The sequence below is a fragment of the Enterobacter cloacae complex sp. CARB60 genome, assembly GCF_036487345.1.
GTDB lineage: Bacteria > Pseudomonadota > Gammaproteobacteria > Enterobacterales > Enterobacteriaceae > Enterobacter > Enterobacter asburiae_D.
Window position 1 is genome coordinate 2,473,760 of sequence record NZ_JAZKLC010000002.1, and the last position, 57,671, is coordinate 2,531,430.

The 57,671-nt window shown below is 55.7% G+C and carries 52 protein-coding genes and 2 pseudogenes (2 of these 54 running past the window's edge); 25 read left to right on the plus strand and 29 right to left on the minus strand.

Features of this window, described 5'->3' with window-relative positions; genetic code table 11:
- The 7 genes in view from paaG to paaA are tightly spaced (at most 11 nt apart) and all read right to left on the minus strand, a layout consistent with a single transcriptional unit that may run on beyond the window.
- Positions 1–585, minus strand: the 5' portion of a protein-coding gene (gene paaG, locus V4835_RS12745; protein WP_331414124.1) for a 2-(1,2-epoxy-1,2-dihydrophenyl)acetyl-CoA isomerase PaaG. The gene continues 204 nt to the left of window position 1, outside the view; only the first 585 of its 789 coding nucleotides appear in the window; the start codon lies at positions 583–585; its stop codon lies off the left edge, out of view.
- Positions 585–1,352, minus strand: a complete 768-nt coding sequence (paaF, locus tag V4835_RS12750; protein ID WP_331412387.1) for a 2,3-dehydroadipyl-CoA hydratase PaaF — start codon at positions 1,350–1,352, stop codon at positions 585–587. The genes paaG and paaF overlap by 1 nt, the downstream gene beginning before the upstream one ends.
- Entirely contained in the window at positions 1,349–2,419 is a 1,071-nt protein-coding gene (gene paaE / locus V4835_RS12755) for a 1,2-phenylacetyl-CoA epoxidase subunit PaaE (protein WP_331412388.1), read from the minus strand. Before paaE ends, paaF begins: the two co-directional genes overlap by 4 nt.
- A gap of 7 nt (positions 2,420–2,426) precedes the next feature.
- A complete protein-coding gene (paaD, locus tag V4835_RS12760; RefSeq protein ID WP_063145621.1) occupies positions 2,427–2,924 on the minus strand; it encodes a 1,2-phenylacetyl-CoA epoxidase subunit PaaD in 498 nt (165 codons plus the stop codon).
- An 11-nt stretch (positions 2,925–2,935) separates the two neighbouring features.
- Complete coding sequence (gene paaC / locus V4835_RS12765; RefSeq protein ID WP_331412389.1) at positions 2,936–3,682, minus strand: 1,2-phenylacetyl-CoA epoxidase subunit PaaC; 747 nt, start codon at positions 3,680–3,682, stop codon at positions 2,936–2,938.
- An 8-nt stretch (positions 3,683–3,690) separates the two neighbouring features.
- Positions 3,691–3,978 (minus strand): 1,2-phenylacetyl-CoA epoxidase subunit PaaB, encoded by a 288-nt coding sequence (gene paaB / locus V4835_RS12770; protein WP_003857353.1) that lies wholly within the window; start codon positions 3,976–3,978, stop codon positions 3,691–3,693.
- 11 nt (positions 3,979–3,989) lie between these two features.
- A complete protein-coding gene (gene paaA / locus V4835_RS12775; RefSeq protein WP_063145619.1) occupies positions 3,990–4,919 on the minus strand; it encodes a 1,2-phenylacetyl-CoA epoxidase subunit PaaA in 930 nt (309 codons plus the stop codon).
- 282 nt (positions 4,920–5,201) lie between these two features.
- On the opposite strand from paaA, the gene paaZ reads away from it, so the two are divergent.
- From paaZ to V4835_RS12795, 4 genes and pseudogenes are all read left to right on the plus strand, one after another.
- Positions 5,202–7,244, plus strand: coding sequence for a phenylacetic acid degradation bifunctional protein PaaZ (paaZ, locus tag V4835_RS12780; protein ID WP_331412390.1), 2,043 nt, complete (start codon positions 5,202–5,204; stop codon positions 7,242–7,244).
- Positions 7,245–7,844: 600 nt separating this feature from the next.
- Complete coding sequence (gene tynA, locus V4835_RS12785) at positions 7,845–10,121, plus strand: primary-amine oxidase (protein ID WP_331412391.1); 2,277 nt, start codon at positions 7,845–7,847, stop codon at positions 10,119–10,121.
- Between the two features lie 260 nt (positions 10,122–10,381).
- Positions 10,382–11,529, plus strand: a pseudogene (locus V4835_RS12790) (alkyl sulfatase C-terminal domain-containing protein); the annotation flags it as partial.
- A 72-nt stretch (positions 11,530–11,601) separates the two neighbouring features.
- Positions 11,602–12,707 (plus strand): annotated as a pseudogene (locus tag V4835_RS12795) (membrane-associated sensor domain-containing protein).
- A gap of 89 nt (positions 12,708–12,796) precedes the next feature.
- Here the strand turns inward: V4835_RS12795 and V4835_RS12800 are convergent.
- Entirely contained in the window at positions 12,797–14,296 is a 1,500-nt protein-coding gene (locus tag V4835_RS12800; protein WP_063145786.1) for an aldehyde dehydrogenase family protein, read from the minus strand.
- A gap of 241 nt (positions 14,297–14,537) precedes the next feature.
- Here V4835_RS12800 and feaR point away from each other — a divergent pair, with 241 nt between their 5' ends.
- Positions 14,538–15,446: a transcriptional regulator FeaR gene (gene feaR, locus V4835_RS12805; RefSeq protein ID WP_331414125.1), complete on the plus strand. Its 909-nt coding sequence runs from the start codon at positions 14,538–14,540 to the stop codon at positions 15,444–15,446.
- Here feaR and V4835_RS12810 read toward each other — a convergent pair whose 3' ends face one another.
- From V4835_RS12810 to V4835_RS12825, 4 genes are all read right to left on the minus strand, one after another.
- Positions 15,447–15,764, minus strand: a complete 318-nt coding sequence (locus V4835_RS12810; protein WP_331412392.1) for a YdbL family protein — start codon at positions 15,762–15,764, stop codon at positions 15,447–15,449.
- Positions 15,765–15,771: 7 nt separating this feature from the next.
- On the minus strand, positions 15,772–15,963 hold the full coding sequence (locus V4835_RS12815) for a YnbE family lipoprotein (protein WP_014169918.1): 192 nt from the start codon (positions 15,961–15,963) through the stop codon (positions 15,772–15,774).
- Positions 15,960–18,599, minus strand: coding sequence for a YdbH family protein (locus V4835_RS12820; protein WP_331412393.1), 2,640 nt, complete (start codon positions 18,597–18,599; stop codon positions 15,960–15,962). Before V4835_RS12820 ends, V4835_RS12815 begins: the two co-directional genes overlap by 4 nt.
- A 127-nt stretch (positions 18,600–18,726) precedes the next feature.
- On the minus strand, positions 18,727–19,050 hold the full coding sequence (locus V4835_RS12825; protein ID WP_331412394.1) for a hypothetical protein: 324 nt from the start codon (positions 19,048–19,050) through the stop codon (positions 18,727–18,729).
- 326 nt (positions 19,051–19,376) lie between these two features.
- Between V4835_RS12825 and V4835_RS12830 the strand changes: the two genes are divergently transcribed.
- On the plus strand, positions 19,377–20,366 hold the full coding sequence (locus V4835_RS12830; protein WP_331412395.1) for a 2-hydroxyacid dehydrogenase: 990 nt from the start codon (positions 19,377–19,379) through the stop codon (positions 20,364–20,366).
- A 406-nt stretch (positions 20,367–20,772) separates the two neighbouring features.
- On the opposite strand, the gene V4835_RS12835 is transcribed toward V4835_RS12830, so the two are convergent.
- Together V4835_RS12835 and dcp are read right to left on the minus strand one after the other, a co-directional pair.
- Positions 20,773–21,564 (minus strand): DUF6694 family lipoprotein, encoded by a 792-nt coding sequence (locus tag V4835_RS12835; protein ID WP_331412396.1) that lies wholly within the window; start codon positions 21,562–21,564, stop codon positions 20,773–20,775.
- A gap of 189 nt (positions 21,565–21,753) precedes the next feature.
- Entirely contained in the window at positions 21,754–23,787 is a 2,034-nt protein-coding gene (gene dcp, locus V4835_RS12840; RefSeq protein WP_331412397.1) for a peptidyl-dipeptidase Dcp, read from the minus strand.
- 142 nt (positions 23,788–23,929) lie between these two features.
- Here dcp and ydfG point away from each other — a divergent pair, with 142 nt between their 5' ends.
- The gene (gene ydfG, locus V4835_RS12845) at positions 23,930–24,676 is read left to right on the plus strand and encodes a bifunctional NADP-dependent 3-hydroxy acid dehydrogenase/3-hydroxypropionate dehydrogenase YdfG (protein WP_331412398.1); all 747 of its coding nucleotides are present in this window, start codon (positions 23,930–23,932) and stop codon (positions 24,674–24,676) included.
- Between the two features lie 91 nt (positions 24,677–24,767).
- Positions 24,768–25,454: a GntR family transcriptional regulator gene (locus V4835_RS12850; RefSeq protein ID WP_063145668.1), complete on the plus strand. Its 687-nt coding sequence runs from the start codon at positions 24,768–24,770 to the stop codon at positions 25,452–25,454.
- Positions 25,455–25,488: 34 nt separating this feature from the next.
- On the opposite strand, the gene V4835_RS12855 is transcribed toward V4835_RS12850, so the two are convergent.
- Positions 25,489–25,920: a universal stress protein gene (locus tag V4835_RS12855; RefSeq protein WP_023335546.1), complete on the minus strand. Its 432-nt coding sequence runs from the start codon at positions 25,918–25,920 to the stop codon at positions 25,489–25,491.
- A 286-nt stretch (positions 25,921–26,206) separates the two neighbouring features.
- Here V4835_RS12855 and ydfZ point away from each other — a divergent pair, with 286 nt between their 5' ends.
- Positions 26,207–26,410 (plus strand): putative selenium delivery protein YdfZ, encoded by a 204-nt coding sequence (gene ydfZ / locus V4835_RS12860; protein ID WP_014883679.1) that lies wholly within the window; start codon positions 26,207–26,209, stop codon positions 26,408–26,410.
- A 43-nt stretch (positions 26,411–26,453) separates the two neighbouring features.
- Here ydfZ and V4835_RS12865 read toward each other — a convergent pair whose 3' ends face one another.
- The 5 genes from V4835_RS12865 to V4835_RS12885 all read right to left on the minus strand — a co-directional run bounded on the left by V4835_RS12865 (position 26,454) and on the right by V4835_RS12885 (position 32,266).
- The gene (locus V4835_RS12865; RefSeq protein WP_331412399.1) at positions 26,454–27,917 is read right to left on the minus strand and encodes a mannitol dehydrogenase family protein; all 1,464 of its coding nucleotides are present in this window, start codon (positions 27,915–27,917) and stop codon (positions 26,454–26,456) included.
- Positions 27,918–28,137: 220 nt separating this feature from the next.
- Positions 28,138–29,505 carry an MFS transporter gene (locus V4835_RS12870; RefSeq protein ID WP_063145670.1) on the minus strand — a complete coding sequence of 456 codons (1,368 nt, stop codon included), beginning with the start codon at positions 29,503–29,505 and terminating at the stop codon, positions 28,138–28,140.
- 73 nt (positions 29,506–29,578) lie between these two features.
- A complete protein-coding gene (locus V4835_RS12875; protein ID WP_331412400.1) occupies positions 29,579–30,598 on the minus strand; it encodes a Zn-dependent oxidoreductase in 1,020 nt (339 codons plus the stop codon).
- Between the two features lie 14 nt (positions 30,599–30,612).
- The gene (gene manD / locus V4835_RS12880) at positions 30,613–31,827 is read right to left on the minus strand and encodes a D-mannonate dehydratase ManD (protein ID WP_331412401.1); all 1,215 of its coding nucleotides are present in this window, start codon (positions 31,825–31,827) and stop codon (positions 30,613–30,615) included.
- Between the two features lie 112 nt (positions 31,828–31,939).
- The gene (locus V4835_RS12885) at positions 31,940–32,266 is read right to left on the minus strand and encodes a YnfA family protein (RefSeq protein WP_032657499.1); all 327 of its coding nucleotides are present in this window, start codon (positions 32,264–32,266) and stop codon (positions 31,940–31,942) included.
- 152 nt (positions 32,267–32,418) lie between these two features.
- Between V4835_RS12885 and V4835_RS12890 the strand changes: the two genes are divergently transcribed.
- The gene (locus tag V4835_RS12890; RefSeq protein ID WP_063145673.1) at positions 32,419–32,757 is read left to right on the plus strand and encodes a DUF1283 family protein; all 339 of its coding nucleotides are present in this window, start codon (positions 32,419–32,421) and stop codon (positions 32,755–32,757) included.
- Complete coding sequence (speG, locus tag V4835_RS12895; RefSeq protein ID WP_126794116.1) at positions 32,757–33,317, plus strand: spermidine N1-acetyltransferase; 561 nt, start codon at positions 32,757–32,759, stop codon at positions 33,315–33,317. Before V4835_RS12890 ends, speG begins: the two co-directional genes overlap by 1 nt.
- A gap of 166 nt (positions 33,318–33,483) precedes the next feature.
- Here the strand turns inward: speG and V4835_RS12900 are convergent, their stop codons facing one another.
- Entirely contained in the window at positions 33,484–34,194 is a 711-nt protein-coding gene (locus tag V4835_RS12900) for a YnfC family lipoprotein (protein WP_331412402.1), read from the minus strand.
- Positions 34,195–34,298: 104 nt separating this feature from the next.
- Between V4835_RS12900 and V4835_RS12905 the strand changes: the two genes are divergently transcribed.
- The 3 genes from V4835_RS12905 to dmsD all read left to right on the plus strand — a co-directional run bounded on the left by V4835_RS12905 (position 34,299) and on the right by dmsD (position 37,844).
- Entirely contained in the window at positions 34,299–34,565 is a 267-nt protein-coding gene (locus V4835_RS12905; protein ID WP_029739394.1) for a DUF1161 domain-containing protein, read from the plus strand.
- 132 nt (positions 34,566–34,697) lie between these two features.
- Positions 34,698–37,136 carry a selenate/tellurate reductase subunit YnfE gene (ynfE, locus tag V4835_RS12910; RefSeq protein WP_331412403.1) on the plus strand — a complete coding sequence of 813 codons (2,439 nt, stop codon included), beginning with the start codon at positions 34,698–34,700 and terminating at the stop codon, positions 37,134–37,136.
- A gap of 93 nt (positions 37,137–37,229) precedes the next feature.
- Complete coding sequence (dmsD, locus tag V4835_RS12915) at positions 37,230–37,844, plus strand: Tat proofreading chaperone DmsD (protein ID WP_331412404.1); 615 nt, start codon at positions 37,230–37,232, stop codon at positions 37,842–37,844.
- Positions 37,845–37,887: 43 nt separating this feature from the next.
- Here the strand turns inward: dmsD and V4835_RS12920 are convergent, their stop codons facing one another.
- Positions 37,888–39,603 carry a SulP family inorganic anion transporter gene (locus V4835_RS12920; protein ID WP_331412405.1) on the minus strand — a complete coding sequence of 572 codons (1,716 nt, stop codon included), beginning with the start codon at positions 39,601–39,603 and terminating at the stop codon, positions 37,888–37,890.
- Between the two features lie 447 nt (positions 39,604–40,050).
- Between V4835_RS12920 and V4835_RS12925 the strand changes: the two genes are divergently transcribed.
- Entirely contained in the window at positions 40,051–40,818 is a 768-nt protein-coding gene (locus V4835_RS12925; protein WP_213329467.1) for a COG4705 family protein, read from the plus strand.
- Between the two features lie 303 nt (positions 40,819–41,121).
- On the opposite strand, the gene V4835_RS12930 is transcribed toward V4835_RS12925, so the two are convergent.
- Positions 41,122–41,337 carry a glyoxalase gene (locus tag V4835_RS12930; RefSeq protein WP_442877313.1) on the minus strand — a complete coding sequence of 72 codons (216 nt, stop codon included), beginning with the start codon at positions 41,335–41,337 and terminating at the stop codon, positions 41,122–41,124.
- A gap of 240 nt (positions 41,338–41,577) precedes the next feature.
- On the opposite strand from V4835_RS12930, the gene V4835_RS12935 reads away from it, so the two are divergent.
- On the plus strand, positions 41,578–42,126 hold the full coding sequence (locus tag V4835_RS12935; protein ID WP_235836580.1) for a hypothetical protein: 549 nt from the start codon (positions 41,578–41,580) through the stop codon (positions 42,124–42,126).
- A gap of 123 nt (positions 42,127–42,249) precedes the next feature.
- Here V4835_RS12935 and V4835_RS12940 read toward each other — a convergent pair whose 3' ends face one another.
- Positions 42,250–43,086 carry a MipA/OmpV family protein gene (locus V4835_RS12940; RefSeq protein ID WP_331412406.1) on the minus strand — a complete coding sequence of 279 codons (837 nt, stop codon included), beginning with the start codon at positions 43,084–43,086 and terminating at the stop codon, positions 42,250–42,252.
- Between the two features lie 203 nt (positions 43,087–43,289).
- Between V4835_RS12940 and V4835_RS12945 the strand changes: the two genes are divergently transcribed.
- The 3 genes from V4835_RS12945 to V4835_RS12955 all read left to right on the plus strand — a co-directional run bounded on the left by V4835_RS12945 (position 43,290) and on the right by V4835_RS12955 (position 45,972).
- Positions 43,290–43,967, plus strand: a complete 678-nt coding sequence (locus V4835_RS12945) for a response regulator (RefSeq protein ID WP_033145395.1) — start codon at positions 43,290–43,292, stop codon at positions 43,965–43,967.
- Complete coding sequence (locus tag V4835_RS12950) at positions 43,967–45,355, plus strand: sensor histidine kinase (protein WP_331412407.1); 1,389 nt, start codon at positions 43,967–43,969, stop codon at positions 45,353–45,355. Before V4835_RS12945 ends, V4835_RS12950 begins: the two co-directional genes overlap by 1 nt.
- A gap of 137 nt (positions 45,356–45,492) precedes the next feature.
- The gene (locus tag V4835_RS12955; protein WP_025760257.1) at positions 45,493–45,972 is read left to right on the plus strand and encodes an RrF2 family transcriptional regulator; all 480 of its coding nucleotides are present in this window, start codon (positions 45,493–45,495) and stop codon (positions 45,970–45,972) included.
- 67 nt (positions 45,973–46,039) lie between these two features.
- On the opposite strand, the gene oqxB is transcribed toward V4835_RS12955, so the two are convergent.
- Positions 46,040–49,195 (minus strand): multidrug efflux RND transporter permease subunit OqxB, encoded by a 3,156-nt coding sequence (oqxB, locus tag V4835_RS12960; RefSeq protein WP_331412408.1) that lies wholly within the window; start codon positions 49,193–49,195, stop codon positions 46,040–46,042.
- Between the two features lie 24 nt (positions 49,196–49,219).
- On the minus strand, positions 49,220–50,395 hold the full coding sequence (locus V4835_RS12965) for an efflux RND transporter periplasmic adaptor subunit (RefSeq protein ID WP_331412409.1): 1,176 nt from the start codon (positions 50,393–50,395) through the stop codon (positions 49,220–49,222).
- 336 nt (positions 50,396–50,731) lie between these two features.
- On the opposite strand from V4835_RS12965, the gene V4835_RS12970 reads away from it, so the two are divergent.
- Positions 50,732–51,082 carry a helix-turn-helix domain-containing protein gene (locus V4835_RS12970; RefSeq protein WP_029739383.1) on the plus strand — a complete coding sequence of 117 codons (351 nt, stop codon included), beginning with the start codon at positions 50,732–50,734 and terminating at the stop codon, positions 51,080–51,082.
- On the opposite strand, the gene V4835_RS12975 is transcribed toward V4835_RS12970, so the two are convergent.
- Positions 51,006–51,920 (minus strand): LysR family transcriptional regulator, encoded by a 915-nt coding sequence (locus V4835_RS12975; RefSeq protein ID WP_331412410.1) that lies wholly within the window; start codon positions 51,918–51,920, stop codon positions 51,006–51,008. The genes V4835_RS12970 and V4835_RS12975 overlap by 77 nt on opposite strands.
- 100 nt (positions 51,921–52,020) lie before the next feature.
- Between V4835_RS12975 and V4835_RS12980 the strand changes: the two genes are divergently transcribed.
- The 3 genes from V4835_RS12980 to V4835_RS12990 all read left to right on the plus strand — a co-directional run bounded on the left by V4835_RS12980 (position 52,021) and on the right by V4835_RS12990 (position 53,704).
- Complete coding sequence (locus V4835_RS12980) at positions 52,021–53,001, plus strand: nitrilase family protein (RefSeq protein WP_331412411.1); 981 nt, start codon at positions 52,021–52,023, stop codon at positions 52,999–53,001.
- A 76-nt stretch (positions 53,002–53,077) separates the two neighbouring features.
- Positions 53,078–53,395, plus strand: coding sequence for a YebG family protein (locus V4835_RS12985; protein ID WP_063930564.1), 318 nt, complete (start codon positions 53,078–53,080; stop codon positions 53,393–53,395).
- A gap of 93 nt (positions 53,396–53,488) precedes the next feature.
- Complete coding sequence (locus V4835_RS12990; RefSeq protein WP_248206102.1) at positions 53,489–53,704, plus strand: DUF6500 family protein; 216 nt, start codon at positions 53,489–53,491, stop codon at positions 53,702–53,704.
- Here V4835_RS12990 and V4835_RS12995 read toward each other — a convergent pair.
- Positions 53,693–54,739, minus strand: a complete 1,047-nt coding sequence (locus V4835_RS12995; RefSeq protein ID WP_331412412.1) for an NAD(P)/FAD-dependent oxidoreductase — start codon at positions 54,737–54,739, stop codon at positions 53,693–53,695. The genes V4835_RS12990 and V4835_RS12995 overlap by 12 nt on opposite strands.
- 338 nt (positions 54,740–55,077) lie before the next feature.
- On the opposite strand from V4835_RS12995, the gene V4835_RS13000 reads away from it, so the two are divergent.
- Positions 55,078–56,247: a hypothetical protein gene (locus tag V4835_RS13000; protein ID WP_331412413.1), complete on the plus strand. Its 1,170-nt coding sequence runs from the start codon at positions 55,078–55,080 to the stop codon at positions 56,245–56,247.
- Between the two features lie 96 nt (positions 56,248–56,343).
- Here the strand turns inward: V4835_RS13000 and V4835_RS13005 are convergent, their stop codons facing one another.
- Positions 56,344–56,796: a VOC family protein gene (locus V4835_RS13005; protein WP_331414127.1), complete on the minus strand. Its 453-nt coding sequence runs from the start codon at positions 56,794–56,796 to the stop codon at positions 56,344–56,346.
- 281 nt (positions 56,797–57,077) lie between these two features.
- Between V4835_RS13005 and V4835_RS13010 the strand changes: the two genes are divergently transcribed.
- Positions 57,078–57,671 carry the 5' portion of a hypothetical protein gene (locus tag V4835_RS13010; RefSeq protein ID WP_331412414.1) on the plus strand. Its footprint extends 330 nt past the window's final position, so the window shows 594 of its 924 coding nt (coding positions 1–594); its start codon is at positions 57,078–57,080; the stop codon falls past the right edge of the window.

Below are 57,671 nucleotides of genomic sequence, written 5' to 3' on the forward strand. Positions count from 1 at the left end.
CTGCGCCGTAGCGGAGAGCTGTTCGTCATCCACCACCTGCCAGATCATTCCCCACGCCTGCGCCTGTTCGGCGCTGAGCTTGTCGCCGAGCAGCGCCAGCCCCATGGCGCGGGCGCGTCCGGCCACGCGCGGCAGCAGCCAGGTGCCGCCGCAGTCCGGCACCAGGCCGAGCTTGCTGAAAGCCATCATGAAGTTGGCGGAACGCGCGGCAATGACCATGTCGCAGCCTAATGCCAGCGTCGCACCCGCCCCCGCTGCTACGCCGTTAACCGCACAAATGACCGGTTTCGGCAGCTTTGCCAGGCGGCGCACCAGCGGGTTATAGAAGGTTTCAACGGACATCCCCAGATCCGGCGCCGGGCCGTTGGGGTCGACGTTACGGTCGTTCAGATCCTGACCGGCGCAAAAGCCGCGTCCTGCCCCGGTGATCAGCAGACAGCGGATAGCGTCATCACGCTCGGCCTGTTTCAGGCACTCGGCAAGCTGCTGGTGCATCACGTCGTTAAAGCTGTTCAGACGCTCCGGACGGTTCAGCGTAATGGTCATTACGCCCTGCTCAACATGACTGAGAATAAATTCCACAATTAGCGTCCTTTAAAGTCGGGGGTGCGTTTTTGTAAGAAGGCGTCGATGCCTTCCCGGCGGTCTTCGGTGGCAGAAAGCAGCGTAAACAGCTGGCGCTCCTGCGCGAGGCCGGCCTGGAGCGGTACCTCCTGAGACTGGCGCAGCGCCTGTTTCGCCGCCTGCAGCGCCAGCGGAGAGTGGCGCGCCATCAGCGCCGCCTGCTTCAGGGCATACTCCAACGTCAGCGCTGCCGGGAAAACGTCGCTGACCAGCCCCGCGCTCAGCCCCTGCTGCGCGGAAATACTCTCGCCGGTCAGCACCATTTTGCTGGCAAGGGATTTACCGACGCTGCGGATCAGACGCTGGGTGCCGCCCGCGCCGGGCATAATGCCCAGCGTGATTTCCGGCAGACCAAAACGGGCGTTGTCACCGGCGACAACCACGTCGCACAGCAGCGCCAGCTCGAAGCCTGCCCCCAGCGCGAAGCCGTTCACGGCGGCGATCAGCGGTTTGCTGAACGCGTTAATGCGCGCCCACAGCTGCGGGCGGATATCGTTCAGGGTGGCGGGCAGGTCTTTCTCCGCCATTTCGTTGAGATCGGCCCCGGCGGCAAAGCAGCGCTCGCTGCCGTAAATCACGCAGACGGCAATGTCAGCATCCACGGCGGCGGCCTCAAGCTGCTCAGCAAGCTGCGTCAGCAGCGCATTGTTGAGGGCGTTGCGCGCTGCCGGACGGTTGAGCGTCAGCTGCAGCACGCGGCCATGACGGGTAACAATCAGTTCGCTCATGCCATCCCCTTCGCGTCAAAATCCACGATCACGTCGGCGGTTAACGGCAGCGACTGGCAGCTCAGCACATACCCGGCGGCCAGCTCGTCCGGCTCCAGGCTGTAGTTGGTCGCCATGTCCACCTTCCCGCGCAGCACTTTGCATTTACAGGTGGCGCACACGCCGCCCTTGCAGGCATACGGGAGATCCGCCCCCTGACGCAGGGCGGCATCCAGGATGCTTTCGTCGTCCGCCGTCAGGGTGATTTCACGGTCGCGCCCGTCCTGGCGGACGGTCACTTTCTGCCCTTCCGCCTGTACGTGCACCGCGCGTTTAACGGCGATCCCCGGGGTGTTAAAGCGCTCAAGGTGAATCGCTTTGTCCGGCATCCCCAGCGCCTTCAGCGTGGCTTCTGCGTCGTCCATCATCGCCGACGGGCCGCAGATAAACGCCTCGTCGTACTGGCGGAAGTTGATCAGGGTTTTCGCCAGCGCCTGCAGCTTTTCTCCGTCGATGCGGCCGTAGAGCAGATCGCTGTCCAGCCGCTCCTGGCTGAAGATGGAGACCAGCTGCAGCCGCTGCGGGTATTTGTCCTTCAGGTCCGCCAGCGCCCGGCGGAACATCATGCTCTGGCTGCTGCGGTTGCCGTAGATCAGGGTGAAATGGCTGTTGGGTTCGGTCGCCAGCGTAGCGGAGATAATCGCCAGCATCGGGGTGATCCCGGAGCCTGCCGCAATCGACAGATAGTGGCCTTCACGTTCTGCCTGCGGCTGGTAGCCAAACTGCCCCTGGGGAACCATCACCTCAAGCGCCATACCCGCTTTGATCTCATCCCGGGCATAGCGGGAAAAGCGGCCGCCGTCGATGGCTTTGACCGCCACGCTGATCTCGCCAGGGGCGGTACTCCGGCAGATGGAGTAGCAGCGGCGCAGCTCGTCCCCGTCAAGCTTCGTTTTTAACGTCAGGTGCTGGCCGGGGCGGAAGCGGTAGGCGTCCTGCAGCGCCTGCGGCACCGCGAACGTGATGGTCACCGCGTCGCGGGTTTCGGGTTCCACTTTTGCCACTGTTAATGAATGAAACGTTGTCATGGCAGCCTCAAATACATTTGAAATAGTCGAAGGGCTCGCGGCAGGTATTGCAGCGGTAGAGCGCTTTGCAGGCCGTCGAACCAAATTCACTGATAAGCGAGGTGTCGGTGCTGGCGCAGCGCGGGCAACTCACCTCCAAAGGTGCGTGCGCGTGACAGCTATGCCCCACGGGCGGACTGATGCCGTACGCCCGCAGGCGCTCGCGCGCGTCGGCGGTCATCCAGTCGGTGGTCCAGGCGGGTTCCAGCTGGAGCACAATGTGCACCGGGGTAAAGCCGCGTTTGGTCATCGCGTCGCGGATTGCCCCCAGCAGGTGTTCCGTTGCCGGACAACCCGAGTAGGTGGGCGTGAAGCCAATGACCCAGCCTTCCCCCTGCGCCTTCACGCTGCGCACCATGCCTAAATCGGTGATGGTTAATACCGGCACTTCCGGATCGGGGATCTGGCTTAACAGCGCCCAGATCTCAGGAATTTGCGCAGGCGCGATGTCGACGAGGCGTTGCATAGCGTTCTCCTTTACCACTGCTGACCGGGATAGGCGCGCTGGAGATACTGCATTTCCGCCAGCATCGGGCCCAGATGTTCGGTATGCAGCCCCCTCTTGCCCCCGGTGCGGTACGCCACCTCATCGGGCACCGTCAGATTGGCGTCCTTGAGACCGGCAAATACTTCGCTTTCCCACGGCTGGCGCAGGACGCGCGGGTCAACCGCCACGCCGGCATCAATCAGCGCCAGCTCGACCTCATCGGCTTCAAACAGCTCCGCCGTAAAACGCCACAGGCTGTCGATGGCCTGCTGCATCTTCTGCGCGGACGTTTCGGTCCCGTCGCCCAGACGCCCCAGCCAGCCTCGGCTGAAGCGCAGGTGGTAGCGCACCTCTTTAATTGCTTTGGCGGCAATGGCGGCAAGCTGACCGTCGCTGCTTTGAGTCAGGCGTTCGTACAGGGCCACGTTCCAGGCATCCATCAGGTACTGGCGGGCAATCGTGTCGGCGAAGCTGCCGTTCGGCTGCTCCACCAGCAGGACGTTGCGGAACTGACGCTCGTCGCGGCCAAAGGCCAGCGTGTCTTCATCACCCTGGCCTTCCCGTTCTGCGGCATAGGTCAGGAAATTGCGCGCCTGGCCCAGCAGGTCGAGACCGATATTGGCGAGCGCGAGGTCAATTTCCAGCTCCGGCGCGTGGCCGCACCAGGCGCCCAGACGCTGGGAGAGCACCAGACCGTTGTCGCCCAGACGCAGGGCATAGGCAGTCACTGAATTCATTCTTTGCCTCACATATGCTCGATGCCGTCGGGGATGGTGTAAAACGTCGGATGGCGGTAAACCTTGCTTTCCGCCGGGTCGAAGAACTCGCCGCTCTCTTCCGGCTGGGAGGCGACAATCTCGCTCGCCTTAACCACCCAGATAGAGCACCCTTCGCTGCGCCGGGTGTAGGCATCGCGCGCATTTTCCAGCGCCATGCGATCGTCGGCGGCATGCAGACTGCCCACGTGACGGTGGGATAACCCCTGTTTGCTGCGTACGAACACTTCGTACAGCGGCCAGTAGACATTGCTCATCGTGATTCCTCTTAAGCCACTTTGCGGGCGTGTTGTTTTTCCGCGTGCGCCAGTGCGGCTTCACGCACCCACGCCCCTTCGTCCCAGGCTTTGCGTTTGGCGGCCAGGCGTTCGTGATTGCAGATGCCGCGCCCGTTAATGACCTCGTCAAACTCCTGCCAGTCGATCTCGCCGAAGCGGTAATGGCCGCTCTCTTCATCCAAATGCAGATCGGGATCCGGCACCGTCATGCCCAGCATTTCCACCTGCGGGACGGTGTTATCCACAAACCGCTGGCGCAGCTCGTCATTGCCGAAACGTTTGATTTTCCAGGCCAGGCTGCGGGCGCTGTTCGGCGAGTTGTCGTCGTTCGGCCCGAACATCATCAGCGCCGGCCACCAGAAGCGGTTGATGGCGTCCTGCAGCATCTGGCGCTGGGACTCGCTCCCCTGCGCCAGCGCCATGCAGGCCTCAAAGCCCTGGCGCTGGTGGAAGCTCTCTTCTTTACAGATTTTCACCATCGCGCGGGCATACGGACCGTAGGAGGTTCGGCACAGCGCCACCTGGTTGACGATAGCGGCGCCGTCCACCAGCCAGCCGATTACGCCGATATCGGCCCAGCTCAGGGTCGGATAGTTGAAGATGGAGGAGTATTTCATCCTGCCGTCGAGCATCTTCTGGTAGATGTCTTCCCGCGCGCAGCCCAGCGTTTCCGCCGCGCTGTAGAGGTAGAGCCCGTGCCCGGCTTCGTCCTGCACTTTCGCCAGCAGGATCGCTTTTCGGCGCAGCGTCGGGGCGCGGGCGATCCAGTTCCCCTCCGGCAGCATGCCGACAATTTCGGAGTGCGCATGCTGGCCAATCTGACGGATCAACGTCTTACGGTAGGCGTCAGGCATCCAGTCCTGAGGCTCAATCGCCGTCTCCTGCGCTATGCGCTGCTCAAACCGTTGTTCTTGCGTCACGTCATCACCTTTATGATTCGTTAGTTTGCAAATTAAAGCGTAATGTTGAATCACTTTTTTTTAAAAGTTACACAAAGGTTAAATATAACCCCAAGAATTGTTTCCTGGTTTTGTGATGTTGCTCGCAAGGCTTTTACTGCACGCCCTCTGCACAGTCGCTTTGCGCGCTGCAATTCATCAGACCGGATCACAATGTTAACAATTCATTAAAACTCAGCTTGATTTTTATGATTCATGATTAAACTATTAATGAGCAAATTACGTAACATTTGGAGATAAGCGATGCAGCAGTTAGCCAGCTTCGTGTCCGGTACCTGGCAGTCTGGCCGGGGCCGCGAACGCACTATTCATCACGCCATCAGTGGCGAAGCGCTGTGGAGCGTGACCAGCGAAGGGCTGGACATGGCGGCCGCCCGTCGCTATGCGATTGAGCGCGGCGGCGAAGCGCTTCACGAGATGACCTTTATCGAACGTGCGGCCATGCTGAAGGCGGTGGCAAAGCACCTGCTTAGCGAGAAAGAGACGTTTTATGCCCTGTCAGCCCAGACGGGCGCGACGAAGGCGGACAGCTGGGTGGATATTGAAGGCGGCATCGGCACCCTCTTCACTTACGCCAGCCTGGGCAGCCGCGAGCTGCCGGATGACACGCTGTGGCCGGAAGACGAGTTAATCCCGCTGTCGAAAGAAGGCGGCTTTGCGGCGCGCCACGTCCTGACCTCCAAATCCGGCGTGGCGGTGCACATCAACGCCTTTAACTTCCCCTGCTGGGGGATGCTGGAAAAGCTGGCGCCGACCTGGCTTGCCGGGATGCCCGCCATCATTAAACCCGCTACCGCTACCGCACAGGTAACGCAGGCGATGGTGAAATCCATCGTGGACAGCGGACTGGTGCCGGACGGTGCCATCAGCCTGATCTGCGGCGGCGCGGGGGACCTCCTCGACCAGCTCGACAGCCAGGACGTGGTGACCTTTACCGGCTCCGCCAGTACAGGGCAAAGCCTGCGCGTGCACCCGAATATTGTGGCGAATTCGATTCCGTTCACCATGGAAGCCGACTCCCTGAACTGCTGCGTGCTGGGGGAAGACGTCACGCCGGACCAGCCGGAATTTGCCCTGTTCATCCGGGAAGTAGTCCGCGAGATGACCGCGAAGGCCGGGCAGAAATGTACGGCCATTCGCCGCATTATCGTCCCGCAAAACCAGGTTGACGCCGTGAGCCAGGCGCTGATTGCTCGTCTGGAAAAGGTGGTGGTGGGCGACCCGGCGCAGGAAGGAGTGAAGATGGGCGCGCTGGTCAACGCCGAACAGCGCGCGGACGTTCAGGAGAAAGTTGAGCAGCTGATCGCCGCAGGCTGCCAGATCCGTCTGGGCGGCAAAGCGGATTTGCAGGCCGCGGGCGCGTTCTTCCCGCCGACCCTGCTGTTCTGCCCGCAGCCGGATGAAACCCCGGCCGTCCACGCGACCGAAGCCTTCGGCCCGGTTGCGACGCTGATGCCGTATCGCAATGCACGCCACGCGATGCAGCTTGCCCGCGCGGGAGGCGGCAGCCTGGCGGGCACGCTGGTCACCGCAGACCTGGACATTGCCCGCCAGTTTATTGCCGGTGCGGCGCGCGCCCACGGGCGTATTCAGATCCTAAACGAGGAATCATCAAAAGAGTCTACAGGCCACGGCTCCCCGCTGCCTCAGCTGGTGCACGGCGGCCCGGGCCGCGCGGGCGGCGGCGAAGAACTGGGCGGCCTGCGCGCGGTGAAGCACTACCTGCAGCGCACCGCGATTCAGGGCAGCCCGACGATGCTGGCCGCCATTGGCAAACAGTGGGTGCGTGGCGCAACGGTGCAGGAAGATCGCGTGCATCCGTTCCGCAAATACTTTGAGGAGCTACAGCCGGGCGACAGCCTGCTGACGCCGCGCCGCACCCTCACGGAAGCAGACATTGTGAACTTTGCCTGTCTGAGCGGCGACCACTTCTATGCCCATATGGACAAGATCGGCGCGGCAGAGTCGATCTTTGGCGAGCGCGTGGTGCACGGCTACTTCCTGATCTCCGCCGCAGCGGGACTGTTTGTTGATGCGGGCGTCGGGCCAGTCATTGCCAACTACGGCATGGAGAACCTGCGCTTTATCGAGCCGGTTAAGCCGGGCGATACCATACAGGTGCGTCTGACCTGCAAGCGTAAAACGCTGAAGAAGCAGCGCACCGCCGAGGAAAAACCGACCGGCGTGGTGGAATGGGCGGTTGAGATCTTCAACCAGCACCAGCAGGCCGTGGCGCTCTACTCCATTCTGACGCTGGTGGCGCGCCAGCAGGGTGATTTCAGCTAAGTTCCCTGCTCCTAATCCTCTCCGCAATGGCTGAGCACTCTCAAGTAATGTGCAAGCAGAAGCAATAACGCTGCTTTTAGAATGGCTGAGGGCCTTCAGCGATGCCCAGGTCCGGCTGTAAATCGCTGAGGCGTTTCCTGCAGGCCGGGGCGAGGCGCATGGATGCGCCGAGAGGGCGGGCTTTACAGGGATGTTACCTCCGCCCGTTCCCGATAAGCCGGAAGGAATAAGCCGAAGGGACCGCGAAGCGGCGATTTACCGCCGGGAGCCCGGGTTGCCAGGGTGGTGGCGACTGAGCCACCCTGGCACGTTCACCGGTCATGTCGTTACAGAGTAGCAAGGAACATAAAGTGAACGGAATGACCATCACAGCCGTATGTTCCCCCTCACCCCAACCCTCTCCCTCAAGGGAGAGGGGGTCGCCTGTGCTGACATCATTTGTGGGGAGAGGAAATGGCCCGGCATGTGATTTATCCCCGCTCTTTTTTTAACCTGGCAAGACTGACAAATAACCTGGCAGATGCAGGCAAACGCTTTTCTCATGGGCCTGTCAGGATAAGGCTGTCACAACACAATAAACACAACAAGATGAGGTCTACGATGGGAAGCAATTCTTCTTTTTCTGCCCGTAGAACGGCGCTGGCCATGGCCGTTGCGCTGTGTTGCGCCTGGCAATCCCCTGTTTTCGCCCACGGCAGCGAGGCGCATATGGTCCCGATGGACAAAACGCTGCAGGACTTTGGCGCGGACGTTCAGTGGGATGATTACGCACAGATGTTCACCATTGCGAAAGACGGTGCCTTTGTGAAGGTCAAACCGGGCGCAAAAACCGCCATCGTCAACGGTAAAACCCTCAAGCTCGAGGTGCCGGTGGTGATGAAAGGCAAGAAAGCCTTTATTTCAGATACCTTCATCAACGATGTTTTCCAGTCCGGCCTTGACCAGACCTTCCAGGTTGAAAAACGCCCTCACCCGTTAAATGCGCTAACGGCGGACGAAATTAAGCAGGCCGTAGAGATTGTGAAAGCCTCTGCGGATTTTAAGCCGAATACCCGCTTTACCCAGATTGCCCTTGCAGAGCCTGAGAAAGCCAAAGTGTGGGACTTTGTGCTCAACGGTACGGCTGTGGATGCCCCTCGCCAGGCGAAGATTGTCATGCTCGATGGAAAGCACGTTATCGAAAGCGTGGTGGACCTGAAGGATAAAAAAATCCTGCGCTGGGAACCGGTGAAAGACGCGCACGGCATGGTGCTGCTGGATGATTTCACCGCGGTTCAGCAGATTATCAACGAGAGCACAGAGTTCGCCGAGGTGCTTAAAAAACACGGCATCACCGACCCGAAAAAAGTGATTACCACGCCGCTGACCGTCGGCTATTTCGACGGTAAAGACGGGCTGAAGCAGGAAGATCGCCTGCTGAAGGTAGTGAGCTATCTGGACGTGGGCGACGGCAACTACTGGGCGCACCCGATTGAGAACCTGGTCGCGGTTGTCGATCTTGAGCAGAAGAAAATTCAGAAGATCGAAGAAGGCCCGGTCATCCCGGTTCCGCTCACCCCGCGCCCGTATGACGGCCGCGACCGGGTAGAAACGGCGAAGAAACCCCTGGAGATCGTCGAGCCGGAAGGCAAAAACTACACCATCACCGGGGATATGGTGCACTGGCAGAACTGGGATTTCCACCTGAGCCTGGACTCCCGCGTCGGCCCGATGATTTCAACCGTCACGTATAACGACAACGGCAAAAAGCGCCAGATTATGTATCAGGGGTCGCTCGGCGGCATGATCGTCCCTTACGGCGATCCGGACGTGGGCTGGTACTTTAAAGCCTATCTCGACTCCGGCGACTACGGCATGGGCACCCTGACCTCCCCGCTGGTGCGCGGTAAAGACGTGCCGTCCAACGCCGTGATGCTCAATGAAACCATCCCGGATTATACCGGCGCGCCGATGGAGATCCCGCGCGCAATCGCCATTTTCGAACGCTATGCCGGGCCGGAGTACAAACATCAGGAGATGGGCCAGCCTAACGTCAGCACCGAGCGCCGCGAGCTGGTGGTGCGCTGGGTGAGTACCGTTGGCAACTACGATTACATCTTCGACTGGGTGTTCCATGAAAATGGCACCATCGGCATTGATGCCGGCGCGACGGGTATCGAAGCGGTGAAAGGCGTTCAGGCGAAAACCATGCACGACGCCACCGCGAAAGACGACACCAAATACGGCACGCTGATCGACCATAACATCGTGGGCACCACGCATCAGCACATCTACAACTTCCGTCTTGATATGGACGTGGACGGCATCAACAACAAGCTGGTGGCCATGGATCCGGAAGTGAAGCCGAATACCGCCGGTGGCCCGCGCACCAGCACCATGCAGATCAATCAGTACGACATTGATACCGAGCAGCAGGCGGCGCAGAAATTCGACCCGGGCACCATTCGGCTGCTGAGCAACACCCGGAAAGAGAACCGCATGGGCAACCCGGTCTCGTACCAGATAATCCCTTACGCTGGCGGTACGCACCCGGTGGCAACCGGCGCGAAATTTGCCCCGGACGAGTGGATCTACCATCGACTCAGCTTTATGGACAAACAGCTGTGGGTGACCCGCTACCACCCGGATGAACTCTATCCGGAAGGCAAATTCCCGAACCGCTCCATCCACGACACGGGTCTGGGGCAGTACAGCAAAGATAATGAGTCACTGAACGACCAGGATGACGTGGTCTGGATGACCACCGGCACTACCCACGTCGCCCGCGCGGAGGAGTGGCCGATCATGCCGACGGAATGGGTGCATACCCTGCTTAAACCGTGGAACTTCTTCGACGAGACGCCAACGCTCGGGAAAAAGAAAGACGAACAGAAATAAATAACGCACCGGGCGCAATGCCCGGTTTTTCATCTATTTACTTGCTGAATACCTCTCCCCGATTATAGTTATTTCTACCTCGTTTATTTCCCTTGCATTTCTTGAACCACTTTCAGCCAGGACACGAAGTTTCCACGAACGACGTAATACACTACTGAGAGGTTAGGATGAAATTCAATTTGATCGTCAGGAGTCTTGCCCTGGCTGGACTTGTTATTTCCGTCAGCTCCGCGTATGCCGCAGAAGCCCCGAAGGATGCCACGGCCGCAACGCAACAAGCCAATAACGCCCTGTTTAATCAGCTTCCTTTCTCCGACAACACCGATTTTACGGACGCCCATAAAGGGTTTATCGCCCCTATTCCTCAGGACATTATCAAAGGGGAACAAGGCAATGTTATCTGGGATCCACAGCAGTATTCGTTTATTAAAGAAGGCGATAAAGCACCGGACTCCGTTAATCCCAGCTTATGGCGTCAATCTCAGCTGATTAATATTAGCGGCCTGTTTGAAGTGACCGATGGCGTATATCAGATACGAAATCTTGACCTGTCAAATATGACCATCATTGAAGGGAAAGAAGGTATTACCGTGGTTGACCCGCTGGTGTCGGCAGAAACGGCGAAGGTTGGGATGGATCTCTATTTTAAAAATCGCGGCAAGAAACCGGTCGTCGCCATCATTTATACCCACAGCCACGTTGACCACTATGGCGGCGTGCGCGGCGTGGTGGATGAAGCCGACGTGAAATCCGGCAAAGAGAAGCCGCGAAGAAATTCGTTGAGTATATGGGCGGCGCGGATGCCATCCTGAACAAGGCGAAAACCGACTTCGACCAGGGGAACTACCGCTGGGTGGCGCAGGTGGTCAGCAAAGTGGTCTTTGCCGATCCCAACAACCAGGCGGCACGTAACCTGGAAGCGGATGCGCTGGAACAGCTTGGCTATCAGGCTGAGTCTGGCCCGTGGCGTAACTTCTACCTGACCGGTGCGCAAGAGTTGCGTAACGGCGTGGTGAAAGGTCCAACGCCGAATACCGCCAGCCCGGATACGGTACGCGCGATGACGCCAGAGATGTTCTTCGACTATCTGGCTGTTCATATCAACGGTCAGAAAGCCGGTGAGGCTAAATCGGTGTTTAACATTGATTTAGGCAGCGATGGCGGGAAGTACAAACTCGAGCTGGAAAACGGTGTGCTGAACCACACGGCGAACGCTGAAGCAAAAGAGGCGGACGCTACGCTGACGCTTAACCGTGACACCCTGAATAAAATCATTCTCAAGGAGGTTACGCTGAAACAGGCCCAGGACAGCGGAAATATTAAAATTACTGGCGACAGCGCGAAACTTGATGCCATGCTTAGCTATATGGACAAGTTTGATTTCTGGTTTAACATTGTGACACCGTAACGGTGCACGCAAAGGGCGGTTCGTCCGCCCTTTCCTGCTTCACGTGTTAGCCAGACAGGGTAAAAAGCGTCAATGGAAAAAAGAAAAAAACCGACACTTGAACGGGCAACCTGGCCAACGCGCCATGCCATGGTCATGCACGGGCTGGCGATGAACCTGCCGTGGCTGGCCTTCGTCAACATCAGCTTTGCGGTGATGATTCTGCTGCGACACGTTCTGCTTAAGGCCAGCGATCCCCTTTATCCCCACTCGCCGCAGCTGACGAGAATGGTCGATGCCTCCATGCTCGGCATTATCCTCCTCTCCGCTGCGCTTATCCTCATGGCCTGGCGGCGCATCGCCGGTATCAGCGCGGTGTTGTTTATTTGTAGCGCCATCTGGTCGGTCTCCTGCTTCTGGTTTATCACCCAGCTGCTGCTCCCGCACGTCTGGCCGCTGTGCGTTATTTTATTGCTCGCCGGCTTAACGGCGCTCTATTTTTACCCTGAAGGGTTGCTCGCCTTTGTGCTCCCGCTCTGGATCACCCTGCCGATAGCAAGCTGGATACGGAACGATGGCCTCAACCTTCACTTCGTCGTCATCTGGAGCGTCTTTACGCTGATCCTGATCTGCGGGCGTTTCATCCTGTTGAGCTGGTTTGACGAGGCCTGGCGACGTAATCAGCAAAATCAGCTGCTGATCTCCAGACTGGATGCGCTGGCGCATCAGGATCCGTTAACCAAAACCGCCAATCGCCGAAAAATGGAAGTGGTGCTGGAGAATGCGGTCGAGCAGAAAAAACCTTCTCGGTGATTATGCTGGATATCGACTATTTCAAACGCTACAACGACACCTACGGGCACCAGGCGGGTGACGACTGCCTGACGCGCGTGGCGCGGGTGCTGAAGCAGTCCGTGCGGACGCCTGACGATGTGGTGTCACGCTACGGCGGCGAAGAGTTCGTGGTGATCCTGTTTAACTGCCCGGAAAACATCGCTGAAAAGGTGGCCTTACGCATTCAGGACGGCCTTCGCGTGGAGTCCATACCGCACAGCGCGTCAACCGTTAGCGACCATGTCACCGTGAGCATGGGGATTGCGAGCATGGCGGAAGGGTTAGCGGGCACCGAGATCATCGCCCGCGCCGATGCGGCGCTGTATCGAGCGAAGGAGGCCGGGCGGGATCGGTGGTCGCTGTAAATAATGCCGGGTGGCGCTGCGCTTACCCGGCCTACGGTGCGAGTCGTTGTAGGCCGGGTAAGGCGTAGCCGCCACCCGGCTTGTTTTTTTTAATACCGCACGCAAACCGACTTGGTTTCACACCAGCCGTCCAGCCAGTCCGGGCCAAAGTCACGTCCGGTGCCGGACTGCTTCATGCCGCCGAACGGCAGGTTGGCGTCGATCAGCGTATGGCTGTTCACCCAGACGGTGCCCGCCTGCAGCCTGTCGGTGTACTCCAGCGCCTTGCTGATATTCTGCGTCCAGACGCTGGCCGTCAGGCCATATTCGGTGTCGTTTGCCAGCTGGAGCGCCTCTTCCCCGTCGGCGACGCGCACCACGTTGACCACCGGGCCAAACACCTCTTCACGCGTCAGGCGCAGTGAGGCATCCGGGTTCACCACCAGCGTAGGCGAAACGTAATAGCCTTTGCCTTCCGGCCCCCTGTTACCAACGATCAGCTCCGCGTTGCGCGACTTCGCTTCATCAAGGAAGGTCTGCACCTTGTCGCAGTGCGCGCGCGACACCAGCGGGTTGATAAACGCCTCCGGCGACATGCCCGGCCCGACGCTCAGGGATTTCACCGCCTGCTCAAACCCGCTGACCAGCGTGTCAAATAGCGGCGCTTCAATGTAGATGCGCGAACTCGCCGCGCACACCTGCCCCTGGTTCAGGAAGCTGCCGGTCATCAGGCCTTCGATCACCCACGCCGGGTCCGCGTCTTTCAGAACGATAGCCGGGTTTTTCCCACCCAGCTCCAGGGTCACCCCGGTTAGCGTATCCGCCGCCGCGCGGGCGATTTGCTTACCCGTCGCCGTTGAGCCGGTAAAGCTCACCTTTGCAATATGCGGATGCGAGGTCAGCGCTGCGCCGCACACCGCGCCGCTCCCGGTTACCACGTTGAACACCCCGTCCGGAATGCCCGCTTCACTGGCCAGTTCCGCCACGCGCAGCATGGTCAGCGGCGTGGTCTCTGACGGCTTGATGACAATAGAGCAGCCCGCGGCCAGCGCAGGCATCACTTTCCACATCCCGATCATCAGCGGGAAGTTCCAGGGCACAATCCCGGCCACCACGCCAACCGGCTCCTTACGCGTCCATGCCTGATAGCGGGCGCCCTGCGGCAGCGGGATGGAGAGGTCGAGGGTCTTACCCGAAATTTTGGTGGTCAGCCCGGCGGTATAGCGCATCCAGTTCAGGGTGCAGCCGACTTCAAACATGCGGGAAATGTTAATGGATTTGCCCTGCTCCAGCGTTTCAAGCTGGGCCAGCTCCTCGCTGTGCTGTTCGACCAGATCGGCGAAATGGAGCAGGATCCGCTCGCGCTCCGCCGGGAGTTTACCGGCCCAGCTGCGGGCAACAAACGCGCGCCAGCCGGACATGACGGCACGGTCCACGTCATCGACGCTGGCATCGGCAGTCGAGGCAATGACCTCGCCCGTGGCCGGGTTGAAGACGTTCAGCCGCTTTTCACTGTCCGACGCGGCCTGACGACCTTCAATCCACAGGCCATGCTGTCGGTCTAAAAATTGTTGTACGGCAGGCTGAATGGCCACCTGTGATTCAGACATAGGATACTCCTTCGTTATTCTTCGCAGGGTGTTCATCCAGTCTAAGTGGGGTTTTGCATTCTCGCTTTCGTCTCTGTGACATTCGCTTTGCCACCTGTGACAGGCTCCGCAAATCGCGATAATTGCCGCTTATATCGCTGTTACCGGTGAGTGTTCTTTCCTATAGTCAGCCTCATAGCTCTGACAAAATGCAACACAAATGCAACAATGCGAAAACGTTGACGGTGCAGTGAGAGAAACGATGGCGTGTGCAAGCGAGCAGGAACAATATCAGCAGTGGCTGGCGCAAATTAACCAGGTTTGCGGGCGTTTTAACGCGCAGCCCACCGAGGGGAAATTCTTCGGCGAGCTGGAGACCAGCTATGCGCGCAGCCTGAAGCTCAGCACCGTGACCGCAGGCGGCGTCAACCTGTTCCGCTCCCGTCAGGAGATTACGCAGAGTAACGATGCCTGGTTCTATACCGTGTTCCAGCTTGAAGGCAGCGCGGAAATTGAACAGGATGAGCGTCGGGCGGTACTCAGAACCGGTGATATCACGCTGATTGACGCGTCGCGTCCCTGCTCGATCAACTGGCGGGAAAAATCCCGCCAGATTTCGCTGCTGGTTCCCCGTCAGATTATTGAGCAGCAGTGTCGTTTCCAGGAGATAAGCTGCGCGACCGCCCTTTCCCGCACCTTGCCCACGGTACAGCTGAGCCATCGCCTGCTGATGGAGAGCATGAGCAATACCGACCTGAGTGACCGGGAGAGCGAAGCGGCGCTCGAAGCGATGATCTGCCTGCTGCGCCCCGCTTTCCAGCAGCGTGAAATCATTCAGCCGCGCAAGGAACTCCAGTTCCTGCATGTCGTGGCGCTGATTGACGACCATATTCAGTCTGAATCGCTGCGCCCGGAATGGATTGCCGCCGAGAGCGGTATGTCCGTGCGCAGCCTCTATCGCATGTTTGCCGAAAAGGGGCTGGTGGTGGCGCAGTACATCAAAAACCGTCGTCTGGATCTCTGCGCGCAGGCACTGCAATCTACCGGTGATGATGAAAAGCTGGCGGGCATTGGCTACAGCTGGGGGTTCACCGACCATAGCCACTTTTCAACGGCGTTTAAGCAGCGTTTTGGCGTCTCGCCGGGTGAATACCGCAGGCGCTACCGCTAGCTACTTTTTGAGCCATTGTCCGTTAATACCCTTCACGTATTCGCCCGGCTGCGCGCGGGCAACCAGCTTTTGACCTGCCATTTTGGCCACTTCATCGACCGGCAAATTATTGCTGTCAGCCAGCTTCTGGTAGTTTTCCGTGCGTGCCGCATTGATACGATTGACCAGCGCCAGCGTTTCCGCATCCTGTTGAATCGGTGCAAGATACCCGCTGAGGGTTTCCCCCACGCGCCCCTGCGCCCGGGCGTCGTTTAAGGTCAGCGCAGCCGCCTGCACGTTCATCCCCAGCGCCAGTAAAATCAGAGCTAATCGTTTCATGGCATCCTCAGAACAGATCGCTGCGCGATTTCAGCAGGGTTTCAACGTCTTTATCGACCTTAATATGGATCTCATGTTCGATTTTGACATTCATATTGATGGTAATCGGCTCCTTTGGCGCAGCGACTTCAATACGCGGCGTACAGCCGGTCAGTAGCGCGGCAACGGCAACGGTGAGCACACCAGCCATCTTTTTCATTGTTGTTCCTCACTTTCCTTGCCAGTCGAACTGCGGGGAGCAGGTATCGCCGCATGTTGCTCAAACCAGGTTTGCAGGTTGTCCCCAAAACGCAGGCTGCGCCAGAGGGTAAAGACATTCTCGTCATGGGTATAGTTCAGGTTGACGGAGCTGCTTTTGCCGTCCACCCGGCTGGTCCCCTTGATGGTCGCCTGCATGGTTAATTCACCCAGGTTATCTAAATTGATTCTCGTCCACGAGCGTGAAATTTCCATATAGCGGAGCCAGTTAATCGCCGCGCCCGCAACCATATTATCCTTCACGATGGCGTCTGCCGTATCTTTGTCGATACGTAGCGTCATGGGCCCCGGGTTGGTCAACCAGCCATCTTTAATGATCCATTTTTCATTGTCCAGCCAGAACGGCAGCGCCCCGCTGACCGGCCCTGACATGGCAAACTGCTTCGGGTTGACGGCGCTAATCAGCTCGCTGGAGGAGATATTGTCCACGCGCAGCAGGGCCGGATCGTGCTGAGGCATCCGCAGCTGCTGCATGGTGATCTTTCCGCCGAGGGTTTCCACCTTCACGTTGGTGAGCAGCAGCGGGTTGTCCTCCGTCCAGGGATAATCCCCCTGTAGATCGGCGGTAATGTTGCGCGCGGTCACCAGGTTTTCCACTTCACCGATGCGCAACGTGACCGGACCGCGCGTGCCGAGAGACCAGGTTCCCTCGCTAAAGCGGAACGGCAGAACAAAATCGACGCCGTTAATCTGGTTATCCGGCATCCAGGCGCTGCCGGATTTCAGCACGCCGTGCCCGCCCGCTTCAAAGCCCTGATCGGCCGCCGCCGAGAAGGCGACCTGCGCATAAAGTTCCCCGTCGCGCAGCGTCATTTTCCAGTCCGGCGGGATCAGCGGCTGGAATACGGTGAGGGACTGTTTCGGCCACCAGGCCTGCCCGCGAAGACGGACGCCGTCCCAGCGACCGTTCACCTGTACCGGACCGATTTTCTCCGCATGGAGGTCGCCCTTAAACTGAAAAAGGGTCGGGTCGGTGCCGTCGACGCTGAAGGTCAAGACCGAGGGCGGCAACGCGCTGCCGCCGGAGAAGCGGGTTTGCCCTGCGTTGAGCGACAGCGCGCCGCTGAAGGCCGGTTTATCGGGGTCACGCAACCAGCGCACCGGCCGATCCAGCACCAGACGCGGCTTGCTGACCTCCATCGTGCCGTACTGGAGCTTGTCAAAACCGGTGGAGAGCGCCGTCAGCTCAATAAGGTTGTCGCGCCACTCGCCTTTCCCGGCGACATCCCAGCGGGCATGCATCGGCGTAAAACCGCCTTTACCCCAGTAGCGCCACTGCCACAGGCCGTTATCAGGTAAAAAGTCGTTGGCCTGGCCGTCCAGGTGGAGTTCAAAATCACCCATCTTGTTTTCATGGGCGCGCAGAATCGCCTGTAAACGGCCGTCCACGCCCTTCTGCGTCAGCTTCACGCCCGCCAGCGGCCAGCGGATTTCATCGATATCGAGTGAGTCAATGATGCGCCCGCGCGAGCGGAGCAGCGCGCCCGGCTCAAAGGCCAGCTGCGGTTCATACAGGCTGCCGGTCAGCGTGGCGGGCAATTTAGCGTAAAGAATGAGATCGTTTTGCTTCGCCTCGCCGCTGAGAGTCAGGGGCATGTCGCTGTTTTCCATGCCGAGCCTGCCGGGCCCAATATTCAAGACCGCGTTGCCTTTCCCCGCGTCACCGTGGGTAAGCACATTCAGTCGTCCGGTCAGGGTGGTTTTATCCAGTCCCTGCTGCCAGTTGTCCGCGCGAAGGGACACGCGCCCGCTCAGCGGCATACCGGAAAGATCCCAGTTCCAGCGCCCGTCGCTGATGTTCAGCTGCTCCGCCGTGACCTGCCACGGCAGATCGAGCAGCGGATCGGGGTTGTCCCGCGCCATTACGACCAGCTGCCCCTGATTGTCTTCCCAGTCCAGATCGGCATCGACCAGAGACGTTAACTGTGGCACGTTAAAGGTCGCGACCGCGTGGCCTTTCACCGGCACGCCGTCAGGTACCAACGGCAGCGTGAACTCGCCCACCAGCTTAATCGGCTGCGGCTGGTCCGGGAGCTGTACATCGAACTGGCTGACCGAGAGCGTCTGTCCGCGAAGCGTGCCTTTAATGCTGACCTGCTCGCCTTTATAGGCGATCTCCTGACGGGACGGGGTCAGCGATGCCTGAAGTTCGCCCTGCCACTGCTGCCAGGGCGACAGCGTAAGACGGTGAACCGTGAGCCAGGTATTGGGTAACACTGCCTGCCACTGTGCCAGCGTTTTGGGGGCAACCGTTGAGGGCGCAGACTGGGGAATTTTGCTCAGACAGACGGAGTTAAGATCCAGCGCGCCGATATCCAGTTTCCAGCGGCTAGGATGTGACAGCGTCACGTTATCGATGCGGGCAATTTCGCAGTCTTCAACCAGATAGCGAAGATCGGGGATCACCAGCGCGTGGCGAGTCAGTTTCGGACTTTCTTCGAATGCGATGCGCGTCCCAACGGGCAGCCAGATCCCGGCGAGCGTCGGTACCCACTGGGCGAGCGTCATCAGCAGCGTCAGCGGCAACAATATGAACAGCAGTAAAAGCGCAAGAGCGGCTTTGTATTTACCCTTCATGGGCAGTTAATATCCTGATTTAGCGAAAGAATTAAGCCGGCAGTGCCGATCATTGTCGCATGTTTAGCTGGTCAGTTGAAGTCAAAGCCAGGTTTAAGGATAGATGCTGTAACGTTAAGTTGCGAAACTAGGGCCTGTTCCGAGGCATCGCCAGAAGGTAAAGCATGGCGAATATCAACGACCCCCAATACACCGAGTCATAACGCCAGGGATCAAAATCAATATGTAAAAACCCGCTAACAAACTCATAGCCGTTGGCAAAAACGTTAATTTGAATGGCTGCAATAGCTATCACAAACAGCGTATAGGCGATGAACAGAGGATATTTACGCAGCCTGTTGACCTTGAGTTTCCCTATCAACAGTAAGAATAAAACCGTAATTGATACAACAAAATAGTACAAGGCGGGCAGCATCGGCGGAGATAAGGACAACTCCAATTGTTGAGACATGCATCATTCTCCATATTTGTCAGAAACTCACCCGGTTTATAATATCTTCCCATCACATCCGGAAGCGTTGCAGTTTTCACACCCTCTTGCCATTCTTTAACCTAATCGAGACAGGCGTTTCTCGCATCCTCTACCCACTCCATTTTCCGCTACATGCCCTGTTCAGATCCGCGCCGAAGATTTCTCGTAGTAAGAATATCATGGAGTTAGGGTGTACATATGCTCTAGAATAATTGATAGAACTTATTGAATTCAATAATATTTTAGAAATTGTAAAATAATTTTAATCATGCTAACGTGAATGCAAAATCACTGGAGAAAGTCTTATGAAACTCGCGGTATATAGCACAAAGCAGTACGACAAAAAGTATCTGCAACATGTTAACGAGGCTTACGGGTTTGAGCTTGAATTTTTCGACTTTCTGCTGTCCGAAAAAACCGCCAAAACGGCGCACGGCTGTGAAGGCGTCTGCATTTTTGTTAACGACGACGGCAGTCGTCCGGTGCTGGAAGAGTTGAAAAAACAGGGTGTGAAGTACATTGCCCTGCGCTGCGCGGGCTTTAATAACGTGGACCTCGACGCGGCGAAAGAGCTGGGTCTGAAGGTGGTGCGCGTGCCGGCGTACTCCCCGGAAGCGGTCGCGGAACATGCGATTGGCATGATGATGTCGCTCAACCGTCGTATTCACCGCGCTTATCAGCGTACCCGTGACGCCAACTTCTCGCTGGAGGGGCTGACCGGCTTTACCATGTACGGCAAAACCGCGGGCGTGATCGGCACCGGTAAAATTGGCGTGGCTGCCCTACGCATTCTGAAAGGCTTCGGCATGCGTCTGCTGGCGTTCGATCCGTACCCAAGCGCAGCTGCGCTGGATCTGGGCGTGGAATACGTCGACCTGCCGACCCTGCTCTCGCAGTCTGACGTGATCTCCCTGCACTGCCCGCTGACGCCGGAGAACTACCACCTGCTTAACGAGGCGGCGTTTGACCAGATGAAAGACGGCGTGATGATCATCAACACCAGCCGCGGCGGGCTGGTTGACTCTCAGGCCGCTATCGAAGCGCTGAAAACCCAGAAAATTGGCGCGCTGGGGATGGACGTGTACGAGAACGAACGCGATCTGTTCTTTGAAGACAAGTCTAATGATGTGATTCAGGACGACGTGTTCCGCCGCCTGTCTGCCTGCCATAACGTTCTGTTTACAGGGCACCAGGCGTTTCTGACTGCCGAAGCGCTGATCAGCATTTCAGAAACCACGCTGGGGAATTTGCAGCAGCTGGAAAAAGGCGAGGCGTGCCCTAACGAAATCGTGTGAGTGTGTATTGCCCGGTGGCGGCAACGCTACCGGGCGTTAATCGGTTATTTTGTTAATACCGACCCACCGAAACACAATTTACGGGTAAAGGTTATTACCAGAGTTTTACGCTTCCATCTGGCTGCTTATCACCTACAGGCGTCATGTCATACACCCTGGAATAGGCTTTAACATTTCAAATCCATTTTAATTCATAATAAGTGAATGAATAAAACACCTTATTTCACCATGCTTGTCCCGGTTTTATTTCCAATTTCCGAGCGGAATTATTCTAAAGGTCACCAAAGGATGTGGAGCGTGTTGAATAGCTAAACGACCATTCTCTTCCAGCAGTATATTTTTCGTTCACCACGTTTCCTCTCAACATAAAAAAACCCGCCGAAGCGGGTCAATTATGAGTCATAAATCAAAGATTATTTTTCTTAAGATCTTCAAGCCTGCTGTCATCTTTCTTTGTGAACCCTGTTGCATCAAACAACGCCTGGCGATCAGGCCCGTCTACCCTTACGACGGTCACAGTGAAAACGGCATCAGTTGGGACATAAAGTCGACCCCATTCAGAATCCTTAGGCGGAAGCAGAGTCCACGTGGCTTCTTCATTTGGTTTAAGTCCACCAGGAACATCGTAAAAGAAATTACTTACCAGCCAGGGTTCTGAATGCCCACTGCCTATAACCACTCCCTGAAGGTATGCCCTGGAGATAACGGTATCAGTATTGTTTTTAACGACCAGTTTTATTATGGGTTGTGGCTTACCGTCTTCCCGGGGCTCCTTGATAAGTTGGGATGATAAAACCGGGACTTTTTTCAGCGCTTCTATGGCTTTCTCTGCGTTAGCTTTTCTCTGTTCCAGCCCTTTGATTTCCTGAAGCGCCTGCTCTTTCTGCTTAAGCTCTTTCTCCGCGTTTACTTTCTGAGCATATGAAATTACTTCGTCGGCAGTCTTTCCAGACAGAGAATCGCGCATCTTTTTGCTTAGGTCTTCTTTGTCACTTTGTATTAGATCAGCCATATTGATGTTACTGAATGCCACCACCTGTAGAGCCTTATCAAACTCACCCCGCTTATTCTCCGGAAGTGACTCTCTGACTTTAGCTATAGATGATTTCATTGCGTCATCAGTTGATGAATCAATTTTAGGTTTATCACAACCGGCGAGTAAAAAGGAAAGTAATATTACGCCAACTATTTTTTTCATGTCCCTATTCCATCGGTAAAAATTAGGAATAATCTTATCAGGAAATGACGCAACAAAAAACATGCATACAGTGCATTTACGTGATTTTCCGCGCGGCAATATCCCCACCATCGACGCAGCAATATCAGGTAAGAAAAATGACAAAAAACCGGGCATCAAGCCCGGTTATATTTTCAGCTGCTGATGACTCTACTCACTCAACCCGCGATTCTCCAGCATCGGTTCAATCTTCGGATCGTGCCCGCGCCAGTTGCGATACAGTTCTGCTAAATCCGTACTGTTACCACGCGACAAAATCGCCTCGCGGAATTTTTGCCCGTTTTCACGGGTCAGGCCGCCCTGTTCGACAAACCACTGATAGCCATCGTCAGCAAGCATCTGCGTCCACAGGTAGGCGTAATATCCCGCCGCGTAGCCGCCGCCAAAAATATGGGCAAAATAGCTGCTGCGATAGCGCGGCGGTACGGCGGGCAGATCCAGCCCCTCTTTTTTCAGCGCTGCCGCTTCAAAATCCTCCACGCTCGAAACGGCCTCACCGATGCCGTGCCAGTTCATGTCCAGCAGCGCGGCAGCCAGCAGTTCCGTCATGTCATAACCCTTGTTGAAATGGGTCGCGTTGAGCATGCTTTCCCGCAGCGCGTCCGGCATCGGTTCACCGGTTTCGTAATGGCGGGCGTAGTGGGTAAACACCTGTGGGTGGCTGGCCCAGTGCTCGTTAATTTGTGACGGGAATTCAACGAAATCACGCGGCGTGTTGGTGCCGGAGAGCGTGGCGAAACGCTGGCTGGCAAACAGGCCGTGTAGCGTATGGCCGAACTCGTGGAACAGGGTTATCACGTCATCCCATGAGAGAAGCGCGACGCCGCCGTTAGCCGGTTTTTGGTAGTTACAGACGTTGTAGATCACCGGACGGGCAGCAAACTCGAAGGATTGCTCGACGAAATTGCCCATCCAGGCTCCGCCCTGCTTGGAATCGCGGGCAAAGAAGTCGCCGTAAAACAGCGCCATGCCCTCACCGGTGTGGTCGAAAATTTCCCAGACCCGGACGTCCGGGTGATACACCGGGATATCGAAGCGCTCCACAAAGCGGATGCCAAAGAGCTGGCTTGCTGCCCAGAATACGCCATCGTGCAATACGGTATTGAGCGCAAAATAGGGTTTGATTTGCGATTCATCGAGGGCATATTTCGCCTGGCGCACGCGCTCGGCGTAATAAGCCCAGTCCCAGGCCTGCACGGTGAAACCGCCCTGCTCGTCGTCAATGACTTTCTGAATATCGGCCTGCTCGCGCTCTGCACGGGCGCGGGCGGCAGGCACGATACCGCGCATAAAGGCCAGCGCGGCGTCCGGGTTTTTCGCCATCTGGTCGGCGGTGCTCCAGCTGGCGTAATCCTCAAAGCCCAGCAGGCGGGCCTGCCGCGCACGTAGCGCCGTAAGGCGGAGGATCAGCTCGCGAGTGTCGTTTTCATCCCCTTTCTGGGTGCGCGTCCAGCCCGCGTTGAACAGGTTTTCACGGGTCTGACGATTGCGCAGCGCGGAAAGCGCGGGCTGCTGGGTCGTGTTCAGAAGCGGGATCAGCCAGCGATCGTTTAGCCCTCGCTCCGCGGCAGCCTGCGCCGCGTCGGCGATCTCGCTGGCGCTGAGCCCGTCAAGCTGGTGCGCGTAATCCACCACAAGCCCACCCGTCTTATCTGCAGCCAGCAGACGCTGATTAAACTGGCTAGTCAGGGTGGCCGCCTCGGTATTCAGCGCCTTCAGCTCGGCTTTTTCTGTTTCATTGAGACGTGCCCCAGCCAGGATAAACCGCTGGTAAGTCTCCTCGACCAGCCGACGAGATTCGGCGTCCAGCGCGGCACGGTCCTGCCAGACGCTCTCCACGCGGGCGAACAGCGTGTCATTTAGCCAGATATCGTTCGCCAGCGCGGCAAGCTCGGTGGAGAACTGCTCCTCAAGCTCCTGCAGGTACGCATTGGTGTGTGCGGAGGTCATGGCGAAGAAGACGCTGCTGACCCGCGAGAGCATGGCGCCGCTTTTCTCCAGCGCCAGCACGGTGTTAGTGAAGTCAGGCGCAGCAGCCTGAGACACGATGGCGTCAATGTCCGCCCGCTTCTGGCGAAGCGCTTCATCGAAGGCCGGACGATAGTGGCCGTCGTTGATTTCATCAAAATGGGGGGCCTGATAGGGCAGCAGGCTGATGTCAAAACAGGGATTCGTGGCCGTCATCTTTCGCTCCTGAGTACGGGTATCCTCCCAGAGTAGGCCAGGCCGCCATCCCCTGCAACGCCGTCATACAAATGTTGCCTTAACGCACCCTCTGCGGCCGTGCTATGTTAGTACAACACAAAAAGCGTTGAGGAACAGTGAGATGATTATTTTAGTTACCGGGGCAACGGCAGGTTTTGGTGAAAGCATCACGCGTCGCTTCGTCGCCAACGGGCACAAGGTTATTGCGACCGGTCGCCGCCAGGAACGTTTACAGGAGCTGAAAGACGAATTAGGCGACAGCATCCTGACCGCGCAGCTGGACGTGCGTAACCGCGCGGCCATTGAAGAGATGATTGCCAACCTGCCCGCCGAGTGGCTCGCCATCGACGTGCTGGTCAACAATGCCGGTCTGGCGCTGGGCATGGAGCCTGCCCACAAAGCCAGCGTTGAAGACTGGGAAAACATGATCGACACCAACAACAAAGGGCTGGTCTATATGACCCGCGCGGTGCTGCCGGGCATGGTCGAACGCAACCGCGGCCACATTATCAATATCGGTTCCACCGCCGGGAGCTGGCCTTACGCGGGCGGCAACGTCTATGGCGCGACGAAGGCGTTTGTGCGCCAGTTCAGCCTTAACCTGCGTACCGATCTGCACGGCACCGCCATTCGCGTCACCGATATCGAGCCGGGCCTGGTCGGCGGCACCGAGTTTTCCAACGTGCGTTTCAAGGGCGATGACGCGAAAGCGGGCAAAACCTATGAAAATGCTAACGCGCTGACGCCGGAAGATGTGACCGAAACGGTCTGGTGGGTGGCGACGCTGCCAAAGCACGTCAACATCAATACCGTTGAAATGATGCCAGTCAGCCAGAGTTTTGCCGGACTTAGCGTCCATCGTGGCTAAAACGGCCCTTCCCGGCCTGCGGGCCGGGTCTGTTTCGGGCCCTAAAAGAATGGTAGTATGTTCAGGCTAACACTCTGAGAAATGACAACTCATGGCCGCTGAATCGCAACTCAATCCCACCCAGCCCGTAAACCAGCAAATCTATCGCATTTTGCGACGTGATATTGTCCATTGCCTGATCCCACCGGGAACGCCGCTTTCAGAAAAAGAGGTTTCCGTGCGTTTTGACGTTTCCCGTCAGCCGGTGCGTGAAGCGTTCATTAAGCTTGCCGAGAACGGACTGATACAGATCCGCCCGCAGCGCGGCAGCTACGTGAACAAAATTTCACTCTCTCAGGTACGCAACGGCTGTTTCGTTCGTCAGGCCATTGAATGCGCGGTGGCGCGCCGTGCCGCAACGCTTATCAACGATAACCAGTGTTACCTGCTGGAGCAGAACCTGCACCAGCAGCGCATTGCCATTGACCGCAAGCAGCTTAATGATTTCTTCCAGCTTGATGATGAATTCCACCAGAAACTGGCGCAGATTGCCGATTGTCAGCTGGCCTGGGACACCATCGAGAACATCAAGGCCACCATTGACCGCGTGCGCTACATGAGCCTCGATCACGTCTCCCCGCCGGAAATGCTGCTTCGACAGCATCATGATATTTTCAGCGCGCTTGAAAAACGCGATGCCGACGGTGTGGAAAAAGCGATGACGCTGCATCTGCAGGAGATCAGCGAATCCGTGCAGCTGATTCGTCAGGAAAATAGCGAGTGGTTTAGCGAAGAGTAATATTACGCCGCCCCTTTCGGGTGCGGCGACCTGATTAGCGAACGACTAACACCGGGATCGTGGCGTAGCGCAGAATAGATTCCGCGTTTGAACCCAGCAGATGGGTGGAGATGCTCGGATTTTTCGACCCGATGACAATCGCATCATATTCCCCCTCCTTGCTCAGCTTGATAATTTCATCGCGGACGTTGCCAAAACGCACCATGCTGTGAATATTCTCCGGGGCGATATCGAACAGTCTTTTTAACTCGTTCATTTTCTTGCCGGATTCTGCGGTCATATACTCTTCAAACTTTTTAATATCGGCGTTGAACCCGCGCAGCAGAGACCGGCTGCTGGCTGGCAGAATATTGACCAGGGTAATCGACGCGCCCTCAGCCTTCGCCAGGTTTGCCGCGTGGCGAACCGCTTTGTCGCTCAAATCCATTTCAAACACGTCTACAGGCATCAAAATGCTCTTATACATAAGCCTGACTCCTTATTCCGATGAAGGGTTATTTCCTGCACCCAGAATGACATCCGGAATATAAACCAACCCTCAACACTTCCCTGTCGAAACTATCAGTTAATGAAAATAACGGTCTGCTTTGTAAATTACCGTCGTGAACCGTCAGCGCCCGACGAAATAAAGAAAAAAGTGTGAGTTTGATCAAAAACAAAAACATGAAGCGCGGACAGGCGTATTTATATGCCCCGTGAACGGCAAACCTGAAATAGGGCCGTAACGAACAGGTTAGAGAGGAGAATATACCATGATGACATACGACCGTAACCGCAATGCAATCACCACTGGCAGCCGCGTCATGATTAGCGGCACAGGCAAAACTGGCGTGATTAAAGCGATCCACAGCGACGGGCTGGACGCCGCGCAGGTGCGCCGCAGCAAAACGGTTGAAGTGGAAGGATGCGAAGGTAAGTTCGAGCCGATTGAGCTGATTCGCCTGGGGATGCACTAAGCTGTGCGCAGACATGCCGCCGCACGCGGCGGCATGTGCTGAATTACCGTTGGGACGCGTACTGCGCCACGGTTGCTTTCGCGCCCTGTTGCAGCAACAACCGGTACGCGGTCATCACCGCAGCAACGAAGCGCGGCTCCTGCGGTAACTCTTTACCAAAGATGGCCTCAATGCCGAGCAGCGCGCTAACCCGACTTTCCCCTTCCGCACTGCCCTTCACCGCCGCCTGAATCACCGCCAGCTGCGGATCGCTCACGTCAATCGCGTTACCCTGCTCATCCACGCCGCCGACATAGCGCATCCACCCTGCCACACCCAGCGCCAGCAGAGGGAAAGGTTTCTGGTGCACCAGGTGCCAGCGCACGGAGTCCAGCATACGCTGCGGGAGCTTCTGGCTGCCGTCCATCGCGATTTGCCATGTCCGATGGCGCAGGGCCGGGTTGCTGTAGCGGGCAATCAGGAGATCGGCATAGCGGCCTAAATCAACGCCCTTCACTTTCAGCGTGGGTGCCTGCTCGTTAAGCATCAGCGCGTGCGCGGCGAGGCGGTAGTTCTCATCTTCCATACAGTCGTTGATATGCTGGTATCCGGCCAGATAGCCCAGGTACGCCAGGAATGAGTGGCTGCCGTTGAGCATGCGCAGCTTCATCTCTTCAAACGGGATCACGTCTGACACCAGCTCAGCTCCCGCCTTTTCCCACTCGGGACGCCCTGCCACAAAGTTATCTTCGATCACCCACTGTCGGAACGGTTCACAGGCTACTGCCGCCGGGTCACGCACGCCGGTCAGCTGTTCGATTTTATCCAGCGTATCGGGAGTCACCGCGGGCACGATGCGGTCCACCATGGTTGACGGGAAGGTGACGTTAGCCTCGATCCAGTCCGCCAGCTCGCCGTCTACCGCACGGGCGTAAGCGCAGGTCACATTGCGCATCACGTGGCCGTTCTCCGGCATGTTGTCGCAGGACATCACGCTAAATGCAGGCAGACCCGCCGCTTTGCGACGCGCCAGCGCTTCCACCACCACGCCCGGCGCAGATTTCGGCTGGTGCGGGTTTTGCAGGTCGGCGACGATAAACGGGTGATCGAGCATCAGTTGCCCCGTCGCCGGCGAGTGGCAGTAGCCTTTCTCGGTGATGGTCAGCGAAACGATCGCCACCTGCGGTTCACACATCGCTGCCAGCACGGTCTCCAGCCCGTCAACCTGCGCATGCAGCGCCTTTTTGACCACGCCAACCACGCGGGATGTCCATGCATCGGCAGACATCTCCGCCACGGTATAAAGATTATCCTGCGCGTTCAGATCGGCAATCTGCTGCTCGCCGCCAATCAGGTTAACCTCACAGTAGCCCCAGTCGCTGCCGTGCTCAGCGGCGAGAATATCGGCATACACCGCCTGATGCGCGCGGTGAAATGCGCCGAAGCCTAAATGTACAATGCGTGCTTTAAGGCTGTCGCGATCGTACTGAGGCAGCGTCGCGTTGGCCTGTAATAAGGTATTTTCCATGATTAAGACTCGTTAATTAGAAAGCTGTGGATCGCTGCCGCGCCTTCTGAAGCGGCAGCGCCTGCTGACTACACCAACTAGAATGGCAGTTGGGGTAAAAAAATAACTGCCATCAACCATACTGATACTGCCGTTAGAGATTTTGATTTATATTAACTTTTGCTCATGTGGTGTGACATAAACATAAAGTTGTGTGATAAGTCACGAAAGCTATAAACCATTAGCGTCGCGAAGAGATCGCGCCGTAACCCACACTCTCTTCTGGCGCGGATTCCGCTGCGTCTTGCGCCGCGCTCAAATCACGGTCGCGCACTTCCGGCATCAGGATCGCCGAGACCAGCCCAATCGCGGAATAGACCACCAGCATGGCAACAATCGGCCACCAGGAGCCGGTCATATTGCAGAAAATCCCCGCCAGCACCGGACCAAAGCCCACCGCCACCAGACCGCCCGCCTCTTTTGAGATAGCCATACGGGTAAAGCGATTTCGCGAGCCAAACATCTCCGCCATAGTGATATTTTCCAGCGCAAACAGCCCCAGCACGGCGAAGTTATGGATAACGATGATAGAGAGCATGATTGTCCCCGGCGCATAGCTCTTATCGACGATGATCGACAGCATCGGATACGCGAGAAGAATGGCGGAGATATTGAGGATAATGTACGGCAGACGGCGTCCCACTTTATCGGAAAGCCAGCCCAGCAGCGGAATGGAGATAAACCCGAGAATGGAGCTTATCATCAGCGCATCGGTAGGGATGGCTTTATCGAACAGCAGCGTCTGGACCAGATACCCGGCAAGGAACGTCTGGATCAGGCCCGAGTTGCCCGCCTGACCAAAGCGCAGCCCGGTCGCCAGCCAGAAGGATTTACTTTTCACCATTGAACCGAGCGACGTGTCCGGCTGCACGGTTTGTGCATCGTTCACTTTCTCAAACACCGGGCTCTCTTTCAGGTTCATACGCAGCCAGATGGCGAAGATCATTACCACGACGCTGGCGAGGAACGGCACGCGCCAGCCCCAGGCAATCAGTTCTTCACGATCGAGGGCAAAGAACATCACCGCCCAGATCGCCGTGGCGCTCAGCGTCCCGCAGTTAGTGCCCATCGCCACCAGCGAGGAGATGATGCCGCGTTTCCCTTTCGGCGCGTACTCCGCCAGCATGGTCCCGGCTCCGGAAATCTCCGCCCCGGCCCCGAGTCCCTGAATAATGCGCAGCGTCACCAGCAGAACCGGGGCAAAAATCCCGATCTGCGCATAGGTTGGCAGGACGCCAATCAGCGTGGTGCAGATCCCCATCATGGTGATGGTGATAAACAGCACCTTCTTACGACCAATGCTGTCACCCATTCGACCAAAGATAAAGGCGCCGACAATACGTGCTATGTAGCCTGCGCCGTAGGTCCCCATCGCGAGGATCAGCGCCATCGCGGCTGACTGTTCCGGGAAGAAGATCTCATGAAAGACCAGGGCGGCTCCCAGCGAGTAAAGCTGAAAGTCCATAAACTCCAGGGCGGTGCCCAGCCAGCCGGAAACGGCGGCTTTCACCAGATCGGAGGTGGTTCTTTGAGGTTGTACTTGCGTCATAATGGCTATCTCTGAAAGGTAAGATGCGTACCACATAGAGCCTGTCTGCGCAGGCTCTTAACCGCGTAAATGATTATTGGCCGAACGTGAGCAAGACTTTGCAGCACTGCCGCTGGTCTTTCTCAAACAGTTCAATGGCGTCTGTTACATGGTGATAGTCAAAGGTATGGGTGATCAGTTTATCCGGGTCGATCAGCCCCTTCTTCAGCCAGTCGATGACGACCGGGAATTTGTTGGCATTGAGGCGCGAGGAGAAGATCGCCAGCTCTTTGCCGGTGATGCCCTGCTGGACAATCTGGCTCGGCTCGCTGGAGAAGCCCATCAGCACGATGCGCGCCGCCGGTGAGGCCAGGGTTATCGCTTCCTGCAAAATCGTCGGATGACAGGCGGCATCAATGATTAACGTCGGTTTGATGCCCTTTTCGTCCAGCGCGGCCTGCAACGACTGCTCGCCGTTATTCAACACCCAGTCCGCGCCGCTGCGCTGGGCCATTTTCAGGCGTTCATCGATGCGGTCAACCACGATAACCTGCTTCACCTTATAGACGCCTTTCAGCGCCTGCACGGTGACCAGCCCCATCGGGCCCGCGCCGTAAATCAGCGCAACGTCCTGCTCGGTAGGGTTGGCCTGCCCCGTCACGTTGGCGGCGATGGTGAAGGGCTCAACCATGACGGCGTGTTTATCAGGAATGCCATGCGGGATAGGCCAGGCATTTTTAGCGGGCACTGTCGCATATTCGCTAAAGCCCCCGTCGCGGTGTACGCCCAGCACCACCAGCGAGGTGCAGACGTTCGGTTTTCCGACGGAACACGGGTAGCAGTGTCCGCAGCTGATCACCGGATCAACCGAGACGCGCTGGCCCAGACGGGTGCTGTCTACGCCCTCGCCTACGGCGTCGATCGCGCCAAAGAACTCGTGGCCGATCGTGCGTGGGTACTTCGCAAACGGATTATGGCCGCGATAGATGTGGCTGTCCGAACCGCAGATCCCCGCCAGCGTAATTTTGACGCGGACTTCGCCTGCGCCTGGCTCCGGGCGTGGCCGCTCTTCGATCACCAGTTCGTTCGGCTGTTGAATCACTACGCTTTTCATCGTTCGCTCCTCGTTTACCAGTTCCACAGCGTGCCGTCTTCAAGACGGGCCACCGGCAGATAGGCCGGATCGTAGGGGTATTTCGCCGCCAGTTTTTCATCAAACTCGATGCCCAGCCCCGGCTTGTCGCCCGGATGCATATAGCCGTTATCAAAGCGCCAGCTGTGCGGGAAGACTTCCAGCATCTGTTCGGAATAGCCCATATATTCCTGTACGCCAAAGTTTGGCACCCACAGGTCGAAATGCAGCGCGGCGGCATGGCAGACAGGCGAGAGATCCGACGGGCCGTGCGAGCCGGTGCGCACCTGGTAGAGCGAGGCGAAGTCCGCGATGCGACGCATCCCGGTGATCCCGCCCGCGTGGGTAATGGTGGTGCGAATATAGTCGATGAGCTGCTCTTCGATGAGCTGCTTGCAGTCCCAGATGCTGTTAAACACTTCCCCCACCGCAATTGGCGTGACGGTATGCTGGCGGATCAGGCGGAAGCAGGCCTGGTTTTCCGCAGGCGTTGGGTCTTCCATCCAGAACATGCGGAATTCCTCAATGCTCTTGCCGAAGCGCGCCGCTTCGATTGGCGTCAGGCGGTGGTGCATGTCGTGCAGGAGATGTTCATTAAAGCCGAATTTACTGCGCACCGCGTCGAACAGCTTCGGTGTGAAGTCGAGGTATTTTTCGGTGGACCACAGCTGTTCTTCCGGCCAGTCGCCTTTGGTCGCAGGCTCGTAGGCCTGCCCTTTCCCTTTGGCCATGCCGTAGGTGGTTTTCATGCCCGGCACGCCGCACTGGACGCGGATCGCCTTAAAGCCCATCTCTTTATGACGGGCGTAGTCTTCCAGCACGTCGTCAATCGTGTGGCCGGTGGTGTGGCAATAGACCATCACCCCTTCGCGGGATGCGCCGCCCAGCAGCTGGTAGAGCGGCATGTTGGCCGCTTTGGCTTTGATATCCCACAACGCCATGTCCACGGCGGAGATAGCCGACATAGTGACCGGGCCGCGACGCCAGTAGGCGCCCTTATAGAAGAACTGCCAGATGTCTTCGATGCGGTGCGCATCGCGGCCAATCAGCTGGGGGCAAAGGTGATCCTTGAGGTACGAGGCCACGGAGATCTCGCGTCCGTTCAGCGTAGCATCACCGAGGCCGACAATCCCCTCATCGGTGGTGATTTTAAGGGTGACAAAGTTCCGCCCCGGGCAGGTAACAAACACGTCAGCCGCGACAATCTTCATAGTTCCTTTCCTTACATCGTTCGTTGTGATGCTGGAAATTTACCCACCAACCCTACTACCATACAAGTATAATGATCACAAAATCAGCTAGCGATCACAAAACCCGGGGGACTCAGGCGCGCCCCCATCCCGCCACAATGATCAGCATACCGCACAGGGCAACCAGCGCGCCGGCCCAGTCGTACGCGCTGAGTTTGACGCCATCCACCACGCGTAACCACAGCAGCGCAGTACAGACATAGACACCACCGTAAGCGGCGTAGACGCGGCCGCTGGCAGCCGGATGCAGCGTTAACAGCCAGACAAACAGGGCCAGCGCGACGCTTGCCGGGATGAGCAGCAATACGGATCCCCCCTTCTTCAGCCAGAGCCAGGGCAGGAAGCAGCCGATGATTTCGCAGAGCGCGGTAGCAAAAAAAAGCAGCGTCGTTTTGAGCATAGTTAACGTCAGGTGAGGATCTATTTAGACATCATACCTGATAATGCCCTTTACTTTTCCATACTTGCCCCGCGGGTATGCCGTCATTTCTCTTTGGTGTAGAATCTGTACGGGGTAACTTGATTATCTGCACCCATTTAAAAGGAAACGCTATGACCACATTAAGCAAACGCCTTTGTCTGACAGCCCTGCTGGCGCTGTCATCGTTCGCCTTTGCCGCCTCTGCGACAGCGGAAACCAGTAAGCTCGTTATTGAGTCTGGTGACAGCGCGCAAAGCCGCCAGAACGCCGCCATGGACAAAGAACAATGGAATGACACCCGTAGCCTTCGTCAGAAGGTCAACAAACGTGCTGAAAAAGAGTGGGACAAAGAAGATGTCGCTTTTGACGCGCGCGATAAGTGTCAGCAAAGTGCAAACGTCAATGCCTACTGGGAGCCAAACACCCTGCGCTGCCTGGATCGCCGCACTGGCCGCACGGTAGCCCCGTAATGTCGGCGTCCTGCGATATTAAACTCCGTCCGCTGGAGCGTGAAGACCTGCGCTTCGTCCACCAGCTCGACAATAACGCCAGCGTGATGCGCTACTGGTTCGAAGAGCCTTACGAGGCCTTTGTTGAGCTGTCCGATCTCTACGATAAGCACATTCACGATCAGAGTGAACGTCGTTTTGTGGTGGAGTGTGAAGGCGAAAAAGCCGGACTTGTGGAGCTGGTTGAAATCAACCATGTTCACCGTCGGGCGGAGTTTCAGATCATTATTTCCCCTGAGCATCAGGGAAAAGGCCTTGCCTCACGGGCAGCGAAGCTGGCAATGGATTACGGATTCAACGTTCTGAATCTCTACAAGCTCTATCTGATTGTGGATAAAGAGAACGAGAAAGCGATCCATATCTACCGCAAGCTGGGCTTTATGGTGGAAGGCGAGCTGATTCACGAGTTCTTTATCAACGGTGAATACCGCAATACCATTCGCATGTGCATCTTCCAGCATCAGCACCTGGCCGGGCACAAGCCGTCAGGCGCAAGCCTGCTGAAACCTACCGCGCAGTGAGATTGATGATAAACCTTGTCATAAACCATTGAGCTGTCTTTCTGGCCGGGTGGCGCTGTGCTTACCCGGCCTACATTATGCAAGAGTATCAATGCTTTGCACGTTTCCCTGTAGGCCCGTGCAAGCGTAGCGCCGCCGGGCGAAACTCACAAAATGCACTTTATTCTCAGTAATATTCAATCGTGTTTTTGATGGTGTACTTGTGCTCAACGGCAGGTTTGACGCTGTCGTCGGTGATCGTCAGATCGCAGCTCACCGGGTTGTTGTGTCGGTCGTAGTCGCAGCTCTGCCTGACGTTGCCCATCGGCTTGTCATTCAGCATGCTCACCGCCGAGTAATCCATTCTTTTGCGAACATCTTTAGACGGCGTCGACTGGACGGACAGGTGCTGATCCCCTGAGACGGTGGTTTTGCCCAGCGGGTAGCCATCCGCATCGTAGCGATACTTCACCTCCATCTCTTTGCCGTGCGCCGCCACCACAAAACCGTTGTCGTCGGTATCCCACGTCACCCCGGCTGACGGCAGTTCGGCCAGCTGGCATTTCCCCTGCAGCTTCACTTTGCGCTGCTGGGTTTCCGCATCAAGGTAGTAATTGGCATCCAGCACCAGCGCCACGCCGGTGTTAGCTTCCAGGTCGTGCAGCTCCAGCGTATCGAAACACCCTTCCGTCGACACGGTGCCAGTGACTCGCTTGGACACTTCGCCCTTATCGTTGAACAGCGTCTGGGTAAAGTCTTTGACCGGGCCGCGCAGAGGGTCAAAATCAAATTCGTTCGAAAAACTCGCCATCTCGGGCGTAAACGACAGCGGCGCGGAGCTGTTGTCGCACCCCACCAGTGTTGCTGCCAGTAGCGTTATCGCTGCGTATTTCTTCACATTTATTACCGTAAAGGGAGATTATTCCCAATCATATTAGCAAATACAGTTGTTTACACGAAGCCTGCTAAAATTAATCTCTACACAGAGAAAAGGAGCAAGATATGAAACGGTTACCCTGGATTACCGCCCTGCTGTTAATGAGTGCCTCAACGGCCGCGCTGGCGGCACCGGATTCCTGCGAACGCGTGAAAAGCGACATTCAGCAGAAGATTATCAACAACGGCGTACCTGAGTCAGGTTTTACACTCAGCATTGTGCCGAACGACCAGGCCGACCAGGCGGGCACGCAGGTGGTGGGCCACTGCGCCAACGACACCTTTAAAATTTTGTACACCCGAACGGGCAACGGGGCTGCTGAAGCTCAGTAATTTACCCTCAATCCCCTTTGATTTGATGAGGATTAAGATCTAATACCACCAAATAAGTAACACTCACCCCATCATTAGCCCGGTTGTAATCACGGGTAAAAATAATACGTAATCTCAATGTTGGGGTGAGCCATGTCTGAGGTCGATCATCACGGCGGTATTAGCCGCCGAACTCTCGTGAAATCTACGGCTATAGGTTCTCTGGCGCTTGCCGCTGGCGGGATCTCGCTTCCTTTTGGTTTAAAAAGCGCCGCCGCGGCGGTGAAGAACGCCGTCCAGCCTGCTGAAGATAAAGTGGTGTGGGGCGCCTGCTCGGTCAACTGCGGCAGCCGCTGCGCGCTGCGTCTGCACGTCCGTGACGATGAAGTGTACTGGGTCGAAACGGATAACACCGGTGAGGATATTTACGGTAACCATCAGGTGCGCGCCTGCCTGCGCGGACGTTCAATTCGCCGTCGTATCAACCACCCTAACCGCCTGAACTACCCGATGAAACGCGTGGGCAAACGCGGTGAGGGCAAGTTTGAACGCATCACATGGGATGAGGCGCTGAACACCCTCACCGCCAGCCTGAAAGACGTGGTGGCCAAATACGGCAACGAAGCAGTATATATTAACTACTCCTCCGGCATTGTCGGCGGCAATATCACCCGCTCCTCCCCTTACGCTTCGCTGGTGGCGCGCCTGATGAACTGCTACGGCGGTTTCCTGAGCCACTACGGCACCTACAGCACGGCGCAAATCGCCTGCGCCATGCCCTACACCTACGGCAGCAACGACGGGAACAGCACCTCGGATATTGAAAACACCAAACTGGTGGTGATGTTCGGCAATAACCCGGCGGAAACGCGCATGAGCGGCGGCGGGATTACGTATTATCTGGAGCAGGCTCGCGAGCGGTCCAACGCACGCATGATCGTTATCGACCCGCGCTATACCGATACGGCAGCCGGACGCGAAGATGAATGGATCCCGATCCGTCCGGGTACCGATGCCGCACTGGTGGCGGGTATTGCCTGGGTATTAATCAACGAAAACCTGGTCGACCAGCCGTTTCTCGATAAATACTGCGTTGGCTACGACGAAAAAACGCTGCCGGAAGGCGCGCCCGCTAACGCACACTACAAAGCGTACATTCTCGGCCAGGGCGATGACCACACTGCAAAAACGCCGGAGTGGGCCTCACGCATTACCGGCATTCCAGCGGATCGTATCGTCAAGCTTGCCCGCGAAATCGGCTCCGCAAAACCGGCCTACATCTGCCAGGGCTGGGGACCACAGCGTCAGGCGAACGGCGAGCTGACGTCCCGCGCCATCGCCATGCTGCCTATTCTGACTGGAAACGTGGGGATTAACGGCGGTAACAGCGGCGCGCGTGAGTCAACCTACACCATCACCATTGAACGTATGCCTCTGCCGGATAACCCGGTCAAAACGCAAATCTCCTGCTTCAGCTGGACGGACGCCATCGCCCGCGGGCCGGAGATGACCGCCCTGCGCGACGGCGTGCGCGGCAAGGATAAGCTGGACGTGCCGATTAAGTTCATCTGGAACTACGCGGGTAACACCATCATCAACCAGCACTCCGATATCAATAAAACCCACGATATCCTGCAGGATGAAAGCAAGTGCGAAATGATTGTCGTCATCGACAACTTCATGACCTCGTCAGCGAAGTACGCCGATATCGTGCTGCCGGACCTGATGACCGTCGAGCAGGAAGACATCATTCCGAACGATTATGCGGGCAATATGGGCTACCTGATTTTCCTCCAGCCCGTGACCGCGCCGAAGTTCGAGCGTAAGCCTATCTACTGGATCATGAGCGAAGTGGCGAAACGCCTCGGGCCGGATATCCATCAGAAATTCACCGAAGGACGCACGCAGGAACAGTGGCTGCAGTTCCTGTATGCCAAAATGCTCGAAAAAGACCCCAAGCTTCCGTCCTATGACGAGCTGAAAAAAATGGGCATTTATAAGCGCAAGGATCCGAACGGACACTTTGTGGCCTATAAAAAATTCCGCGAGAACCCGGAAGCTAATCCGCTCAAAACGCCATCGGGCAAGATTGAAATATACTCCAGCAAGCTGGCGGAAATTGCGTCCACCTGGGAGCTGGAAAAAGATGAGACCATCAGCCCTCTGCCCGTCTACGCATCGACCTTTGACGGATGGGATGCGCCCGAGCGCGCACAGTTCCCGCTGCAGCTGTTCGGTTTCCACTTCAAAGCCCGTACCCACTCGAGCTACGGTAACGTCGATGTGCTGAAAGCGGCCTGCCGTCAGGAGGTCTGGCTTAATCCTGTCGACGCCGAAAAACGCGGCATTAAGAGCGGCGATACGGTGCGCGTCTTTAACCGTCGCGGCGAGGTGAGAATTGAAGCGAAAGTGACGCCGCGCATCATGCCCGGCGTGAGCGCCATGGGCCAGGGTGCCTGGCACGATGCCAATATGAGTGGCGATCGTATCGACCACGGCTCATGCATCAACACGCTGACGACCCATCGACCATCTCCGCTGGCAAAAGGCAACCCGCAGCACACCAATCTGGTGCAGATTGAGAAGGTGTAAAGGGTGAAACACGAGACCCTGGTTTATTCTATGGTCAGTATTATCGGTTAACACAGTGGCGCGGACGTCATCCGCGCGAGCAAGGAAGGTTTAATGAAAGACGTCTCACATCGTGAATCGTTCGCGTTCAGCGCCCGGGTGCTGGGCGCGCTGTTTTATTTCGCTCCCGACAGCGAGCAGGCCGCGCCGCTGGTGAAAGCGCTCACCGCCGGCGAATGGGTTCAGGACTGGCCCCTGCCTTCGGAAGCGCTGCAGCCCGTTGCCGATACGTTTGCCTCATCTTCCGATGAGCCGCTGACGGACGCCTGGCAACGGCTGTTTATTGGCCCTTACGCCCTGCCCGCTCCGCCGTGGGGTTCCGTCTGGCTCGACCGCGAATCCGTGCTGTTTGGCGATTCGACCCTCGCGCTGCGCCAGTGGATGCGGGAGAACAATATCGCTTTTGAGATGCAGCAGAATGAGCCGGAAGATCACTTTGGTACGCTGCTAATGCTCGCGGCGTGGCTGGCCGAGAATGGCCGCGAGTCGGAGTGCGATCAGCTTCTGGCGTGGCACCTGCTGCCGTGGAGCACCCGCTTCCTGTCGGTGTTTGTCGACAACGCCGGGCATCCGTTTTATACCGCGCTGGGCAGGCTCGCACAGCTGACGCTCGCGGACTGGCGTTCGGGGCTGCTTATTCCGGTTGCGGAAAAGACGCTGTATCGCTAAGGGATGTGGCTTGCTCGCCGGTGGCGGGCAAGCCTTTAACCTCTTATGCCTCTCCACCTGATTCACTCACACTCTCTTTGCTTTGAATGAACCGAAGTGCCAAATAGAGATCTGGCGCCAGAATCATGTCATCATCATTCATTGTTGGCCGACTCTCTTTAAACCAGCGTGTTAATTCCGTTTTCCTGCCCGCAAGGATTAATTTAATCTGTCGACCTTTCAGGTCACGCTTTAACTCATTAATGGTCGCCAGAACGCTGATGTCAGAATAGGTGAAGCAAGCAACGGCATCAATGACCACCCATTTAGGTTGTAAGGCCGCACCATCAACCAGGTTCAATACCCGACGTTTAAAATAAGCCACATTAAAATAGGTCAATGGTGAGTTAAATCGATACATCAGCACGCCCGGGACCATTTTAATATCGGTTGTATTACCTAATGAGTGAATCATTCCATCTTCGTCAGTGCCCAGCAAGTGCTCAGAGGGACGAAACACTGTACGAAGGAACTGTAGCAGCCCAAGCAGCACCGCAAGGCCGATCCCCTGGATAACGCCGATAATTAAAACACAGCCAAACGTGAAGAAGGCCAGGCGAAATGCCTGTTTATTTCTGCGCCTCAGGTTCCATAGCCCACGTAAATCAATTAATGACCACGAGGCATACATTAGAACAATACCTAATGCAGATACCGGAATAAATTGTAATGGCTGAGTGAAAAACACCACGACGATACCGATGAGTAAGGCCGCAACTATGGAAACCAGCTGACTTTTCCCACCAACGGAATCATTAACCGCGGTCCGGGAATCGGCTCCACTGATAGCGAATCCCTGAGATAACCCAGACATAATGTTCGCTATACCCAGCGCTCTGAACTCAGCATCAGCATTAATTTCATAGCCATTTTTTGCGGCAAAACTACGTGCGGTCAGCATCAGGCTGACAAAACTAACTAAAGCCAGGTTCAGCGCCGGGATCACTAAATCACGCATCGGACCGGGCTGGAACGCCCCCCAGTTAACGACGGGTAAACCAGGCTGGAAGCCATCGCCCCCAATCGTGGCGATACCATACTGCTGCGCAGACGTGGCCCACACCAGTACCGTAGTCATCACAATGGCAATCAACGGTGCTGGCCAGTGGCTGCGATACGTTTTAATAGCTATTAAAATAATTAACGTTAAAAGTGAGATCCCTATGGTTAATAAATGGCTGTCTGAAAGACGGCCTGGCAAGGCCATTATTTTCTCAATAACCTGCGCTTGATCGAGCTTGATCCCCAAAACCTTACCTAATTGCCCGACAATAATCGTCACGGCTACGCCATTAAGCAAACCCGTAAGAATGGGATGAGAAAGCAGATCGGCAAGTGCGCCCAGGCGAAATTTACTGGCAAGCAGGCACCACCCGCCCATCATCAATGTCATGATGATTGTTAGTTGCCAGTGCAGTTCGGGATTACCCGCAGAAAGAGGGAAGACGACGGCCGCAATTACCGCGCAGGTCGTGGCATCAGGGCCAACAATAAGCTGACGTGAAGAACCAAACAATGCATACGCTATCATCGGTAAAACGCAGGAATACAGCCCCACGATAGCCCCAACCCCCGCCAGTTCAGCATACGCAATAGCAACGGGTAGCGCGACAGCCGCAACGGATAACCCGGCTTTAACATCCTGTTTTAGCCAGTTTTTATCGTAGGCTAACAAATTTTGTAAACCTGGCATGTAGTTTAATAAAACTTTTCCGAACACGTTATTCTCCGGATATAAATATTACCCGCGTAATGTTGGCACACTTCTCAGTGAGGTTCTGGCTTTCAAATGCTCCGGATTAAGACCGCCACTGTTCAGAATTTAATAACACTTCAACTATTTATTATTCTGACTGGTGTTAAACATAGTTCAAAAACGACCTCTTAGCAGGAGTGGGCCCTTTCACATGCTGCAGTGCTACACGCTGGTGAGAGATCGGTTACCAGCAGACAGGCAGCCGAGGATCTGACAGGTTTGTGGTTCGGTGTTAGATGCAAGTCAAAACTGTTCATCATTTGTACTTTCTTGTGTGCAAGAGATTAAAAATCAAAGCTTTTTGCAAACAGGACAAAGACTACGATGACTTGAAAAAAAATGTCTCCCTAAGGTACAGCTAAGTTAGCCACGTTAGTATGAAATAATCACACTATGGCAAAGGGCGCCAAAATGATAACCAACCCAAAGAATACCTGGCTCAATAAAGTCCCAGAAGTTACGCTTTTCTTCTGGCTTATCAAAATGATGTCTACAACTGTTGGCGAAACAGCTGCCGATTTTCTGAATATGGATCTTGGCTGGGGACTGACTTACACCACACTACTAACCTTTGTGTTATTTATCATTTCACTGGTAACCCAACTGCGCACCACGCGCTATATCCCGTCTATTTACTGGACGACAGTGCTACTAATAAGTGTATTCGGTACGCTGGTAACCGATAATTTGACCGACCATTTTGCCGTACCTCTTTCTTTGTCCTCAGGCGTGTTTGGTGCACTGCTGATTCTGACCTTTGTGCTCTGGTATAACGAAGAACACACGCTCTCTATCCATAGTATTACAACCCGTAAGCGCGAGATTTTTTACTGGGTGGCCATCCTCTTTACCTTTTCGTTGGGAACCGCAGCTGGCGACTGGCTATCGGAGGGCTTAGATCTTGGTTACATGAATGCCGCAGCGCTATTCGGTGCCGGTATAGGATTAACAGCAATTGCTTTTTATCGCTTCAGAGCAAACAGCATCACGTGCTTCTGGGTCGCCTATATTCTTACACGCCCATTCGGGGCTTCCTGCGGTGATTTACTTTCTCAATCGGAAGGGAATGGAGGTTTTGGATTGGGCACAACCGGCACCAGCGTTATCTTTTTATTGATCATTATAAGCTTGATCGGCTACCTGACCTTTCGTCACAAGATGGATGCGCTGGAAAAATAATCGTAGATTCCCCGGATTAAGCATCCGGGGTTTATGATTCTTTTAGCTCGTGAACGGGTTGCAGCTAATATTCTCCCTACGTCTCTACTGCCGGAGCGCTAGCGATGAAGTTATTACTAATACTACAAATGGTGTTAGCTTTGTTTGTTCTCTTTATTAATCCGGACCTTTGCTATGATATTGTTCATTATTTAAAACAAATACTGACTTAACTCTTTCATTTGAAATGCGCCCCAGAAGCGCCGAATTTCACTGCTACGTTTTGAAAACGCTCAAAACCGTAAAATTTAATAGGGAAAGTGACTATTCTTCGTCCGGGAACGTATCGGCTTCAGGAGAATAATGCGGGCAAACGCATGCCAGCTTATGCCCGTCAGGATCGCGCAGATAGGCAACATAAAAATCGGGGCCGTACGCGGTTCTTGTCCCTGGCGCGCCTTCATTTTTCCCTCCCGCAAGGAGGCCTGCGGCATGGAATCGTCTGACAAGGTCCGCGTTATCTGCACGGAATGCGAACATGGTTCCGTTTCCCGTCGTTGCAGGTTGTCGGTCAAAAGGAGTACAAATACAGAAGCTGAACAGCGATTATACCTCACAGTCTATGATTCAAGGTTCGCAGAACCTGTTCTGCAAGGTCATCTCTGCCCCCCACCCCATGACGTGAAGACCTCAAGTTTCCGTACGTATGCTAAAATTTGTTCAGCTGAAGGCCGAAGATCGGACCTTGTAATTTCAGTACGTTAGCCAAAGTGAGCGAATATGGATAATATTCCACATAAGCAGACAGATCGGAAAAGATATCCCACATGGCTGTGGTGCGGAAGTTTTTATCTGGTTACATCGCATTGCTTTGCAGACGAAATAAATCTGTATTCAATAAACACGGGATCATACGTTTATCATCTGACGCATAATCACGGACAATACACGGAGAACTTTGAAAATAAGTTTGTTTCCGTGGAAAGGAAATTCTCGGATACGTCAAAATACAGTGTTGTGCTAGGCACAATGAAAAACAGTTTTAATGACAGATGCCTGGCTGCCGGCGTGAGAAGAGACTGGGCTGGATGGGATAACGGTTGGGTTTTTAAAGGAATCTATGGATATGTAGGTGAATTTTTCTTTGATACGTTCGATGATTGTGGCGACCATGGTTCATACCATGATTTTAAAAAAGTAACAGGGATAGGGTTCTCTCCGTACATATATCACGGATTCCAGTATAATTTTACGTCTTATTTTGGAATGGATGTGGGTATTATCATACCTTCCGTGTTTGTCATCACGGCCCAATGGAGCTTTAGATAAATCCTTCAACCGCGTGTGCGGTGATGTAGCTGTCATCATAGGGAACCGCCCCGCCATCTCAACCGGAGCGGCTTAAATTACCGCTGGTGCGTGCTCAAAACGTTAAGCCACCGCAGCCCACAATCAGAAACTGTACGTCACCTTCAAACTCCCCGTGGGCGACGTTTTACGCTGCACAATGGGACTATCTCCCGCATCCCCCGTCAGCTGCGTAACGCCCGCTGAGGCAAGCACGCTCCAGCGCGAGGTGAGCCTGTGGGTCCAGTCCAGATTCATCGAATAAGCATAAATCCCGGCCCCGGCATCATGTCGGGCAAATCCCGATGCGCTCGACTGAGCGGCGCTGACCCCGTAGTAGGTCTGCATATACTTGTCGGATCCCCAACTGCCGGTCAGCGCCAGCGTCACCTCATTTTTGGGTGAGGTATAGAACGGGCTGGAAATGCCGAAATGCACCGCTTCACCGTTGTCCCTCTCAGAAACCGGTACCTCCGCCTGCAGCTGCAGATGAAGCCAGTCGGTCACCTTGTACTCCAGCCCAGGCACAACGATTGCCGACCCTTTTATCTCGCCCATCCCCCGCAGCTCGTCGCTGCCGGAGCCGATCGAATTGCTGCTCACGTCTTTATCTTTACGGCCAACTCGATAGCTCAGCGCGGCGCTGTAGTCCAGGTTGCCGATGCTGTTGCCGTAACCGATTCCTCGCGTGGTGCCGATAAAAAAGCCGTTTGCCATGGCGTAATCCACCACCTGAGCCGCGCTGACGCGGGTTTTATCTGAACCCGAGTAGCGTGGCGCGACGTCCACGCCGCCCCCCAGGGTTAAGACGTTACCCTGGCCCTGTTCTGCCGCCGATACGGGCGTGGCCAGTAACGCCAGAACGACGCCCGGCACGATGTTTTTCAGGCTGCGGCCCGAAGATAAATGGGGGAACGTATGACGCAGTTCGATGTTTCTCATTAAAGAAGCCCTTTTGGATTCAAATGATGACGATGCATGCGGTTAACCGCCAGAACGCCCATTCTGAATACTGACCCTAAGGTTCAGATGAGCCGAAAATGAAGAAACACTGAAGCGCGAGCAGGTGCTGTAAACCGGACTGGTTTCCTGATACCGTTTTTTTCTTAAGATGTTCTTCATTCACGGTTGATACAGTTGCCAGTGTGAAAATTCTACTAATCGAAGACGACCTGGATCTCGGCAATGGCGTACGTATCGCCCTTTCAGATCAAGGTTTTGACGTCATATGGGTTCGCCGTAAAGAGGATGCGCTGCATCAGCTGGACGTCTGCGTGCCGGAACTTATTTTGCTCGACCTGGGGCTGCCCGACGGCGATGGCATGAGCCTGATGACGCGTTTGCGTCAGCAGCTCAAGGGGATCCCGGTCATCATCCTCACCGCGCGAGGCACGCTGCAGGATCGGCTTTGCGGGCTGGATGCCGGTGCAGACGACTATCTCGTCAAACCTTTTATTCTCGCCGAGCTGCTGGCGCGAGTCAGAGCCCTGGCGCGGCGCAGCTACGGTTTCGAGAATGAGGCGATAGAAATTCGAGGCTTATCGCTTCATGTCCCGACGCGTCGCGTGACGGTGAGCGCGCGCCACGTAGACCTGACGGCGAGTGAATATGCGCTGCTAGAAACGCTGATGCTGCGCGCGGACCGCGTGATTACGCGACGGTTTCTGGAAGAACGGATATTCGGCAACAAAGAGAACCTCAGCAACGCGCTCGACGTGCATATGGGGAATTTGCGGCGAAAGATCGGCGACGGCTATGTGCGAACGGTGCGGGGCGTCGGGTATGTCATTGATACCGTCTCAGTCCAGAAGGTGACCGGTTAATGCAAAACGTCTGGTATCACCTGAGACGCCCAACGCTGGTACGGCGAATTATCATCGCCCAGATGCTGCTGCTTACCCTGCTGTGGTGTCTTTTTGTAACCTTCATTCTGTGGGAGGACCTGCGCAGTCCTCCCATCCTCACGGGCAGTAATACCTACGAAACCCTTTTTACCCTGGTCGAGCGGATGGACGAACATCCGCAGGCTCGCACCGCAGTGCTGGAATCCTTCAGCAAGGCGCTGCGTGAGGGCTATGGCGGCGGGGAAGATCCCGTGCTGTCGATTAACCTCATCGTTCGCAAGAATAATGCCGTTATATTTTCATCGCAGGGAGCGCCCGCAGGGGTAACAAACACCCGGCAGGGGGAAATGGAGCATGTGCAGAGTGAAGGCCGCGTCTGGACCAGCCGCACCCTCAAATCCCCTCGCTCCGACGTGGAGGTTACCCTTTTCACCCCTGCCAGCGGCTGGAACTTCTTTATCTACCTGAACTCGCGCGGCTACTACATCCTGCCGCTGCTGGTCTGCTTCCCTTTTCTGCTGTTTCCCGCGTGGCTCTCAATCCGCATTGCGATGCGCCCCTGGAACAAGGTGGTCAATGAAATTACGTTACGCGCGCCTGACGATCTCTCTCCCTTAAAAGCCGTTCCCAGGCACAGGGAGCTTCGCCAGATGGTGGACGCGATCAATGACTTCCTTGCCAGGGTGCGCGAAAGCGCGGAAAGGGAACGGGTTTTCATTGCGGATGCCGCGCACGAGCTGCGTACGCCCCTCGCGGCGATGCGCATCAACGTGGAAGCGCTGCAGTCCTGGGTCATCAGCGAGAGCCAGCAGGAACTTCTGGCCGGGGTGATTCGCAGCAACAGCCGCGCTGCGCGTCTCGTCAACCAGCTGCTGCTGATGATGCACAGTGAAGCGCGCATTGATACGGACCTGGAGCCCGTGCCGCTGACGACGCTCATTCAGGAGCGAATGGCCGAGCTGGAGCCGCTGGCGTCTGCGCGCAGGATTGAGCTGGAATTCTTCGCCGAGGATGAAATCTGGATCTCAGGCGTCAGGGAACGCCTGGTGTCGCTCATTGATAACCTCATTGAGAACGCCGTGAAGTACAGTCCCGAGGGCGGGCGGATTCAGGTCGATGTCCGCCCATTAGATGGCTTCGCGCGGCTTCGCGTTTCAGATGCAGGGCCGGGTATTCCGGTTGAGCTGCGGGAGCGCGCTTTCGACCGGTTTTTCCGCGATCCCAATCAGGTGCAAAGCGGCAGCGGGCTGGGGCTTGCCATCGTCAAAGCGGTGGCGCAGCAGCACAGCAGCAGCGTAAACCTGAGCACTTCCGCAGAAGGTGGCCTGATGGTGACGGTTGACTTCCCGAACCGCACGTTTAGCTAAACAGGAAAAGGGTGTTCGATCGCAAATGCCGCAGATTGCTTCAAAATAATTACCGTATTTGTTATATTGTTGTTTATTGCTTATTCACCTCTGCGGTGCCAAAAAGAACAAGATTCACCGCGACCCAGGATACAAAAATGTTAGATTACCGCTTCCCGACAGCTTTGCAGATGGTTCTCAGCGTAGCGATGGCGGAGCAATTGGGCGAACGTTCGACGAGTGCGATTCTGGCCTACGGCCTGGAAGCAAACCCGAGCTTCATCCGCAAATTGATGGTTCCGCTGACGCGCGACGGCATTATCGTCTCAACGCTTGGCCGTAACGGCTCAATTCATCTTGGCCGCCCGCCGGAAGAGATTACCCTGCGCGACATCTACCTTTCGGTCATCGAAGATAAAAAGCTCTGGGCGTCGCGCCCTGACGTACCGGCCCGCTGCGTGGTCAGCGCTAACGCCTGCTGGTACTTCAAGTCTATCTCCGAAGAAGCTGAGCAGGCGTCGTTAGCGGTATTAGCCCGCCACACCGTGGCAAGCGCCCTGGAAGCGGTCAAAAACGCCGACAGCAGCGGATGGGATCCGCTCCCAGACCTTATTGCCCAGTATCAAAAAACGTCGTAACGTTTTACCTGATGCGAAAAAAAACCGCCTTCACTGTGAAGGCGGTTTTTTATTATCGGCAACGTCCCTATGCGGGCAGAACGTCCCTTTCCTCTTTTTTGCCGCGCGTCACGAACTTACGCAGCGTCACGTAAAACACCGGCGTCAGGAACAGACCAAACAGCGTCACACCCAGCATCCCGGAGAAGACCGTGATGCCGGTGACGCCGCGCACTTCTGCGCCCGCGCCGTGGCCGAGGATCAGCGGAATGGTCCCGGCAATAAAGGCGATGGAGGTCATCACAATCGGGCGTAAACGCAGGCGGCACGCCTCCAGCGCGGCTTCCATAATGCCTTTGCCCTGAATTTCCAGCTCGCGGGCAAACTCCACGATAAGAATCGCGTTTTTACAGGCCAGCCCCATCAGTACCACCAGCCCTACCTGCACGAAGACGTTGTTATCGCCACCGGTCAGCCAGACGCCAAACAGCGCGGAGAGCATGGTCATCGGCACGATGAGGATCACCGCCAGCGGCAGCGTCCAGCTTTCATACAGCGCCGCCAGCACCAGGAACGCCAGCAGCACCGCGACCGGGAAGACGATCAGCGCCGTATTCCCCTGGGTGGCCTGCTGGAAGCTCAGATCCGTCCATTCAATGTTCATCCCGTTCGGCAGGATCTGCTTAGACATCGCGTCCAGCTGCGTCATCGCCTGCGCAGACGAAAGCACGCGCGGGTTGGCATCACCAATCAGATCCGCCGCCGGGTAACCGTTGTAGCGAATCACCGGATCCGGCCCGTATGTGGTCGTGATTTTCACCATGCTGCCAATCGGCACCATTTCGCCCTGGCTGTTACGGGTGCGCAGATTCGCAATGTCTTCCACGCTGTCGCGGAACTGCCCGTCGGCCTGCGCCATTACGCGCCAGGTACGCCCGAACTGGTTGAAATCATTGACATACGACGAGCCCAGATAGGTTTGCAGCGTACCGAAAAGATCGGTCAGCGACACGCCCTGCGCTTTCGCCTTATCGCGGTCGACCTGCACGTCCAGCTGCGGAACGTTAGCCTGGTAGGTTGAGATCGGGAAGTGCATTCCCGGCGTCTGCATAATCGCACCGGACATGGTGTTAACCGCATTTTGCAGCGCGCCATAGCCCAGACCGCCGCGATCCTGGATGTACAGGGAATAGCCCGACCCCTGACCCAGCCCTAAAATCGGCGGCGGCAGGATGGAGAAGCCAAAGCCTTCCTGAATTTGCGCGATTTTCGCGTTGATCTCCGCGTTAATTTCCGCGGCAGTATGTTTGCGCTGGTCGAACGGCTTCAGACCGAAGAACACCGTCCCGGTATTCGGCGTGTTGGTGAACTGCAGCGCGTTCAGCCCCGGGAACGCAACCGCGTAGTCCACGCCTTCGGTATTCATCCCGATTTCGCTCATTTTGCGGATCACCGCATCGGTGCGCGCCAGCGACGAACCTTCCGGCATTTTCACGCCGCCAATCAGGTACAGCTTGTCCTGAGTCGGAATAAACCCGCCGGGCACCGCTTTAAACATGACGCCTGCGGCACAGAGCAGCAGCAGATACACCACAAATACCGAGCCGCGTCGTCCCAGCGTTTTGCCCACCAGCCCCTGATAGCCGTTCGAGCTGCGGTGGAAAAAGCGGTTAAACGGACGGAAAATCCAGCCGAACAGACGATCGATAAGCCGGGTCGGGAAATCTTTCGGCGCGCCGTGCGGTTTTAACAGCAGTGCCGCCAGCGCCGGAGAGAGCGTCAGCGAGTTAATGGCGGAGATGACCGTGGAAATCGCGATCGTCACCGCAAACTGCTTGTAGAACTGCCCGGTAACGCCCGAGAGAAACGCCATCGGCACAAACACCGCGCACAGCACCAGCGCAATCGCGATGATCGGCCCGGACACTTCGCGCATCGCCTGATGCGCCGCCGCAAGCGGAGCGAGCCCCTCTTCAATGTTTCGCTCGACGTTTTCCACCACCACGATGGCGTCATCCACCACGATACCGATGGCCAGCACCAGCCCGAACAAGCTCAGGGTATTCAGCGAGAAGCCCAGCAGGTAGAGAATGCTGAAGGTACCCACCACCGACACCGGCACCGCGATCAGGGGAATGATCGACGCGCGCCAGGTTTGCAGGAACAGGATCACCACCAGCACCACCAGCACCACCGCTTCCAGCAGCGTTTGCACGACTGCGCGGATGGAGTCGCGCACGAAAACGGTCGGATCGTAAGGTGCCGCCCACTTCATGTCCGCCGGGAAGCGCGTGGACAATTCGTCCATTTTCGCGCGCACCGCGTTAGACAAATCGATGGCGTTCGCCCCCGGAGACTGGAAGATACCAATCCCGACCGCGTCTTTATTGTTCAGCTGGGAACGCAGCGCATAGCTGCCGGACCCCATTTCGATACGCGCCACGTCGCGCAGGCGGACGACCGTACCGTCCTGCGTCGTTTTCAGGACAATATTGCCAAACTCTTCTTCGGTATGCAGACGCCCCTGGGCGTTAATGGAGATCAGGAAATCGCTCTCTTTGGGCAGCGGCTCGGCGCCAAGCTGTCCGGCGGAGACCTGCACGTTCTGCTCCTGCATCGCCGTGACCACATCCGACGCGGTCAGCCCACGGGCCGCCACCTTGTTGGGATCCAGCCAGACGCGCATTGCGTATTCACCCGAGCCGAAAATCTGGATCTGGCCGACGCCGGGCAGGCGCGCCAGCTCGTCTTTCACCTTCAGCGTGGCGTAGTTACGCATATACAGGGAGTCGTACTTGCCGTTAGGCGAAAACAGATGCACCACCAGCGTCAGCGTCGGGGACTGTTTCTGGGTGGTAATACCCAAACGCCGCACGTCTTCCGGCAGACGCGCTTCGGCCTGCGCGACGCGGTTTTGCACCTGAACCTGCGCCTGATCCGGGTCGGTTCCCGGACGGAAGGTGACGGTGGTCACCAGCACGCCATCGGAACCCGCGACGGACTTCATGTACATCATGTTCTCAACGCCGTTGATCGCCTCTTCCAGCGGCGTCGCCACGGTCTCGGCAATCACTTTCGGGTTGGCGCCCGGGTACTCCGCGCGCACCTGCACGCTTGGCGGCACGACGTCAGGGTATTCGCTCACCGGCAGCAGCGGGATGGCGATTAACCCTGTGATAAAAATCAGAATCGACAGCACCGCGGCAAAAATCGGCCTGTCGATGAAAAAACGGGAAAAGTCCATGGGTTGGATTCTCAGGTCAAGGGATCAGTTGAGGGCGCTGGTGGCGGTCATGGCAACGGTTTTGGCGTTAACCGGCATACCCGGCATAAACACTTTTTGTAAACCCTCGACGATGACTTTATCGCCAGGGTTCAGCCCCTGCCGCACGATGCGTAAACCGTCTGCCAGACGGCCCGGCGTGATGTCGCGACGCTGCGCTTTCCCCTCTTTATCGACGATATAGACGTATTTACGATCCTGATCGGTCAGCACCGCTTTGTCGTCGATAAGCGTGGCTTTGAACTCCGCGCTGCCCGGCAGGCGTACGCGGGCAAAAAGCCCCGGCGTGAACTGACGCTGCGCGTTATCCAGCAGCGCGCGCATGCGGATGGTGCCGGTGCTCGGCGTCAGCTGGTTATCCAGGAAATCCACTTTGCCCTGATGGGGATAGCCCTCTTCGCCCGTCAGGCCAATCTCAACCGGAAGCGCCGTGTTATTGCTGGATGCCCCCTGCCCGCTGCGGGCCAGATTTTGGTAGTGAAGGTAGGTTGACTCGTCCACGTCAAAGTAGACGTAAACGGTTTTCTGCGAGACCAGCGTGGTGAGGACGCTGGCGGTGTCGCCCGCAGTCACCAGGTTCCCGCTGGTGATCAGCGCCCGGCTGGCGCGACCGTCGATAGGCGCGGTGACTTTGGTGAAGTCCAGGTTGAGCTGCGCGGCGTCCACTGCCGCCTGCGCGGCGCGAATATCGGCCTGCGCCTGAGTGGCGGCCGAACGACGCTGCTCCCACTCTTCACGGGAGACAACGTTGGTATTGACCAGCTTATCGGTACGGTTAGCCTCGCTTTGTGCCAGGCTGGCCTGCGTTTTGGCTCTCGCCAGGTTCGCCTGCGCCTGCTCCAGCGCCGCGCGATAGGTTCGGTCATCAATCGTGAACAGCACCTCGCCCTTCTTCACTTCCTGGCCGTCGGTGTAATTCACTTTATCAATGTAGCCGGAAACGCGCGGACGGAGCTGAACGCTCTCCACCGCTTCAATCCGGCCGTTAAAGCTATCCCACTGGCTAATGGATTTCACCACCACGTCAGCAGCGCTGACGGCAGGCGCGGGCGGCGCGGCATTTTGCGCGACGCTGTTGTCGCATCCGACGAGCAGCACGGAGAGCAACATGACCCCCAGCGCGTTCAGATGAAAGTTACCCCAGGTTTTTTGCAGGCTCATTATTTTTATTCCGGTAATTGTCGCCGCCGGGCAAGACGCAGCAGGAGGCACCGCGCCACTTCCTTTGTCCGGTGGCTGTCTTAAGGCCATTTGTGTCGTTCATCGCCACAAAACTGTAACAGTTGCGAATACACTATCGCGGCGATTGTAGGAAGGCGCTTAACTAAGTGCAAGAATAATTGTTGCACTTTATGTGCTATTTGAGCGGATGTAAAAAGACCCGTTTCGGTCAAGGTTTTAAATGCAACAATAAAACTTGCAATTAATACAAAAACGCGCCACCTTTTAATGCAACAGACAAAGATACTTTTAGACAGGCAGCGTGGGGGTAACCAGATGAACACTGGCGCATTTATGCATGATTTACTCGACTGGATCGACAACAACCTGGATAGCCGTCTGGACATTGAGTCCGTCGCCAGGCGTTCCGGCTACTCAAAATGGCACCTTCAGCGCCTGTTCAAAGAGCATACGGGCTATCCCCTCGCCGGGTATATTCGCGCGCAAAAGCTGCAAAAATCGGTTGAGCGCTTAACCCGCAGCGATGAACCGATTCTGAACGTGGCGATCGCGCTGGGCTTTGACTCCCAGCAGTCCTTCAACCGCAGCTTTAAGCGTCAGTATGGTCAGGCGCCTGGGGCATGGCGGCGGAGCATGGCTGGCCCGGAAACGCAGCAGCTACGCTAGCAATGAAATTGTCACGGATGACATCCTCCCTGCCTGCGTCCCAGGCGATGCCCACCTTCCAGCTGATTGACTCCCCCGTTAGCGGAATAATCGCCAGCTCCGGCGGCGCGATATGCGTCACGCTGGTGGGCAGAATGGCCACACCGATACCCGCAACCACCATCGCGACGATAGTTTGGATATCGTCAGTCAGCTGAGTCGATGAGACGAAAAGACCGTTGTCGTGCAGGAATCGGTCAATCTGCGCGTTTAAACCCCGCCCTCGCTCATCATACAGCCGCAACAGAGGGCGTTTCGTCAGCCACTCTCCAACAGACATCGTCGGCGACGCGGCGGGCGCAACCAGAACCAGCCGATCGGTAAATAACGGCAGATATTCAAGCGCCACGGGGGGAGGAACCCTGACAAAACCGACCTGTAGCTCATCGTTTTGCAATCGCTCGTACTGCTGGAAGGAAGGCAGATCCGTCAATGACAGTTCTACTTCCGGGTAGTCTCGACGAAAGTCAGCGATACAGCGTGGCGCCAGATAAAAGCTTGAGAGTCCGAACCCGACGGCGATATGCCCTTCAACTCCTTTTGATACCCGCTCAGCATGCTGCATAAAGTGCCGGGTCTGCCTGACCACCTTCTCAGCCTCTGGCAGCAAACGCCTGCCGCTGGCCGTCAGTATTGCGCCGTGGCGACCTCGTGAAAAAAGAGACATATTCACCAGGGATTCGAGGAGATTGATCTGTTTGGTCAATGCCGGCTGCGAGATAAACAGCGCCCGCGCCGCATCGGCATAATTTCCTTTTTCAGCCAGTATCAAAAAGGCCTTTAGCAACCGGGTGTTCATTTTTGCATTCCAGATGGTTATCGAATTCGGAAATGTTTTGATTATACAGTTATCGGCAATCGTTATGTAATTCAGTCTCGATGACAACCGGAGACGCAACATGAACGCACTGACATCCTTAAAGGCGGCAACAGTACAGTTTCAGCATCAGGCCAGTAACAAAAAATACAATCTCCTGATAATGGAGAAATTTATTGAACGGGCGGCGCTTGAGCAGGTGAACATTCTCACTTTCCCTGAAATGTGTATCACCGGCTACTGGAATGTCCCTAAGCTCACCGCAGCGGAGGTGTCTGCGCTGGCAGAGCCAATTGCAGACAGCCCTTCCCTGACGCTCATTCGTTCCCTGGCGATAAAACATCAAATGCTGATTGGCGCCGGTCTTATTGAACGCGCCGACGATGGCCGCCTCTACAATGCGTATGTTGCCTGCATGCCGGACGGCTCAATGCATACGCATCGTAAACTCCATGCTTTTGAACATCCGGCCATCAGCAGCGGGGACAGCTTTACCGTTTTTGATACGCCGTGGGGCGTGAAGGTCGGTATCCTGATTTGCTGGGACAATAATCTGGTCGAAAATGTGCGCGCGACGGCGCTTCTGGGTGCCGATATTCTTATCGCGCCGCATCAAACGGGCGGTACGGATTCCCGCAGCCCTCAAGGGATGAAGCCTATTCCGCTGGCGCTCTGGGAGGAGCGGGAAACGCGCAAGGAAGAAATTACCGCGGCTTTCAAAGGGCCAAGCGGTCGGGAATGGCTCATGCGCTGGCTGCCTGCCCGCGCGCATGACAACGGGTTATTTCTTCTCTTCAGCAACGGTGTCGGTGCCGATGACGACGAAGTGCGCACGGGCAATGCCATGATCCTCGACCCCTATGGCAGGATCGTGAACGAAACCTGGGCGGCTGAAGATGCGATGGTGAGCGCTGAACTCGATTTAAGCCTGCTTGCTATGAGCACCGGACGCCGCTGGATCCACGGTCGCCGTCCTGATTTATACCAGATACTGACGCAGCCCCAAGGCTATGAACGTGATGCGATTAGCGCACGATTTTCGAATGTGCCCCCTGCTCGCTAAAATGTGAGCGATTTTTAGCTGCAAGATAAACCCGGAACTGTTATACTGTATATAATTACAGTATGAGGTGCGCATAATGGCTGTTGAAACAAAATTTGTTGTCGTAAGAAAAGGTGAAGAGAAAATGACATTTGCCAGTAAGAAAGAGGCTGACGCTCACGACAAGCTGCTCGATATGGCAGACGCGTTCACCGACTGGCTGTTGCAAAGCGGAATGCAGATGGATGAAACGCAGGCTGAAAATCTTGGCCTGTATCTCGCCGAGCAGAAAGAGACCGTGCAGCATATTCTGCGTACCAGCAAGCTTCCCGATCTCAATGCCCCAGCTGCAACGGATAAAGCAGAATCCGACGCGGCTGATACGAAAAAAATCAGGGCTGTGAAAGCGGCCTGATTGTCAGAAAATCATCACAGACCCTGGAGCCGTAAGCAGCCATCTGCTTGCGGCTTTTTTTAGCCAGAATATGTAAAGCGTAAAGGAGATGACGTGCGGCAAGGAATGAAGGAAAAAATCATCAGGATCTGTGATTCAAAAATCGCCTCTAAGGGAAGCGATGTTGGGCTCTCGTTTTATGCTTTTTTTGCTAATAAAAATGACGATCCTGAACTGCTTATGGAAGTGGCGCACTGGTGGATTATGGAGATGAAGCTGGACCATTTTGAAAAGGCTGAAAAGATCAGAAAGCTCGTCTCAGCCCTTTAACACGCTAAAGCGGGATGGCCGGTAACATTCCGGGATTTCATCGCTCTGGCCGTCGCCTAACTCCTCTGAGACCAGTCTGCCAATCGTCGCTGCGCACGTAACGGCTGGGTGCATCGAGGCGACGTAAACCGTCCTGCTCTCATCAGCAAAACCAAGAACGGGATACCCATCCTGAATAACAGGACGCTCTCCTGTTGAGTAATGGATGAGAGTAGCCGACTCTGCACCCGTGAGCCTGCTTCTTACCGCGCGTTGTGCAGCCTCCGCCGTTTCTCTGACGTTGCCGTTTGCCGGGTAATCTTCTGCGGCTATTAAATCCCCGTTGTGCGCTTGCCGAACCTCAATATCATCACCGGAGAGGATCGTGTTGACCACGTTCTGGGGAATCGCAAAGCGCAGCAATATGGCCGGTGATGCCAGAACCGGAACATGGATACCCACCCGCTCAGTCAGCGCTGGAATACCTGTACCGCAGGCCAGCACGACGCAATCTGCGTCCAGTTTCCCCCGAGAGGTCAAGACGCCTGTCACCTTCCCCTCCGTCATGCAAAGACCTATAACGGTTGTTTGGGTACTGAGCACGACGCCCTTCTCACAGGCTTTGTCGAGCAATAGTCGCGTTGCGCTGGCGGCGTCAATGGCACCATCTTTTGCAGCATAGCGGGCCTCTGAGGGAGGATTGTTCAAAGCCGGTTCAAGACGGGCAATCTCCGCCTTGTGGAGGAGACGTTCGTCCTGCAGACAGGACCCGGATGCCGCACCGTAGGTTAACGAACCGCTCCATTTAATGTGGAGTTCCGGTATGTGTTCTTCCAGCCTGTGCCAGTCCGCAAGTGCGATGCGCCGGATAAATACGTCTGCCGCATCATCCTTCACCGCACCGGTTAGCCAGCCAAACGCGCTACCGGTTGCACCTGACGCAGGCATATCCTGTTCAACGAGGGTGACGTCAAATTCACGGTCGGCGAGATGCCATGCGATGGATACGCCAGTGATCCCAGCACCTACGATAACAATCCTTTTTTTATGGGTCACGGTGCCCTTCTCCTGTGCGGGGAACATGTTCATGCCAAGCTGCGAAAGTAATCTCTTACAGGTTATTTTGTAGGATTGCAAAATCCGTGGGTGCAGTGGTTCAGGACGACAGATTCAGAGATTTGTTTCTCACGCATGAGCGACCTTATGGCCTCGTTTTATGTCCGCTTGGTACCAGTAGCGGAAGTTGAACAACCATCTGTGCGATCAAAATATAACAATAGTTTGATGGAGGAGCGGGTATCACTACCTTAAAACATGATATCTAAGAGGGATTGATTGTTACCAGGAACCCAGACGGGATTTATCGTTGATGGAGCTAAGTTGAGATATCCGTTATGAAGAGATCAATAACATACAAAAATGATCGTATGCCAGCACCAAGAACAAATCACTTTACGCCTGAAGCGAAGCAGCGTGTTATCAATGGACTCGTTGCGACGGCTAAAGCTGACTTCGTATCTTTAGTTCACTGGCTGAAAACAGGTAAACAGAATGGTGAACCTATTCCGTTAGATAAATGCGAAAGTCTTCGAACCGCTATTCTTAATCTTGATACCCTTAAAGCTGGTGTACAAACCGACTGGAAGCTGGCGATCCAGTTGATGGAAAAAGAAATCAAAAAAAGCCATCAATTGAATACCTCAGTTCCTGCATCCTCGCAGCTTGTTATTGTTGTTCTGCGAAATCTTAATGATATCAGCGAGAAGATTGCTGCGGGTAAAGCTGTTCCCGAGATGCTTGGCAGGCTCGAAAATATGCAGCAAATGATTACCAACCTCAAGGGTAATGAGGGTCTGGTTAAAAGTATCAGCATTCTAACCCGAAGTGCACAGGATGCTTTGCGTGGTTATAGCAAGAATCAGTCAAAATCAAAAATCAGGAAGCCTGAAAAAATAAATCCTCTCCTTCGTGATGAGCAATCCTTTCGGGGCGAGTGTGCCCCTCTGATCGGGGAGAGCGATATTTTCATAATCGCTAGTTGCCTTATTTCAATGTCGGCTCGATTGGGGCAGTCCCCTGTTAGCCTGGCTAAAAGAGCAGCCGCTTTAAAAGGTGTCATCAAAACTGAGCTTTTGCCCGAACTGCTGGAGTTACTTCAGCAGGATGTAGAGTTGAATGCCTTAGTACCGCGCCACCGAGACAAAGATGACAACACTCGTAGTGATGGTGGTAAGCTTGTTGGATTAACAGGGGTCGTTGAGGGGGGCTCTTCTATCGGTGTGGAAGCGCAGCGCATTATTACCGCAGAACTTAAAAAGCTTGCGTATATCTCCGGAGTTCATCGCGTTTATCTGGATACAGCTCGTTTAGGACTGGCTTTGGAAGATGATACGTTTAGGGTTATTGAAGAGGTAAAACGTATCGCAGGGAAGCATAATTTGAGTCCATTATCGGTTGCGGTGTATTCGACTTACAAAACGCCAGGCATAAGACCGGAGATCGCCGGAGATGTTATTACTTTACTGGCACAGGATGAGGTTCTTTCAGAGACCGTCAGACGGTAACTTTATTTTTATTAGCTCCGATTTGTCCTGACATAGGTGTGGCGCAGGGTCGGACTCAATCTGACAGTCCGCTCCGTGCCAGAAGCGGACGGATGTTTATCCGCGAAGCCAGGGTGTTATCGTAAGCCCTGTGAGCACCCCTTCAGGGCTAAGCAGACGAGTCACAGTTTGCTCCCAGGGCTCTGTGCGGTTAGCCACCAGCAGGCGATACCCCTTCTCACTTAAGATACGGGTAGCGGAATCAAGATCCTGAACCTCATAATATTCAATCCATCCCTGCGGGATTGGGTGTGCGGCTGGCCACTCCTCAGAGCCAAAAGATGAAGTGGCGGCCTGTGATAACGGCCTGACGGCAAAATGCTTAACACCCTTCAGCCTGTTTTCCGATAGCAGATAATCGCCGTTACCCTCCATTGGCTTAAGCGGCAGACCGAGTACATGTACATAAAACCAGGAACTGACTTCAGCGCTCTGCGAGATGAGCCCAAACCCAGCGACAAACAAAACATCAATTCCCGGTAAATTCTGCGACTTACCTGCATCCTTAATTATCTGAAATTGAACCCTGGATTTATCCTACGACTCACTGAATCACCACGCCCAATTTTGGCATCTTTGTCACTTGTCAGCGGCAACAATCACGATCGTTTCTCGCTCTCAGCAGAACTTCTGCTCAGTAAGTTCATCCGCTCCACGAGCGGCTGTCGTTCTAGTTTATTCTTTTTGAAAGGTTTCCAGCCAACCTCCCTTTTTTATATACCCATAAAAATTAAGCTATTGGTCGGTTTTGCCGATATTAGTTTCTTATGATTAAACAACGGGAAGTATGAATGAATAGTTTGTTATCGAGATCACTTTCAATTGTGTCTACAACTCTGCTACTGACGGCCTGCTCAGGCGTTCGCGACAATTCTGCAAAGTCGTACACATACCACGCTGAACATAGTATCGCCTGGAATATCAGCAATGCATCGGGTATGGATCCTTTTAGCGATGCCCCGGTCAGCCACTCTCAAATCGAAATGTTCAGCCGCACGGATTACGATTTTACTTTTCCGTTAGTGGAAAATGATAAATTAAATGAAGCGTCATTGCCTTTAACCCCGTTACTGCAGTATCGACCAACGGGTATGGGCGTGGAAGAGTGGCAAACAGATGGAATTCTGGCGTGGATCCCTACTGAACTGGCCCCTACCCCCGAGGCGGCATCACTGGTGCTCTCAGATAAAATTGAATCTGCTGTGCTAGCGACCTTAAAAGAATCTAAACGCAAACATGGCGATGTCCGTAAGGGAGAGGGATATAATAACTGGTTAGGAAAATACGTGTTTCAGACCAATGAATCCCGCTATCTGGTCGTTAAATTTGCAGATAAAGATGCGGGATGTGAGCTTCCAAAAAATGGATATTATGATCCTGCAAGC

Coding starts and splice junctions, on each gene's coding strand:
- paaF (WP_331412387.1), bottom strand. CDS start 1,352: ATGAGCGAACTGATTGTTACCCGTCATGGCCGCGTGCTGCAGCTGACG.
- paaE (WP_331412388.1), bottom strand. CDS start 2,419: ATGACAACGTTTCATTCATTAACAGTGGCAAAAGTGGAACCCGAAACC.
- paaD (WP_063145621.1), bottom strand. CDS start 2,924: ATGCAACGCCTCGTCGACATCGCGCCTGCGCAAATTCCTGAGATCTGG.
- paaC (WP_331412389.1), bottom strand. CDS start 3,682: ATGAATTCAGTGACTGCCTATGCCCTGCGTCTGGGCGACAACGGTCTG.
- paaB (WP_003857353.1), bottom strand. CDS start 3,978: ATGAGCAATGTCTACTGGCCGCTGTACGAAGTGTTCGTACGCAGCAAA.
- paaZ (WP_331412390.1), top strand. CDS start 5,202: ATGCAGCAGTTAGCCAGCTTCGTGTCCGGTACCTGGCAGTCTGGCCGG.
- tynA (WP_331412391.1), top strand. CDS start 7,845: ATGGGAAGCAATTCTTCTTTTTCTGCCCGTAGAACGGCGCTGGCCATG.
- V4835_RS12800 (WP_063145786.1), bottom strand. CDS start 14,296: ATGTCTGAATCACAGGTGGCCATTCAGCCTGCCGTACAACAATTTTTA.
- feaR (WP_331414125.1), top strand. CDS start 14,538: ATGGCGTGTGCAAGCGAGCAGGAACAATATCAGCAGTGGCTGGCGCAA.
- V4835_RS12810 (WP_331412392.1), bottom strand. CDS start 15,764: ATGAAACGATTAGCTCTGATTTTACTGGCGCTGGGGATGAACGTGCAG.
- V4835_RS12815 (WP_014169918.1), bottom strand. CDS start 15,963: ATGAAAAAGATGGCTGGTGTGCTCACCGTTGCCGTTGCCGCGCTACTG.
- V4835_RS12820 (WP_331412393.1), bottom strand. CDS start 18,599: ATGAAGGGTAAATACAAAGCCGCTCTTGCGCTTTTACTGCTGTTCATA.
- V4835_RS12825 (WP_331412394.1), bottom strand. CDS start 19,050: ATGTCTCAACAATTGGAGTTGTCCTTATCTCCGCCGATGCTGCCCGCC.
- V4835_RS12830 (WP_331412395.1), top strand. CDS start 19,377: ATGAAACTCGCGGTATATAGCACAAAGCAGTACGACAAAAAGTATCTG.
- V4835_RS12835 (WP_331412396.1), bottom strand. CDS start 21,564: ATGAAAAAAATAGTTGGCGTAATATTACTTTCCTTTTTACTCGCCGGT.
- dcp (WP_331412397.1), bottom strand. CDS start 23,787: ATGACGGCCACGAATCCCTGTTTTGACATCAGCCTGCTGCCCTATCAG.
- ydfG (WP_331412398.1), top strand. CDS start 23,930: ATGATTATTTTAGTTACCGGGGCAACGGCAGGTTTTGGTGAAAGCATC.
- V4835_RS12850 (WP_063145668.1), top strand. CDS start 24,768: ATGGCCGCTGAATCGCAACTCAATCCCACCCAGCCCGTAAACCAGCAA.
- V4835_RS12855 (WP_023335546.1), bottom strand. CDS start 25,920: ATGTATAAGAGCATTTTGATGCCTGTAGACGTGTTTGAAATGGATTTG.
- ydfZ (WP_014883679.1), top strand. CDS start 26,207: ATGATGACATACGACCGTAACCGCAATGCAATCACCACTGGCAGCCGC.
- V4835_RS12865 (WP_331412399.1), bottom strand. CDS start 27,917: ATGGAAAATACCTTATTACAGGCCAACGCGACGCTGCCTCAGTACGAT.
- V4835_RS12870 (WP_063145670.1), bottom strand. CDS start 29,505: ATGACGCAAGTACAACCTCAAAGAACCACCTCCGATCTGGTGAAAGCC.
- V4835_RS12875 (WP_331412400.1), bottom strand. CDS start 30,598: ATGAAAAGCGTAGTGATTCAACAGCCGAACGAACTGGTGATCGAAGAG.
- manD (WP_331412401.1), bottom strand. CDS start 31,827: ATGAAGATTGTCGCGGCTGACGTGTTTGTTACCTGCCCGGGGCGGAAC.
- V4835_RS12885 (WP_032657499.1), bottom strand. CDS start 32,266: ATGCTCAAAACGACGCTGCTTTTTTTTGCTACCGCGCTCTGCGAAATC.
- V4835_RS12890 (WP_063145673.1), top strand. CDS start 32,419: ATGACCACATTAAGCAAACGCCTTTGTCTGACAGCCCTGCTGGCGCTG.
- speG (WP_126794116.1), top strand. CDS start 32,757: ATGTCGGCGTCCTGCGATATTAAACTCCGTCCGCTGGAGCGTGAAGAC.
- V4835_RS12905 (WP_029739394.1), top strand. CDS start 34,299: ATGAAACGGTTACCCTGGATTACCGCCCTGCTGTTAATGAGTGCCTCA.
- ynfE (WP_331412403.1), top strand. CDS start 34,698: ATGTCTGAGGTCGATCATCACGGCGGTATTAGCCGCCGAACTCTCGTG.
- dmsD (WP_331412404.1), top strand. CDS start 37,230: ATGAAAGACGTCTCACATCGTGAATCGTTCGCGTTCAGCGCCCGGGTG.
- V4835_RS12925 (WP_213329467.1), top strand. CDS start 40,051: ATGATAACCAACCCAAAGAATACCTGGCTCAATAAAGTCCCAGAAGTT.
- V4835_RS12930 (WP_442877313.1), bottom strand. CDS start 41,337: ATGTTCGCATTCCGTGCAGATAACGCGGACCTTGTCAGACGATTCCAT.
- V4835_RS12935 (WP_235836580.1), top strand. CDS start 41,578: ATGGATAATATTCCACATAAGCAGACAGATCGGAAAAGATATCCCACA.
- V4835_RS12940 (WP_331412406.1), bottom strand. CDS start 43,086: ATGAGAAACATCGAACTGCGTCATACGTTCCCCCATTTATCTTCGGGC.
- V4835_RS12950 (WP_331412407.1), top strand. CDS start 43,967: ATGCAAAACGTCTGGTATCACCTGAGACGCCCAACGCTGGTACGGCGA.
- V4835_RS12955 (WP_025760257.1), top strand. CDS start 45,493: ATGTTAGATTACCGCTTCCCGACAGCTTTGCAGATGGTTCTCAGCGTA.
- oqxB (WP_331412408.1), bottom strand. CDS start 49,195: ATGGACTTTTCCCGTTTTTTCATCGACAGGCCGATTTTTGCCGCGGTG.
- V4835_RS12965 (WP_331412409.1), bottom strand. CDS start 50,395: ATGAGCCTGCAAAAAACCTGGGGTAACTTTCATCTGAACGCGCTGGGG.
- V4835_RS12970 (WP_029739383.1), top strand. CDS start 50,732: ATGAACACTGGCGCATTTATGCATGATTTACTCGACTGGATCGACAAC.
- V4835_RS12975 (WP_331412410.1), bottom strand. CDS start 51,920: ATGAACACCCGGTTGCTAAAGGCCTTTTTGATACTGGCTGAAAAAGGA.
- V4835_RS12980 (WP_331412411.1), top strand. CDS start 52,021: ATGAACGCACTGACATCCTTAAAGGCGGCAACAGTACAGTTTCAGCAT.
- V4835_RS12985 (WP_063930564.1), top strand. CDS start 53,078: ATGGCTGTTGAAACAAAATTTGTTGTCGTAAGAAAAGGTGAAGAGAAA.
- V4835_RS13000 (WP_331412413.1), top strand. CDS start 55,078: ATGAAGAGATCAATAACATACAAAAATGATCGTATGCCAGCACCAAGA.